Here is a 42,060-nt window from a genome sequence, read left to right on the forward strand (position 1 = left end):
CTTCGTGGGTGCCGTCGGCGCGGTGGTCCTGGTCTTCCTCCTCGGACAGCGAGGAGGACGGCTCGCGCCCACCCGGCTGGTGCGGGAGGGTGGCCGTTCGTCAGCCGCGGGAGTCCAGGTACTCCTCCACGCCGGGCGCGGTATGCGCGTCCTCCGCGATCACCAGGCCGCCGACCGCCTCACGGTCGGGCCGCAGCACGTAGGTGGCCAGGCTCGCGGGCCGGGAGACGTCGGAGAAGTCCTGCGGCGATCCGAGCCCGGTGTCGGCGTCACGCTGGGCCCGGTGCGCCTTCACCACGTCCTGCCGGGCGAGACTGCCCGCCTCGCAGGCCTTCTTCAGGTCGGCGCCCAGCAGTTGGGCGGCGTTGTACCCGGACAGCACACCGGAGTCGACCTGCGAGCCCGGGTACTTCTTCTGGTACGCGGCGACCATACGGCGTACGCCCGGCAGGTCGGAGCTGACGGACGGGGCGGCGCTGACCACGTGCAGCATGCCCTCCAGTGCGGCGACCGCGGGCGTCTTCATCAGCTGCGGCGCGAAGCCGGGCGCGCTGCTGACGACCGGGACGCGCAGGCCCCGGGAGGCCGCCACCCCGGTCAGGGACGCCGTCTGGGCCGGTCCGGCGCTGATCAGGATCGCCTTCACGCCCGCCTTGCGCAGCGCCGACACCTGCGCGGACAGGTCCGTGTCGGTCGCCTTGATCTTCTGGCCGACCACCTTCAGTCCTGCCCGCTTCGCGGCCCACTGGGAGCCTTCGAGGGCGTTGGCGCCGTAGTCGCCCTCGAAGTACACGTGCCCGATCGTGTCGCCGTCGCCGAGTCCCTTGGTGCGGGTGAGGAAGTCGACCGCGGCGATCATGTCGAGGTCGTACGTGGTGCCGATGACCTGGACGGCGTCCTTGCCGAGCAGGGAGGCCGCCCAGGCCTGCGGGAAGGTCAGCATGCCGTCGCGTTCGATGTCGTCGAGCAGGGCGGCGACCACGGGCGAGCCGATGACCTGGGGCAGCGCGACGACGTCCGGGGCGATGTCGGCGTAGGCGGTGACGGCCTTCTGTACGTCGTAGCCGTGGTCCTTGACGACGATCTCGACCTTCCGGTCGCAGATGCCGCCCTTGGCGTTCGTCTCGTCGGCCCACATCTTCTGGGCCTGCACGATGCTCTTGCCGAGGGTCGCGTAGGGGCCCGTCAGGTCGGTGAGCGCGCCGAGTCTGACGGTCTTGTCGCTCACTCCGGGGCCCGTCTTCACACCGTCGGCGCTGTCGGCGGTGCTCTCGCCGTCCGCCTTGGAGCTGCAGCCCGCGATCAGCAGCGCCACGGCCGTGGCGGCGACGATCCTGGTCGTGCGGTACCTGTGCGTGCGGTACCTGTGAGGCGTGACGTTCACGGGGTGTGCTCCTTGGCTCGTGCGGGTGAGGCGGGTGGTGGGTGCGGTGAGGAGGTGGCGGGGGGCGGGGGGTCGACGGGCGGCCGTCGGCGTCTGAGGCGGGCACGCAGGCGTCGGGTGAGTCCGTGCAGGCCGTCGGGGGCGTACAGCAGGACCAGGACGATCGCGGCGCCGTAGAGGTAGCGGGCCGCCTCGGTCGGGCCCACCGCGCCGTCGGCCGTTCCCGGTGCGGCGACCAGCGGCAACTGGTCGGCGTAGCGCGTCATCAGCAGGGGCAGGGCGGTGACGAAGACGGCGCCCGCGGTGGCTCCGGCCACCGATCCGAGGCCGCCGAGGACGATCATGGCGAGGTAGTCCACGGAGAGCGCCAGGGCGAAGTAGTCCGGCACGACCCGGCGGAAGGAGAGCGCCAGCAGCACGCCCGCCAGGCCCGCGTACATCGAGGACACGACGAAGGCCGCCGAACGGTACCGGGACACGTGCACGCCCATCACCGCGGCCGCCGTCTCGCTGTCGCGCAGGGCGGCCAGGGCCCGGCCGGGGCGCCCGCGCAGCAGGCCGCGGGCGGTGAACCAGGTGAGGGCGAACAGCGCGAGGCCCAGGTACCAGAGGCGTTCCTCGGCGCCGAACGGCACGCCCAGCAGGACGAGTTCGGAACCGTCGGCGGTGAAGCCCGGCAGCGGCGGCACCGAGCGGCCGTTGAAGCCGCCGGTGACGGAGTCCGCGGTCAGCAGGACGTGGTGGCCGAGGAACACCAGCGCGAGGGTGGCGACGCCCAGGTAGATGCCGCGCACGCGGCCGGCGACCGGGCTGAACAGTCCGCCCGCCGCTCCGGCGAGGAGCACCGCGAGGACGAGGGCGAGCGCGGGCGGCAGTCCCGGTCCCGGCTCCCCCGCCAGCCACACGTAGCCATAGGCGCCGACGGCGAGGAAGAAGGCGTGCCCGAGGGAGAGTTGTCCCGCGGTCCCGGTCAGCAGGCCGAGACCGACGGCACCGATGGCCGCCGCCATGGAGAACAGCCCGATCCGCAGCCAGAAGGCGTCCAGGTAGAAGGGCAGCGCGCACAGGACGAGGACGGGCAGCAGGACCGCCGTCCCCCGGCGCAGCGCGCGACCGGCGGGCGTGGGCTCAGACACGGACCGCTCCCTTCGCGCCGAACAGCCCCGCGGGCCGTACCAGAAGCACGAGCACCATCACGGCGTACGGGGCCACGTCGCCGAATCCCTCGCCCAGGACGTGCAGTTCGGACTGGTAGCCCGCGACGAGGGCCTCGGTCATCCCGATCAGCAGGCTGCCGGCGAGGGCGCCGGGCGGTGAGGCCATGCCGCCGAGGATCGCCGCCGGGAAGGCCTTCAACGCGATCTGGCCGGTGGTGCGTTCCAGGCCGGGCGCCGGGAACGCGGCGAGGAACACCGCGGCCAGTGCGGCGAGGGCGCCGGCCAGGCACCAGGCGACGGTGCGCACCCGCGTCAGCCGTACGCCCATCAGCGCGGCGGCTTCCTGGTCCTCGGCCGCCGCGCGCAGGGACAGCCCCCAGTCGGTGTAGCGGAAGAGGGCGAAGACGGCGGCGATGACCACGCTCGACACGGCGATCGCGGCGAGCCTGCTGTCCGCCACGGTCACCGGTCCCAGGGTGCGCACCGAGTCGCCCCACGGGTCGCCCAGGGTGAGCAGGTCGCCGCCGATGCGCCGGGCCAGGTCGGTCACCAGGACGATGTCGACGCCGATGGTCACGATGGTCTGCACGTGGGCGGCGTGCGGGTTGTGCTCCCCGCGCTGGAGCAGCAGCCGGTCCAGGGCGCCGGCCACGGCCGCCGTGGCCAGGACGGCCACCGCGAGCGCCCCGGCGAAACCGAGGTCGTCGTGCAGGACGGCGGTGAGGTAACCGCCGAGCAGGAGCAGTGAGCCGTGGGCGAAGTTCAGGACGCCCGACGCCTTGAAGATGACGACGAAGCCGAGGGCGACGAGTGCGTACACCGCGCCGAGGGCCAGGCCGTTGAGGAGGTTGTCGAGGAGGCCGGTCATGCCGCGTCCTCCCCCGGGGTCTCGGTGCCGAGGTAGGCGCGCAGCACCTCGGGGTTCTGCCGGACCTCGTCGGGGGTGCCGTGGGCGAGGGCGCGTCCGAAGTCGAGGACGGTGACCTCGTCGGCGAGCCGCATGACCAGGCCCATGTCGTGCTCCACCAGCAGGACGGACAGGCCGAGTTCGGCGCGGACGTCCCGTACCACCTCGGCGGTGCGGGCGCGTTCGGCGGCGTTCATGCCGGCCACCGGCTCGTCGAGCAGCAGCACGCTCGGTTCCAGGCACAGCGCCCGCGCGAACTCCACTCGCTTGCGGTCGCCGTACGGCAGCAGCGCCACCGGTGTGTCGAAGTGCCCCTGGAGACCGACGAGTTCGGCGATCTCGCGGGCCCTGGCCAGGTGTTCGCGCTGTTCGCGCACGGCTCGCGGCAGGCGCAGGGCGCTGGCCGCGAAGCCCGCGCGGGACAGCACGTGCCGGCCGAGCATCAGGTTGTCGGCCACGGTTCCCTCGGTGGTGACGATGTTCTGGAAGGTCCGCGCCACGCCGAGTGCGGCGATCCGGTGCGGGGCGAGCCGGGTCAGCTCCGCGTCACCGAGCAGGACGGTGCCGGCGGCGGGCCGGCACAGGCCGGACAGCACGTTGAAGCAAGTGGACTTGCCGGCCCCGTTGGGGCCGATGAGCGCGTGCACCGAGCCCGGGGCGACCGTGAAGGACACCTCGTCGAGCGCGGTCAGACCCGCGAAACGCACGGTGACGTCCCGTACCCGGAGCACGGGAGGCGTACCGGTCCGCGGGCCGGGTGCGGGGACGTTCACGCGACCCCCTGGCCGGAGTCGGCGGGGCGGTCGGTGTCGGCCTGCTCACCGAGGTAGAGGCGGCGCACCGCGTCCGTCCGGGCGAGTTCGTCGGCGGGCCCGGACAGCCGGATCTCGCCGACCTCCAGGACGTGCGCGTGGTCCGCCAGCGACAGCGCCATGCCGGCGTTCTGTTCCACCAGCAGGACGGCCGTGCCCTGGGCGTTGATCTCCCGGACGACCTCGGCGATCCGGTACACCATCTGCGGTGCCAGGCCGAGCGACGGCTCGTCCAGGAGGAGCAGGCGCGGCGCGGCCATCAGGGCACGGCCGATGGCGAGCATCTGTTGTTCCCCGCCGGACAGCAGACCGGCGGCCTGCCGGGTGCGTTCGGCGAGCCTCGGGAAGAGGGTGAAGACCCGTTCCCGGGCCTCCCGGACCTGGGCCGGGGCGCGCCGCCCCAGACCGAGGCCGCCGCTGCGCAGGTTCTCGTCCACGGAGAGCCCGGCGAACACGCGCCTGCCCTCCGGTACCTGGACGACTCCGGCGCGGACCGCCGCGACCGGGTCCCGGCCGTCCAGCCGTGTGTCGCCGTAGCGGATGTGTCCGGCCGTGATCGTGCCGCGGTGCAGGCGCAGCGTGCCGGACACGGCCCGCAGCAGCGTCGTCTTGCCGGCGCCGTTGGCACCGAGCAGGGTGACGACACCGCCGTGCGGGACGGTCAGCGACACGGAGCGGAGGGCGGACAGGGCACGTCCGTACGTCACGTCGAGTCCTTCGACGTGCAGGGCGGGCTGCTCGTCCGGTGGTGCTTCGGGCATCGCGGCTCCTCGGATCCGTGCCGGGCGGCACGGGGCTGCGGGGAAAGGGGAGCTCACGACAGCACGTACACCGGGCACCGGACCAGGGCTTACGGCATCCTCGCTGCGCCCTCCCAGTCCGGGCGCGGAGAGTCTGTGCGGATGCCCAGGGCCGGGCACCGGCTTCGGGGGCGGTGACAGGATGCCGCTGTCGGCGGGGGGCGGGGCGTGGCTCGCCTCGGGCGCGGCAAGGAGCAGGCGCCGGGGGCCTCAAGGGCGCAGCGGTACGCGGCGGCACGTGCCGGCAGGCGGGAACGTGCCGGCCGACGGGGTCGTCCCTTCCCCCGCGATCACCGCGTCCTCGTCCGCGTCCTCGCCCGACGGGAACGTGCCGACCGACGGACGGACGCCGCACGTCAGGTGCCGGCCGTCACGCCAGACGCTGATCCGGGGGCACCGCCCGCGTCGGCCGTCGGCCGTCAGCGCGAGGGTGGGCTCAGGGGCGCAGCAGGCGGTGCGCGGTGAGGGCGAGGCTGATCTCCACCAGGTCCGTGGGGCGGGCCAGTTCGCGTCCCGTGAGCTGCTCGCAGCGGCGCAGCCGGTTCAGGACGGTGTTGCGGTGGCAGTAGAGCCGCTCGCCGGCCCGTTGCGCGGAGCCGTCGCAGGCGAGCCAGGTGGCCAGGGTCTCCAGCAGCACGTCCCGGTCGGCGGGTTCCAGGCGCAGCAGCGGGCCGAGCACCCGGTCCGCGAGGGCCCTGCCGAGGTCGGGGCAGGAGATCACCAGGGCCGCCGGGAGGTGCTCGGTCAGCCGGACGGTCCCGCCCGCCTCGGGACAGATGCCGAGCGCGAGATCCGCGAGCTTGCGAGCGTCACCCACCGCGGCCATCCCCTCCACCACACTGCCGACGCCGACCCGTGTGCCCGGACCCGGCCCGCCCGGCCGGTGCGCCGGATCCGGGTCCTGGTCCGCGTGCGGAGTCCGCTCCGGCTCCGGCAGGTCGTCGCCCTCGACCAGGACGATCCCGTAGTCCACCGCCACCCCCGTGTGCCAGTGGACGCGGATGCCGTCCGGTACGGCGGCGGCGCGGGCCTCCGTACAGCCCGGAGCGTCCTCGCCGGCCACCGCGACGACGAGGTAGCGGCCGTGCTCGGGCAGGCCCAGCGTCCGGGCCGTCTCGGGCAGGTCGGCGATCCGGCTGGTGCCGTCGAGCAGCGCGGCGGTCAGCAGCCGCACCCGGTTCTCGCGCCGCCAGGCCTGCTGCCGCTCCGCCTGCCGGTAGGCGTCCGCCACGAGGGTGCAGTGCTCGTCGACGAAGTTCCAGACGTCGGCCGCCGCGTGCACGAGCAGCCGGACGTCCTCCGGCGCCCTGCGGGAGGTCTCCTCCACCAGCCCCTGCCACACCAGCGCCCCGCCCAGCCGGAACGCGTGCAGCAGGGCGTCCAGCGGCAGCCCCTGTTCGGCACGGGTGACGCCGATCTTCCAGGAGCAGCGACGGGCCGCGTCCCGGTTGCCGCGAGGGTCGAGCAGCGAGGTCACGCTGTGCCGCAGGGAGCGGTGCACCTCCTGCCAGGTGCCGGACGGGTCGCTGTCCAGCGCGGTCCGGTACACCGGCTCCTGGTCCTGGAGCAGGGCCAGGAGCCGGTCCGTGAGGTCGGGCAGATCGTCCAGCAGCACCCGTGCGGCCCGGTGCAGGACGTGCAGGGCGTCGGCGTCGATCAGCGACCGACGGCGACGCGTCCGCGGCTGCGGAACGGGCGCCGGCCCCGGGCGGAACACTGTTCGTGGCCGTACGGCGTGTTGCATCGCGGTCCTCCCCGGAACTCGGCCTCGCGGCGCCGCACCCACGACCGGCCTCCCGCCATGTCCCGGTCGGCCTGCGGCGCCGCTGCCGCCTGACGTGTCCTGCCCCGAAGGATGGCATACCGTCCGGTCGGTCCCTAGGGGTGTGCACGGGTCATTTCCGCCTGGTCGACCATGCGGGCCAGTTCGACCCGGGACCGCACGCCGAGGAGGGCGAACACGTTCCTGAGGTGGTAGTCGACGGTCCGGGTGCTCACCGCGAGGCTCAGTGCCACCTCCCGGTTGGTGGCGCCCTCGGCGACCCGGCGGGCGATGCGCAGTTGCTGCGGCGTCAGCCGGGACAGCGGGTCCGGCCCCGCGGTACACGGGGCGGTCCCGTTCGCCCGCAGCTCGCCGCGCGCCTGCCCCGCCCACACCCTCGCGCCGCAGCGCTCGAATCCGACCAGGGCCGACCCGAGCCGGACCCGGGCCTCCCGGAGTCTGCGCCGACGGCGCAGCCATTTCCCGTACGACAGCTCGGTCCGGGCCCGCTCGAAGTCGCCGCCCGCCGGCTCGTGCAGGGTCAGGGCCCGTCGGTAGAAGGCGTCGGCCCGTTCCGGTGCGGCGAGCAGGGCGTGGCAGCGCGCGAGCTGGGCCGCGGCGTGCGGATCGGCGCCGCAGGCGGCCCACCGGGCGAAGTCGTCCATGACCGCCCGGGCCTCGTCGGGCCGCCCGGCGAGCACGGCGGCCTCCACGAAGCAGGGCACGGCGAGCATCCACACCGCGAAGTGGCCGCGCCGGGGCCCGGGCAGGACGAGCGGGCCGAGCCGGTCGGCGGCGTCGAGGGGGCGTCCGCAGCCGAGGTCGGCGCGGGCCGCCGCCCAGTGGGCGAGGGTGGCCGCCTGAGCCAGTCCGTGCCGCCGGGCGGTCGTCAGCGCGGCGTCCACGTGCGCGTCGCACGCGGTCGTGTCCCCTTCGATCGACGCGGCGAGGGCGAGCACCGCGTGATGGTGGGCCGCGGTGTTCCGCTGTCCTGCCGCGTGCGCGGCCCGCAGTCCCTCCTCCGCGTGGCCACGCCCCTGCGGGTGCCGGCCCGCGCGCAGCTCGGCGTAGGCCAGGTACTCCAGCGCCCGCGCCGCGAGCGCGCCCGATCCCTGGTTCCGGGCAGCGGCCAGGGCCCGGGCGCCGGCCCGGCAGGCCACGGCCACGTCTCCGAGCAGCAGCGCCGCGGCGGCCGAGCGCATCAGCACGTCCGGCCCGTCGTGGGCCCTGGCACCGTCCGCGACTCGCCGTAACGGCAGGACGGCCCGGTCGAAACGCCCCTCCAGCACGGCACGCATACCGGTGCGGTGATCAGCGAGGAGATCACGGCCCGCGGCCAAAGCGGGTTGGAGCTCTGTGGACGCGGGCAGGGCAGCCGGGTCGCCTGGACCAACGGGCTCGGGGGTGCCGCCGCCGACGGTTCGGGGCGTCGGGTGGTTGCCGATTCCGGCAGCCTCACGGTTGCTGGTTCCGGCGGTGGCGCCGAGGCCAGGGCGAGCGACCCCGCCCGCGACGGTTCGGCCGATATCCCCGGCCGCGGTTCCGGCGGACTCACCCACACCGGCTTCAACGGCCTCCCGGACCCCGGTTCCGGCCTCACCGACCCTGACCCCGGCGGCGATCCGGCCCACGCCCGTACCGGCGGTCTCCCGGATGGCGGCACGGGCGGTCTCACCCACGGCAGGTCCGGCGGACTGGCCGCCGTTGCTTCCGGTGGTCTCCCGGATGGCGGCGCGGGCGGTCTCGCCGACGGCGGGTCCGGCGGGCTGGCCGCCGCTGCTTCCGGTGGTCTCCCGAATGGCGGCACGGGCGGTCTCACCCACGCCAGGTCCGGCGGGCTGGCCGCCGTTGCTTCCGGTGGGCTCGCCGGCTCTGGTTGACCCGATGCCGGTTCCGGCGTCGGGGCGGCGGTCAGCGGGTTCGCCGTAGGGGCCGCCTTCGGTTCCGATGGCGTCGCGGGCGTCGTCCGGAACGCGTGTCCCGGACGCGAGCGCACCATGGCACGCTGCCATGTCACCCGCCGCCCACGCGGCGTCCGCGGCGGCGAGGGTGGCACGGGCCGACTGGGCGGGCGCGTCCGCGGCGAGCAAGGAGGCGGCGAGCAGCAGGGTCTCGTAGGCATCGGCGACCGGGCCGTCGCGCAGCTCGGCCATCCCCCGTACCAGCTCCGCGCGGCCGTGCACGGCGGCCGGCGCGGCACAGCCGCGCGCCTCGCCGAGGAGCCGCAGCGCCCGGTGCGGACGTCCCGCGGTCAGCGCCTGCTCGGCCGCGAGCGTGTACCGGTGTGCGCGGACGGGGCCGTCCGTCGTCAGTTCGGCGGCCCTGGTGTACGCCGCGGAGCGGAGCCGGTACGGGGCGGTACGGTCCGCGTCGGCCGCGGCGGCGAGGGCGTTTGCCGTCCGGGACGCGCGGTCCGGCACGGACCAGGACCGGTGCAGCAGAGCGGTGAGGGTGTCTCCGCCGGCCGACAGGACCGCGGCGAGTGCGCGGTGCGCCGCGCGGCACCGGTCAGCGCCGGCACCGGTGTACACGGCCCTGCGGATCAGCGTCCCGGCGAACCGGAACCGGCCGTCGGCCAGGACGAGCACGTCGGACACCGGTACGGGGTCCGGCGGAAGCGCGGCGCAGCCAGGCGGCGTTGCGGCACAGCCCTGCGGGATCACGGCACCACCCGGCCGAGTGACGTCACAGTTCGCCGGCATCGCGGCGAGGCCCGGCAGAGCCAGGGCGCAGCCCGGCCAAGCCCCGGCACCGCCCGATGAGCCCACGGCCGGCCCCTGCGGGGGGACGTCACACCCCGGCGACGCCCCCGCAAGGCCCACCGAGATCCCCACCAGGTCCGGCAGGACCAGCCCGGACCCCGACAAGCCCACCGCACAGCCCGACGACGCCCCGGCAGGACCCAGCGAGGTCACCTCACACCCCACCGAAGTCCCAGCGAGACCCGCCCCGGTCCCCACCCAGCCTGACAACGCCAGCCCGAACCCCGCCAAGCCCCCGGCACGTTGCGACGACGGCCGGACACAACCCGCCGCACCCGAGGCACAGCCTCCCGAGGTCTCGGCCCACGCCGGCGCCCTCCCGTCGCAGTCCGGCGATGCCTCGACGGGACGCGGTGACGCCTCCGCGGACATCCGCTCGGCCGCCTTGCGGACAAGCTCGGCGTCGACCTCCGTGTCGTCCGTCTCCCGTAACGCGGCCGCCGCGACCAGCGCCAGGTCGCGCACCCTCGGCGGCAGGCCGGCCAGCGGCTGTCGTCCGGCCAGCCCGGCCAGCATCTCCGCGTCGGCCGACGGCCGGGCCGGAGCCCGGCGACCGCTCGCCCCGGCCCGCGACCACCGGCTCGCCAGGGCGAGCAGCAGCGCGGGACTGCCCTCCGCCTCGTCCAGGAGCGCCTCGCGCAGGGACCGGTCGACGCTCGGCTCCGTCACCTCGTCGAGCAGGGCAGCCGCTTCCGACGGGGCGAGCGGGGACAGGCCGACGGAAGGGCATCGGGCGAGGTACGGATCGGCGGCGAGGTGTCCGGCGAAGGACAACAGCAGCCCCACCCGGCCGACCGTGTGCGCATGGGCGGCCACCGCCCCGAGGACGGCCCGCGAAGGAGCGTCCCAGAGGTGGACGTCGTCCACGCACACCAGCAGCGGGGCGTCCTCGGCCGCACGCCGGAGCACTGCCGGCAGATCCGTTCGCGCGGCGGCCCGGCCCTCCTCGGCGACGAGGACGCCGGAACCAGGGCCGGCGACGCCGCCGGCACCGGCCTCGTCGAGACCGTCCACCGCAGCGGGACCCCCCGCCCCGTCCCCCTCGGCATGTCCCTCCACCCCGCCCCGCCCGACGCGGCCCCCCGGCCCACGCCCCGCGCCCCCGGTCCGCCGCCCCCCGCCGAGATCCGCCACCGCGCAGATCAGCACGCTCAGTCCCGCGTACGGCACCCCGCTCCGGCCCGGCACCCCCCGGACCCGCACCACGGATCCGGCCTCGAAGCGGCGCGCGGCCCACTCCAGGAGGGCCGTACGGCCGAGTCCGTGCTCGCCGGTCACGACGAGTGCCGCCCCGCCCCGCGTCAGCCCTTCCGTCAGGGCTGCCACCGCCCGCCGGGCACCACCGTGCCCGTGGATCCGCCGGGTCACCGCCGTCACGGTCCTGTCTTGGGTCATCCCTCGACGCTAGTGACACGTGACGGCATCCGGAAGCGGCACGTCCGCAGGCGCCGACGGCGTGTGCCGGTGCCCAGCGTCCGAGGTGGACGCCGATGCACCGGCACAGCCCGACCGGTCGCGTCAGGAGGTGTGCGGGCAGTTGCCCCGGTACTCCTCGATGGTCGTGCTCGGCCGCGGCAGCGGGCACAGGAACTGCTCGTAGCGGGTGTCGTTGTCGATGAACCGCTTCAGCCAGGAGACGCTGTACTTCGCGATCGTCGTGTTCGACGAGATCGGCGCGAAGTGGTTGGCGTTGTTCAGCTCCAGGTAGGCACGGTCGAGCGACGAGGGCAGGCTCCCGTAGAAGGGCTCGGCGTGAGAGCTGACCGACGCGACGCTGTCACCGTCGGCTCCGACGATCAGGGTGGGTGTCCTGAGTTCGGGCCAGGTCTTGTCGAGATGCCAGGGAGTCAGCGGGATCGCCGCCTGGAGGGAGGGCCGGGTCCTGGCGGCCTCCAGGCTGCCGCCGCCGCCCATGGAGTGGCCCATCACGCCGAGCCGGCTGCTGTCGACCCGGCCTCTCACCGAGCTGCTCTGGGTCAGGTAGTCGAGGGCGCCGAGCAGTTGACGCGCCCGTGAGTCCGGCTGGTCGAGGGTGCTGAGGGTGTCGATGGTGAAGACCACGAAGCCCTGGGACGCCAGGCGCGGGCCCAGCCAGGCGATGGTGGACTGGGTGCCGGTGTAGCCGGGTGAGACGGCGACGGCGCCGAAGGTCCCGTCGCTGGTGCTGGTGGGGTAGTAGATGGTGCCGCCGCCGAAGCTGCTGACGGCGAGCTGGGAGACGGTCGTCTGCGAGACCGCGTAGGGGCCGCGCTGCGCCTCGATGGAGGCGTTGGTGGGTGCCGGCCCGCGCTCGTAGGGGTTGTCCGCGGCGTGGGCCCCGGGAGTGCCGAGGGTGCCGAGCCCGATGGTCGCGGCGAGCGCCGCCAGGGCGACGGCGAACCGGTTGGTCCTGCGTCGGTCCCGGCCGTGCGCGGCCGGGCGGGGGGTCCGAGGGGCAGTGCCGTTCCGCAGGTGTTGCTGCACGACGAGTCGTCCTCTCTGTCGTGGCGGGCCGCCCGCCGGGCACCGCACGCGGAGGAACACCACGCACCGTGCCGCCGGGCACCGCCGACTTCTGGCGCTGCCACTGTCGAGGGGCATCCGGGCGGCGCGGACCGGCAATGTCACCGGTCTCCTCACACCACCGCCCGGGCCCGCCGCCCCACCGGGCCCGCCTCCCGACACCCCCCGCCCGGCCCGCCGCCCCACCCCGACGACCCCGCCTCCGCCCCGGAGGCCCTTGCACAACCGCCCCACCCATGTGAAACGCTCCCCCTGGACCGGCAGCCACCCGTCACCGGTCCTCACCAGGTCGTACGGCGTCGAAAGGTGGCAGCATGCGCATCGGACTGCTCGGCACCGGCCCCTGGGCCCGGATGGCCCACGCCCCGGCCCTGAGCGCACACGCGGGGCTGGACTTCGCCGGCGTGTGGGGCCGCCGCCCCGACGCGGCGAAGGAACTGGCGGACCTGCACGGCACGCGGGCGTACGACGACGTGGACGCGCTGCTCGCCGACGTGGACGCCGTGGCCGTCGCCCTGCCTCCGGGTGTGCAGGCCGGGCTCGCGGTGCGGGCCGCGCGGGCGGGCCGTCACCTGCTGCTGGACAAGCCGCTCGCCGCGACGGTCGAGGACGGGCGGGCGGTGGTCGACGCCGTCCGGGAGGCCGGCGTCGCCTCGGTCGTCTTCTTCACCACCCGCTTCCTGGCCGAGACGGAGGCGTGGATCACCGAACAGGCGGGCGTGCCGGGCTGGTTCACCGCGCGGGCGCAGTGGCTGGGCTCGGTGTTCACGAGCGACAGCCCGTTCGCCGACTCGCCGTGGCGGCGCGAGAAGGGAGCCCTGTGGGACGTGGGGCCGCACGCCCTGTCCGTGCTGCTGCCGGTCCTCGGTGACGTCCGCCGGGTGGCGGCCGCGGCGACCGGTCCCGGGGACACCGTGCATCTCGTGCTGCACCATGCCGGCGGCGCGTCGAGCACGCTGACGCTGAGCCTCACGGCGCCGCCCGCGGCGGCGGGAGCCGCCGTCGAGCTGCGGGGCGAAGCGGGGGTGACGCTGCTCCCGGAGAGTTCCGAGGGAGTCCTGCCCGCCTTCGCCCGGGCCGCGGACGCCCTTGTGGACGCCGCCCGCACAGGCCGCCCGCACCCGTGCGACGCGGCCTTCGCTCTTCGGGTCACCGAGATCCTGGCCACGGCGGAGGCCCTGGTGAAGGACGCCTGAGTTGACGGACGGTTGAGTTGAAGGACGGTTGAGTTGGAGGACGCCTGACGCGGGGCGCCCCGCCCCCGCGGGCCGTCGACCCCGCGAAGTCCGGATGGTTCGATCGGCTCGTCGCCCCACCGAACCAGGCCCGGCCGTCCCGCCTCCGCGCCTCCCTGCCGCTCCCGTCGTCGGTCAGCCCGCCGGCCGGCACCGACAGACGGGCCCGGCCGTCTGTCGGTGCCGGCCGCATGTCTCAGCCGGTGCGGGTGAGGTGGAAGTTCAGGCGTTCCCGTACGACGGGATAGCCGGCCTTGGCGAAGTTCGCGGCCATGGGGAAGTTGCCCTGGTCCGTGGCGGCCGAGACGAACTCCGCACCCTGTTCCGCCAGGAAGTGGGTGCACTCCGCCAGGAGGTCGTAGGCGTAGCCGTGTCCCCGCTGGTCGGGCAGGACCCCGATGAAGCCGACGCAGGGGCCCGCCGGGTTGTGCGCGGGGATGTGGATGCCGACCGGGTCTCCCTGCGGAGAGTGCGCGATCTGCCACCACTCGCGCGGTGACGGGCACCAGTGGAAGAAGTCGAGTTCCTCCTGGGCGGCGCGGTCGAGTCCGCCCTCCTCGATGGCCTTGAGGGCGTGGGCGTCCAGGGTGGCGGAGTGGATGCGGCGCAGCGCGTCGCGGAACACCTCGTCGTCCGGTTCGGGGCGGAACACCAGGCGTCCGGGCCGTTCGGGCAGCCCGCACTGTGGGGTCCAGCGGTACAGGAAACGTTCCACCAGGAGGTCGTATCCGGCCTCGCGTACGGCGGTGAAGCGGGTCTCGGCGGCGGCGCGCAGGGCCGGGTCCTCGCGCCAGCCCGGGGGCAGGTTCATCTCGAGTTCGACCTGCCAGGGCGCGGTGCGCAGGAGTTCGGCGCCCGCCTCCTCCTCGCCCCGCGCCACGTCGAACCAGTTGATGTTGAGGGGTTCGGTGTCGTCGGGTCCGCCCCACCAGGCGCCGCGTGCCACGACCTCGCCGTCGCGCAGGGCCACCCGCTTCCAGTCGGGGCGGTGCCGGGTGAGCCGGTGCCCCTCACGGGCGTTCAGCGGGTCCGGCAGGGTGTCGAAGAGTGGTGCGTCGCGCTCGTCGAGCGCGCGGATGACCAGATCGGTCATGGATTCCTCCGGGATGCGTACTGCGGTGAGCGCTCCCGGTCAGACGAAGCACGCCGGGGCAACGGAAAGGGAGCGCTGGGTGGTGGTGAACTGCACGGCACTCGCCTCCTTCCGTTGGTCTCGGGCGTGGTGCCTCACGGTACACCGCTTAAGTGGCCCTTAACGCCGGATTAAACGCTCGGTAGTTGTGTGGGCCGGGAGGGCGGCCGTACGTAGCATCGGGTTCGACGACGGCGTGAGAGCGCTCTCATCCCTGCTTCCATTCCCCTCCTCCCCACGCTTCCCCCCTCTTCCTCCTCCTCTCCGCTCGCTCGCACGCCGACGACGTACCCCCTCACCACGTACTCCGGGAGACCCCCCACATGACACCTCGTCACCAGCGCAGCCTCGGTCGTCGCAAGCTCCTGTTCGCCCTGGGCGGGGCCGTCGTGGCCGCACCCGCCGTCGCCGCGGTGGCCCCCCACGCCCTCGCGGGCACGACCGACGGCCGGGCGGCGACCGCGGCGGCCGGCGCCCTTCCGCTGACGATCGTCAACGACAGCGGGTCCTTCGACAACGCGAGCGTCCACGTCTACATCGTGGGCAACCAGGACGGCAGGCAGGTGCGGGTCGCCCCGGACGGCACCCTCGTGCCGATCGCCGTGTCCGACAACGGCCCCGACGGCTACACCGACTACGCGATCAGCCTCGCCGGCGGTGGCGAGACCCGGCTGTCCCTGCCGTACATGTCCGGCCGGATCTATGTGGCACTGGGCCAGAAGCTGAAGTTCAAGGCCGTCACGGACGGGGCCGGTGATCCCGCGCTCCAGTACCCGGCCGGCTGGGTGGCCTCGGACCCCAACTACGCGGTGCTGCACGACTGTGCCGAGTTCACCCACAACTCCGCCGGCATGTTCTGCAACACCACCATGGTCGACATGTTCAGCGTGCCGCTGAGCATCCGGCTGACCGGTGCGAAGGACCAGACGACGGGCACCCTGCGCGCCTCGGGACGGGCCGACGTCTTCGCCGCCGTACGGCAGGCCGAGGAGTTCGCGCGGCTGGTCGTGGACGACACCCGCGTCATCACGCCCGGGCACGGGCTGGACGCCGGTCTGTTCCCCGCCGACTACTTCGCCCCGTACATCGACGAGGTGTGGAGCACGTACACGGGCAAGGACCTCACGCTCACCACGGACGCGGGCACCTTCACCGGCCGGGTGCGCGGCGAGCGGTTCACCTTCGACGGGCCCGCGCCGGTCTCCTTCGGGAAACCGTCGACCCGGGACGTGCTCTTCTGCGACGGCGCCCTCGCCGCGCCCAACGACGGCACGACCGGCCCGGTCGCCGCCGTGCTCGGCGCCGGGTTCAACCGTTCGACGCTGCTCAGCGCGCCCGCCCAGCCGACGACCGACCCGGCGTCCTTCTACCGGACCGACCTCACCAACCACTACGCCAAGGCGCTGCACGCGGCCACCGAGGACGGCCGGGCGTACGGCTTCGCCTTCGACGACGTGGCCGACTGCGCCTCGTACATCCAGGACACGGCACCCACCGGGATACGGCTGACGCTCACGCCGTTCTAGCGGGAGCGGGAGCGGGAGCGGGCCATGGCGCGGCCCGGCATGCGGCGCGCGGGCGGTCGTAGCAGCGTAGGGGTGTGAGCAGAGCGCGCGGCGGGTGGTCGCGCCCCGAGCGGGACCGGCGGGGCTGGCTGCGGGGCGCGCCGCCGCCGGGCTGGGTACGGGTGCTGCCGGCCGCCCTGCTGGCGGGGGTGTGCGCGGCGACCCTGATCAGCCCGCGTCCGCTCGACATCGGCTTCGTGCTGGGCGCGATCCCGCCGCTGGCCGTGCTGTCGTACGGGCCCGCCGCGACCGCGGTGCTCGGCGGGCTCGCGCTGGCCGTGCTGAACGTCCCCGCGTTCCGGCTGGACGATCCCGGCAGCACCGATCTGCTGACCGTGGGTTTCGTCGCCGCGCTGAGCGTGTTCGTGTCGTTCGTGCGCAGTCGCCGGGACGCCCAGCTGGTCACCGAGCGTGCCGTCGCCGAGGCCGCCCAGCAGGCCGTCATGCCGCCGCTGCCCTCATGGGTGGGGCCGGTGCGGTGTGCGGGTCTGTACCGGGCGGCGCAGCGCGGGACGCTGGTCGGTGGCGACTTCTTCGACGTGCGGGACGGGCCGTTCGGTGTACGGGTGGTCATGGGTGACGTGCAGGGGCACGGGCTGTCGGCCGTGGGCACGGTCGCCTCGCTGCTGGGGGCGTTCCGGGAGGCGGTGCTGGACCAGCCGGACCCGGAGTCGGTGGCGGCCCGCCTGGACCGCCGGCTGGTGCTGGACTCCGCCGGGGTGCCGCACTGCGAGCTGTTCGCCACGGTGCTGCTGCTGGAGTTCGCCGCGGACGCGCGGGCGGTGCGGATCGTGGCGTGCGGCCATCCGGCGCCCCTGCTGCTGCGCCACGGCCGGGCCGTCGAGGTCGAGGTCGCCGCACACCCGCCGCTCGGTCTCGGCCTGTCCGACGGCGGGCCCCCCGTCACTCTCACCGTGCCGCTGGAACCGGGGGACCTGCTCTTCCTCGTCTCCGACGGGGTCACCGAGGCCAGGGACGCCACCGGCGCGTTCTACCCCCTGGCCGAGAGGCTCCCGGACCTCGCCGGCGGAGAACCGGCCGCGCTCGTCCGACGTGTCTGGACGGACCTCGTCCGGCACGGCGGAACCCTCCAGGACGACGTCACGATGCTCGTCCTGGAGCCCAGGGTCCCGGCCCGCTGAGGCCGCCGCGTGCCCCGGGGAGCCGGGCCCCGCACCCGCTCGTGGGGCGTCCGTGGCAGCGGCCGGGCAGCCCGGCCGCGAGGTGCCGCCGCCCTCGCTCGGGATGCAGGGTGGGTCCGGGCGTTGAATGGTGATATCGGGCCCGGTGAGGGAAACCGGGAACGACCGGGAACGACCGGGAACAAGGAACGATCCGGATCCGAGGAGCAGACATCATGCCGACGTCACAGCCCGACGTGTCAGAGCCGTCCGAGGAGCGCACGACCCCGGACGCCCTGCTGCACACCCGTACCGGCACGGACGTGTCACCCGAGGACGTGGTGCTCGCCTCCGGCAAGGACCTCACCCCGCGCACCCTCGAATGGGCCAGGCGCAAGCTGGAGGCGGAGGGCCCGGCCGCTCTGGACAAGCTGCTGCCGTAGCGGCCGTTCCGGGAGGACGCCGGCGCCGGCACCGGGTGCCGCGGGCCATGAGGACCGCGGCTCGCCGGGGTGCGGCCCCGCGTCGCCGTGTCCGGTCGCCGTGTCCGCTCCCTGTCCGGTCGCCGTGTCCGCTCCCCGCGGGTCGCGGACGGTCGCCGTTCGTCCGTCCGCCCTTACGAAGCGGGCACCGGGACTGACAGACTCCTCGGGTGCCAGACTTCGACATGCTCGTCATCGGATCCGGCCCCGGCGGCCAGAAGGCCGCCATCGCCGCGGCCAAGCTGGGCCGCCGGGTCGCCGTCGTCGACCGCCCCGACATGGTCGGCGGGGTCTCCCTCCACACCGGCACCATCCCCTCCAAGACGCTGCGCGAGGCGGTCCTGTACCTGACCGGCCTCACCCAGCGTGACCTGTACGGACAGAGCTACCGGCTGAAGGAGGACATCACCGTCGCCGACCTGACCGCGCGCACCCAGCACGTGGTCAGCCGCGAGGTCGACGTCATCCGCAGCCAGCTGTCCCGCAACCACATCGCCCTGTACGCCGGCACGGCCCGCTTCGTCGACGACCACACGGTCGCCGTCCGCGAGGTCACCGACCACGAACGGCTGATCAGCGCCGAGCACGTCGTCATCGCCACCGGCACCCGCCCTGCCCGCCCGGACAGCGTCGCGTTCGACGGGCGCACGGTCATGGACTCGGACAACGTGCTCGCCGTGGAGCGGGTGCCGCGCTCGATGGTCATCGTCGGCGCGGGTGTCATCGGCATGGAGTACGCGTCGATGTTCGCCGCGCTCGGCAGCAAGGTCACGGTGGTCGAGCGGCGGGCCGGGATGCTCGACATGTGTGACGTCGAGGTGATCGAGTCGCTCAAGTACCACCTGCGGGACCTGGCGGTGACCTTCCGTTTCGGCGAGACGGTGGCCGCGGTCGAGCGGCATCCCCGGGGCACGCTCACCGTCCTGGAGAGCGGCAAGAAGATCCCCGCCGACGCGGTGATGTACTCGGCGGGCCGCCAGGGCCTCACCGACGACCTCGATCTGGACAAGGCGGGTCTGTCGGCCGACGCCCGGGGCCGGATCACGGTGGACGAGCACTACCGCACCGAGGTGCCGCACGTCTACGCCGTCGGTGACGTCATCGGGTTTCCGGCGCTGGCGGCGACCGCGATGGAGCAGGGCCGCGCGGCGGCGTACCACGCGTGCGGGGAGCCGGTGCCCCGGATGCACCACCTCCAGCCGATCGGCATCTACACCATCCCCGAGATCAGCTTCGTGGGCCGCACCGAGGACCAGCTCACCGCGGACCGGGTGCCGTTCGAGGTCGGCGTCTCCCGCTATCGCGAACTGGCCCGCGGCCAGATCATGGGCGACTCGCACGGCATGCTGAAGCTGCTGGTCTCCCCGGAGGACCGCACCCTGCTCGGGGTGCACTGCTTCGGCACCGGTGCCACCGAGCTCATCCACATCGGACAGTCCGTGATGGGCTGCGGCGGCACCGTCGACTACCTGGTCGACGCGGTGTTCAACTACCCCACGCTCGCGGAGTCGTACAAGGTCGCCGCGCTGGACGCCACCAACAAGCTCCGCCTGATCGACCGCATCGGGGACTGAGCGTCCCGCCTCACGTCCTGTCGTCCCCGTCCAGGTACCCGCCGCTCGCGCTGCCGTCGTCGGGGAGTTCGGTCTCGTCCTCGACGACGTGCATGGCGGCCTCCTCGGCCCCGGCGGCGCCCGCGTCGATCCCCACGTCGCGGGCGACCTCCTCCTTGACGGTGTCCGTGTGGGCGCCCTCGTCCGGGGCGACGAGCCGGCCCGCGCGCTCGGTGCCCGCCTCCGGGTCGATCGGTTCGCCCTCGCCGCCGGGGAGGTCGCCGACCTGGTCGCCGACCGGCCCGGTGTCCTCGGGAACCTCCTGGGCCAGGCGCTGGTCGAGGCTCTCGCCGTCGTGCTGCTCGGCGGCCGTGGTGCCGTACTTGGTGACGCCGAGCGGCTTCTCCGGCGGGGAGTAGCCCTCGTCGAGGGTGTCGTCGTAGGTCCGCTCGTCGATCGCGTCCTGCAGGTCCAGCGGCGCCGCGTCCTCCTGCTCCTCGTTGGTACCGGTGGGCTGGTACGCGTCGTCGGCCATCGGCTGCGTGCCCATGGGCTCCTCCCTCGTTCACTGCGTCGACCGGTGTCTTCCCGGCGTCCTGAACGCGTTTCCCGCTACGCGGAGCCCAACCCCGAACGTGGGGCGGAAGTGACCTGGGAGCCGGTGACATCCCCCTCAGTCGCCTGACCTGAGTGCTCCGCACCGTCCGCGGCGCGACGGCACGGAGCACGACCTGAGGTCCGTCAGCAGGTGCGGCCGACGTAGTGGGCGCCGTCGATCTTGTTCGCGGAGCCCAGCCAGGACGTGCCGGGCGCGACGCACCGCTCGTAATCGGCCGCCCAGGCGACCTCCACCTTGACGACCACCCGCGAGCCGTCGGAGGTGCAGTGGTTGTAGAAGGCGTCGGAGCCGGTCTCGTAGAACCCGCACGGGGCGGCGGCGGCCGGGCTCGCGGCGGTGGTCACCGCGCCCACGGAGGCGAGCACGAGGGCGGCGGAGCCGAGGGCGCGGGACACCATACGACGAACACGCAAGGGAATCTCCTTGGCGAGGGGAGGCGGCGGGGCTCGCGAGAGCCCGGGCCGCCGATCGGTGGCTTTCCGCCCCAGGATCGCCGTCGGTGCCGCCCCGTTGATCATTCGCCGTGCCGTTCACCTGGCGAATCGTTCTGCCACTGGGCCACCGGGATGATCTTTCCGGGTTCCTCCTGCGGGGAGTGGCCGAGGGGGAACCGGAACACGGCCACGGCCGGCGTCCCGCCCGCCCTGATCCACTCCTGCCGCGTCAGGGAGCCACGGACGCGGTGCCGGGCCGAGCCCTTCTCGGGGGGGGCGGCGGCGGGGAGGAGGTGCGGAGTGGAGTCAGGGGTGGCCGCATCGGGCGGGAGGAGAATCCTTCCTTCGTGCGTACGGCCGCACGGAGCAGCCTTGTGCCCTCCTCCGGCAGTTGCAAGCCATGTGCAGTAAAGGCCGTGACAGGTCTTCCCCACGAGTGGGGAAAGCCGCAGGCCACGGTCCCGGTCACACCCCCGGTCAGGCCCCGGTCACGGCGTCGCGTTCGGTCCGTCCGGCCTGGCGAGGCGCCGCTCGACCACCTCGCGGCTCAGCGCCTCCGTCTCCGGCTCGGGCAGCCGCTCGAAACCGTCCTCGGTGATGACCGACACGAGGGGGAAGATCCGGCGGCCGATGTCGGGGCCGCCGGTCGCGGAGTCGTCGTCCGCCGCGTCGTACAGCGCCTGGAGCGCGCTCAGGGCCGCCCCGCGCCGGTCCATGCCCGGATGGAACAGCTTCTTCAGGGAGCCGCGGGCGTAGGGCGATCCGGAGCCCTCGGCGTGGAAGTTCCGCTTCTCGTACAGCCCGCCGGCGACGTCGAAGCTGAAGATGCGGCCCCGCTCCCCCTCGGGGGCGAAGGGGTCGTAGCCGATGAGGAGCGGCACGACGGCGAGGCCCTGCATGGCCTGGCCGAGGTTCTGCCGGATCATGCCGGCCAGGCGGCGCGCCTTGCCGTCGAGGCTCATCGCGACGCCCTCGATCTTCTCGAAGTGCGTCAGCTCGACCTGGTACAGCTTCACCATGTCCACCGCGAGGCCGACGGTCCCGGCGAAGGCGACGGCCGTGTAGTCGTCGGCGGGGTGCACCTTCTCCAGGTCGCGCTGGGCGATGAGATTGCCCATGGTGGCCCTGCGGTCGCCCGCGATCAGCACGCCGTCGCGGAAGGCGAGGGCCAGCACGGTCGTGCCGTGCGGCACCTGGTCGGGCGAGGCCGCCACGCCGTCCGGCAGGACGCGGCGGGTACTCAGCAGCTCCGGGCGGTGCGCGGCCAGGAACTCGGTGAAGGACGACGTCCCCGCGGTGAAGAACTCCTCCCCCAGGCGTCCGCCGTGCTCGTTCCACGTCATGCCGTTCCCCCCTCGCCCACGGTCCGACAACCGGACTCCTACCAGCTGCCCGCCCGTGGGAAACGCCGATCGGTCACAGTGCCTTGCGGCGCACCAGGATCCCGAGCACCAACAGCCCCGGGACCAGCGGGATCCACCCGGTCAGGAGCCGGTAGCCGAGCACCGCGGCCGCGGCCGCCGGGGCCGGCGCTCCGGCGGCGGCCAGGGCGAGGCCGAGCGCGGCGTCGAGGGAGCCGAGGCCGCCCGGGGTGGGCAGCAGCGCGGCGGCGCTGCTGGCGGCGAGGTACAGCAGCGCCACCAGGGCCGGGGCCAGGGGCAGGGCGACGGCCCGGGTGACGGCGATCAGGACGAGCGCGTGCAGCAGGGCGAACGCCAGCGAGCCGCCCCACAGGGCCGCCGCCCGGTGACCTCGCGCGTGGACGGCCCCGATGTCCGCCGCCACGGAGGCCAGTGCCCTGCGGCACCGGGGCCACAGCCGGCCGGCCGGCAGGGCGAGGGCGCACAGGGCGGTCCCCAGGACCGCCGCGCCCGCTCCCCAGCCGTCCGGGATCCGCACCACTCCCGGGCAGACGGTGGCGAACACGGCGATCAGGACGGCGCGCACGATCCCGCCGGCCGCGGCCTTGACCGCGACGGCGGTCGCCGCGCGGCCGGCCGGCAGGCCGCAGCGCATGAGGAAGCGCAGGTTCACCGCGCCCGCGCCGAGCCCGGCGGGCAGCACGTGGTTGGCGGCGGACGCCGCGAACTGGGCGGCCACGAGCCGTCCCGCAGGCAGCCGCCGCGGGACGGCGCCCTGCTGGGCGAGCGCCGAGCACAGCCAGGTCGCCCCGGCCGCGGTGGCACCGAGCAGCAGCCAGCCCTGGTCGGCGACGGCGAGCCGGAGGGCGCCGGTCTCCAGCACGGGCCAGTGGCGCCGGGCCAGGTAGACCGCGGCCACCAGGACGGCGAGGGTCAGGGCGGCGGCCCGGCCGGCGCGTCGTCGGACGGGTGCGACGGCGACCTGCTCGGACGTCATGCGGTCAGTCCCAGGCGGGGGCCGGCGCGACGCGGAGGTCCAGGCCCGCGGACCGGTGGAGGTCCCAGTCGCGGGCGTACCCGGGTGGCGGGCCGCCGGGCCGGGTGAGGGCGGCGGCGGGGATCCGGCCGGCGGTGCGCCGGATGTCCGCGGCGCTGCTGTTGGCGTTGTTGCCGCGGACCGCCGCCGAGGAGCAGCCGGTGTAGTAGGCGACGGGGATGGCCTCGTGCCCGGTGAGCAGACAGGGCGGACGTACGCCCAGGCGGTGCAGTTCGGCGGCGGTGCGGGCCCAGTCACGGCGGTCGGCGGTGGTGCGGTCCACGGTGCGGTCCAGCACGGCGTACTGCACCGCCAGATGCCCCGCCAGCCCGAGCGCCACCAGAGCCGCCGCCACCGGGCGCCACCGGCCGTCGGGGCGGGTGACGAGGTGGAGCAGGGCGTCGGCGACGGGGATCGCCAGCAGGGCGTAGGCGGGCTGGAGGAAGCGGGGAGCCGCGTAGCCGATCAGGAAGAGGTAGGGCACGGCGGCCGTGGTGGCGCAGGCCAGCGGCAGCAGCGTCCGCCCGGTGCGCCGGGCCCGCACCGCGACCAGGAGACCGGCGGCGGCGAGCAGCGGGAGGGCGAACCACCAGACCATCACCACCGGGTTGGGCATCGGTCCGGTGCACGGGCGGCACAGGGTCCGCCCGATCAGGCCGCGCAGTTGGTCGTCGACGGCGAAGTACCAGCCGAGTCCGCCCTGGACGTCGGAGGCGTCGGACAGCCGCTGGCCCAGGCCGCCGTAGCTGACGTACGCCTCGATCACCCACTCCCCCGCGCCCGCGGCCAGTCCGCCGAGCAGCGCGAGCGCGGGCCGCCACAGGCGGGCCGTCGCCGCCAGGACGAGCAGCGGCAGCGTGACCCACACGGCGTCGGTGGGCCGCATCCACGCCATGAGGGCGGCGCCCGCCGCGACGCCGTACAGGGCGGCCCGGTCGAGGCGGTCCGCCCGGGCCCGCAGGAAGCAGCCGACGGTGATCAGGGCGCCGAGGGCGACCCAGTAGTTGGGCATGGCCTGCGGGCCGTAGTAGAGCGTCACCCACAGGGTCGCGAAGAGCGCGCCGGCCAGGGCCAGGACGCGGGTCGGGAACAGTCCGCGCCAGACGCGCAGGGCCAGGTACAGGCCGAGGCCGGAGAGCAGGGCGAGGTAGACCCGCAGCAGTTCGGTGGAGGTCGACCAGGACGCGATGGGCGCCACCAGCAGGGAGACGCCGCGGGCGCGCGGCGCGCTGAAGAAGGCCGCCGGGGCCTGGGCGGAGACCTGGCTGACGTACACCGTCTCGTCCCAGCCGAGGCCCATGCCGGGACGGACGAGGACCAGCTGGGCGAGCGTGAAGGCGCCGGCCAGGGCCGCGAGCGGCCATGTGCCGCGCGCCCGTCGGGAGGCGCCGGGCACGCTCGCCGGTTCGCGCCGTCGCACACCGGCGCGCATGGCGTTCGTGCCCTGAGCCATGGTCCACCCCTCACCCCTACCTGCCGTAGGGCGTCTCAGCCCCGCAGCCCGGCGAGCGGGAGGCGGGATCGGACAATCGGAAAAACACGGCTAAATTAACCCGCCGTGGGTGGATGCGCAGGCTGGTATTCGGCCAGGTGCCTGCCGTCTGTCGCCCAAGTCGCCCGGCCGTCCGGCAGGCAGGGGCGTGGCGCCCCTGCCTGCCGCCGCCCCCGTGGTCTGCCGCCCGGTCAGCGGGCGTTGGGAACGCGGTGCGGGGGCTGCTCGGGTGCCGGGCGGGACTTCTGCCGCGGGATCTCGCGGACGACGGGGCCGTCGCCGTTCACGGTCAGGGCCGCGCCGTGGTGGCGGATCCCCAGGGGCTCGCCCGACATCAGGGTGTACGTGGCCTTGTCCGGACCGATCTCCACGCGCAGGCGCCGGCCGAGGATCTGGACGGTGAAGGCCAGACGGCTGAACCGCTCGGGCAGGCGGGGCGCGAACCGGAGTGAGTCGCCGTCCCGGCGCAGGCCGCCGAACCCGGCGACCAGGGCCGTCCAGGTACCGGCGAGGGACGCGATGTGCAGCCCGTCGCGGGTGTTCTGCTCCAGGTCGGCGAGGTCCATCAGCGCCGCCTCGGCCGTGTAGTCGTAGGCGAGGCCGAGATGCCCGGCCTGGGCGGCGACGACGGCCTGGCAGCACGCCGAGAGGGAGGAGTCCCTCACGGTGAGCGGCTCGTAGTAGGCGAAGTTGCGGGCGATCTGCTCCTCGTCGTGGAACTCCTCGAACCAGCCGCTGCACGTGTACATCGCCAGGACCAGGTCCGCCTGCTTGACGACCTGTTTGCGGTAGAGGTCGAAGTAGGGGAAGTGCAGCAGCAGCGGGTACTGGTCGGGGCGGGTGCCGTCGAAGTCCCAGCGCTGGTAGCGGGTGAAGCCGGCGTGCTGTTCGTGCACGCCGAGTTCGTGGTTGTAGGGGATGTGCACGGCCTCGGCGGCGTCGCGCCAGGAGGCGCTCTCCTCCTCGTCGACGCCGAGCCGGATCGCCTGTTCGGGGTGGCGTTCGCAGGCGTCGGCGGCGGCCAGCAGGTTCGCCCGGGCCATGAGGTTGGTGTACGTGTTGTCGTCGGCGACCGCGCTGTACTCGTCGGGGCCGGTGACGCCGTCGATGTGGAAGACGCCGTGGTGGTCGTGGTGGCCGAGCGAGCGCCACAGGCGGGCGGTCTCCACGAGCAGTTCGACGCCGGTGTCCCGTTCGAAGCCGGTGTCCCCGGTCGCCGTCGTGTAGCGCACCACCGCGTCCGCTATGGCGGCGTTCACGTGGAAGGCGGCCGTGCCGGCGGGCCAGTACGCGGACCCCTCCGAGCCCTCGATGGTCCGCCAGGGGAACGCGGCACCGCGCAGGCCGAGTTGGGCCGCGCGCTCCCGGGCGGCGGGCAGGGTGTTCTGCCGCCAGCGCAGGGCCTCGGCGACGGAGTCGGGGGCGGTGTAGGTGAGCAGGGGCAGGACGAAGGCCTCGGTGTCCCAGAAGGCGTGGCCGTCGTAGCCGGAACCGGTCAGACCCTTGGCCGGGATGGCCCGTTGTTCGGCGCGGGCGCCGGCCTGCAGGACGTGGAAGAGGGCGAAGCGGACGGCCTGCTGGATCTCCTCGTCCCCGTCGACCTCGACGTCGGCGCGGTCCCAGAAGTCGTCGAGGTACGCCCGCTGTTCGTCCAGCAGTCCCTGCCAGCCGCTGTGCGCCGCCGCCGCGAGCGCGGCCTCGACCTGGTCGCTCATCGCGGGCCGGGAGCGGGCGCCGGACCAGCCGTGGGCGACGAACTTCTCGACGCGCAGCCGCTGTCCCGGTTCCAGGACGGAGGTGACCGTCAGCCGGGACACGTCCACGTTGCTCTCACTGCCGGTCGTGGTCCGCTCCGGTCCGTCGATGACGTGGTCGGCGGCCACCGCCACCCGGAAACCGCTGCGGCGGGTGCGGTGCACCAGGCGCAGCCGGGCACCGGAGACGAAGTCCTCCTCCGGTTCCAGCGGCGACTTCAGCGCCTGGGCGGCGCGCGGGTCGCCGTTCGGTCCGGGCAGGCTCTCGTTGGCGACGAGTTCCGACTGGATCACCACGCGGATGCGGCTGTCGACCGGCTCCACCTCGTACGCGACGGCCGCGATGGCCCGCTGGGTCAGGGAGACGAGCCGCGTCGAGCGCACCCGCACCCGGGAGCCGGCCGGCGAGATCCACTCGCAGGTCCGCTCCAGCACGCCCCGGCGCAGGTCGAGGCAGCGCTCGTGGGCGACGAGACGGCCGTAGCGCAAGTCGAACGGCTCGTCGTCGACCAGCAGCCGCAGTACCTTGCCGTTGGTGACGTTGATGACGGTCTGGCCGGACTCCGGATAGCCGTAGCCCGCCTCGGCGTACGGCAGCGGGTGCAGTTCGTACACGCCGTTGAGGTAGGAGCCGGGCAGGCCGTGCGGTTCTCCCTCGTCGAGGTTGCCGCGCCAGCCGACATGGCCGTTGGACAGGGCGAACACCGACTCGCTCTGGGCGAGGACGTCGAGGTTGAGGTCGGTCTCGCGCACCGCCCAGGGTTCGACGGTGTAGGACCGGTGCGCGATCATCACGCCTGGCCTCCCAGTTCGGCGAGGTCCTTCACGACGAAGTCCGCGCCGTGCGCGTACAGCGCGTCGGTCTGTCCGGTCCGGTCGACGCCGACGACGTGGCCGAAGTGGCCGGAGCGGCCCGCGTCCATGCCGGCCAGGGCGTCCTCGAAGACGGCGCAGCGGGCGGGGTCGACGCCCAGGTCCTTCGCGGCGGCCAGGAAGGTGTCGGGGCGCGGCTTGCCCGGCAGTTTCCGCTCGGCGGCCACCACCCCGTCGATCCGTACGTCGAAGAGGTCCTCGGCGCCGACCGCGCGCAGCACGTCACGGCAGTTGGCGCTGGAGGAGACGATCGCGGTGCGCAGGCCCTTCGCGCGGACCGCGGCGAGGTAGCGCAGGGTGCCGTCGTAGGCCTCGACCCCGTCGGTGCGGATCTTCTCCAGGACGAGGTCGTTCTTGCGGTTGCCCAGGCCGTGGACCGTCGGCGCGTCGGGCGGGTCGTCCGGTGTGCCCTCGGGCAGGTCGATGCCGCGGGAGGCGAGGAAGGTGCGGACGCCGTCGGCGCGGGGGCGGCCGTCGACGTACTCGTCGTAGTCGGCTTCCTCGAACGGCCGGACGTGCTCGCCCTCGCGTTCTCGCAGGAACGCGTCGAACATCTCCTTCCAGGCGGCCGCGTGCACGACGGCCGTCCTGGTGACGACACCGTCGAGGTCGAAGAGGCAGGCCTGGATGTCTTCGGGAAGTCCGAGCTCCGTCATACAGGACACGGTTCCCCACCGGAGGGAGTCCAACGGGTGGCACACGCCACAGTGGGGCGCTTCATGACAGATTCTCACCCCCCGCCCGCACGCCGGTGGATGGCACACTCGGCTGCGTGCCGCAGATCTTCGACGACCTCCTCGACCGTGCCCGCGCGCTGTCCCGCCCCGGCCGCCGTGCCCTGCTCGGCATCGCCGGAAGCCCCGGCGCGGGCAAGACGACCCTCGCCGAACACCTGGTCCAAGCGCTCAACGCGGCGGGGGACCCGTGGGTGGCGCACGTGCCCATGGACGGTTTCCACCTCGCCGACGTCGAACTGGACCGCCTCGGGCGGCGGGACCGCAAGGGCGCGCCCGACACGTTCGACGCGGCGGGGTACGCGGCGCTGCTGCGGCGGCTGCGCGAGGAGGAGGGCGACGTCGTGTACGCGCCCGGCTTCGAGCGGGTGCTGGAGCAGCCGATCGCGGGCGCGATCCCGGTGGAGCCCGCCGCCCGGCTGGTCGTGACGGAGGGGAACTACCTGCTGCTGGACGCGGGAGCGTGGGCGCGGGTGCGGGCCGAACTGGACGAGGTGTGGTTCTGCGACGTCGACGAGGACGAGCGCGTCCGCCGGCTGGTCGCCCGGCACGAGGAGTTCGGCAAGGACCACGAGGCCGCGGTGGCCTGGGTGCGGGGCACCGACCAGCGCAACGCCGAGCTGATCGCCACGACGCGGGAGCGGGCCGACCTGGTGGTGCGGGGGGTCGTGGGCTGGCCGGACGCGGTGGCACATCACCGTACCGGCGGTGGGCCGGGGGCAGTGGGAGCGGACGCCGGCGGCTGACCGGGAGGCCCTGCTGTACGAGGCGGCCTGCCCCGGCGACGGCACCGGGCTCGTCCGGGATCCCGAGGCGGGCTGGGTGTTTCCGGCCTCGCCGAGGGTGCGTGGAGCGGTCGGTACACGGTCCGCGGCACCCTCGGCTCCGACGAGCCGTACTTCGTGCGGACCCGCCGCGCATCTCAGGTGCGCAGCGTCAGTTCCGGCTCTCCGTGGGCGTCTCCCGCGCTGTCCCCGATGACGGCGGTGAAGGCGTCCGTGCGCACGGTCAGTCCTTCCGCGCCCCGCACGACGGACACCGTCAGCGGCTCCGGGGAGCCGTAGCGCACCGCGAAGACATGCAGGTCTTCCGGCGCGTCCGGGACCGGGCCGGCCTCCAGGGCCGTCGAGCTCACCAGATGCCGCCAGCCCTCGTCGGGATTGCCGTAACCGCGCGGGTCGGCGGCGAGGGCGAAGGCGGCCTGTTCCTGGGTGAGTTCCGCGCGGGCGTCGAAGTGCTCCGCGCCCTGCGCGTCGGGGTGCGTCAGACGCAGGGTGCCGGCCGAGGCCACGGCCGCGTGTGCCGTACGCCGGACCCGGTCGCCGTCGTCCTCGGCGTAGGGCAGACCGGCCAGCAGGTACGGCGTGCCGTCGAGGCGTTCGACGGCGACCGTGGTCCACAGGCTCGTGCCGTCGGTGACGTACAGGGAGCGGACGTGCCGCAGGACGTGGTCGCGGCCGACGACCGGCTTGGTGACCAGCTTGGCCGTCAGCCCGTCGCGGCGGACGTCACGGACACGGACCTCGCCCATCGGGCGGCACAGCAGGAAGCCGTCGGCGACCGGGCCGAAGCCGTGCTGGCGGTTGACGGCGGCGGGCAGGCAGTACGTGCCGCCCGCCTCGACCACCGCCGGGGTCATCCGGTCGTCGAAGGCCACCGAGACGGTGCCCGCGCGCAGTTGGTGCCGTGCGGCGGTCGTGGACGGCTCCCGGTGCCAGCGTGTGGCGTCCTGGATCTGCCAGACCAGCATCCACGCGAAGTGGCCGTCGACCCCGCCGTCCGCCCTGGCCGCGTGCCGGGCCCAGCGGCCGTCGCCCCGGTAGCGGCCCAGGTCGGAGCCGATCCGGCGGCTGAAGTAGCGCAGACCGAGTACCGACTCGAAGGCGGAGTGCTGCTCGCTGTAGCGGGGGCCGCCGTTGTCGAAGCCGCCGCTGGTGAGCCGGGCGTCGATGTAGCGGGCGAGCGTGTCGCCGTCCTCGGCGAAGACCTCCTCGCCGCTGACCCGGTGCGCCTGCGCGAGGAAGGACAGGGAGATCGGGCCGTAGTTGTTGTCGTAGGCGCCGCCGTGCTCCGGGGGCAGCAGGGCGCCCCGGTCGCGTACCCGGTGGGCGCGGATCTCGTCGGCGTACAGCTCCAGCGCCCGCGCGCGGACCGATTCCCCGTCGCCGGGCGGCAGATGGCGGGCCAGCATCAGTCCGCCCACCACACAGCCGATCGCCTGGTTGCCGGCCTCCTGCGGATTGAAGAAGGTCGTCTCGGTCAGCCAGCTCCAGTAGCCGCGCGCCAACTGCAGCAGCTGCACCCGCTGTCCGGCGTGGACCAGGCCGTCCGCCAGGTCCAGCACGTTGACCGCCTGGAGCAGCGCCCACACCGTGCTCGGCCAGTCACCGATGGGGTGCGCGCCCGGCGCGAGGGTGTACCGGGCGTACGGCAGACGGGAGTGGCGGGCCCGCAGGTTCGGGTAGCCGGGATTGTCGTCGACGTACACCCGCTCCCGCAGGTGGAAGGCGAGGCTGCGGCGCACCGCCTCAGGCAGCCGGGGGTCCTTGGTGCGCTGCCAGGCGAGCGCCAGCAGGGAGGTGATGCCCAGCGAGGTGTCGCCGATGTCGTCGACGCAGTCGGGGTGTTCGAGGCTGCCCTGCGGCGTGATCCGCTTCAGGGCCTGCTCGACGACGTCGGCGAGGACCGCGTCGTACGCCTCGGGGCTGTCCGGCAGGTCGTGCAGCGGGGCGCGCTGGTGCGTGAGGTGCACGGGAGGCGGGGTGAGGTGCACGGGATCAACCCTTCGTGCCGGGGGTGGCCATGGCGTGGTGCGTCGGGGTCACGCGACAGATGCGGGTCGGCGGGCGCGCAGGGCGACGGTCAGTGTGTGCGGGCCGTGTCCACCGATGTAGACGCGGTTCCCGGTCGTCGCGTCGGTGCCGCCCACCACGGTGTAGTCCTGACCCGGGTCGTAGCGCAGTACGTCGCTCCGGTCCGGCCCGGCGAGCGGTTCGCCCGCCTCGACGCCGGCCTCGACCCGGATCTCGTCGTCGCCGACCCGGTAGGTCATCGGCCCGGTCGTCATGCACCAGCGTCCGTCGCCGATCGGTACGGCGCCCTCCGGCACGCCGCCCGGCCGGAAGGTCAGTTCGAGGGCCCAGGGCACCCGTGGACCGCTGATGTCGATGCGCAGGTCGGCACCGTCCTCCCTCAGGTCCACCTCGACGCGGGTCGTGTGCGCGACCTCGTCCCGAGGCCGGTCGGGGAAGGCCATCGCCGCCGAGAAACGACCCTCGTCCGCCACCCGGTAGCCGCCGCCGTCCCCTCGCCGACCCGGCGGGAGCGGCTGGTAGTAGGCGGCCGTGAGGGTTTCGGTGAGCCGGTACCGGCTGTCGGCGAGCCGTCGCAGGTCGGCGGCGCGGAACGGGCCCAGGTCGAAGAATCCCCGTGAGAGGCGGACCGCGTCGAGGACCGCGTCGCCGGCGAACAGGCGCAGGAAGGTGGGATTGCAGGCGAGGCCCGAGCGGATGCGCCGGTGCCCGGGCACGTCGGAGCCGCCGTACACCACCGTGTGCGCGGTGGCCGAGGCGCGTGCGGCGAGGCCCGCGGTGGTGAGGTACCGGTCGCGCGGAAGTGTCTCCGTGGCCGGTGCCGGCAGGACGCGGCACAGGTCCGGGGTGAGGAGGGTCTCGGCGAGCAGGCCGGGGTCGTCGATGCCGCCGGCGGCCGCCAGCCGCGCCGCCCGGCTGAAGTCGCCCCGGCCGGTGCGGACCGCGAGCAGCCGGTAGTGCGGCAGGTAGGGCGCCAGCGGGAACGGGCGGTTCTGGTCCTGCCGTCGCGAGTGGACGGTCTCCACCGTGCCGTCCGGCCTGATGAGGTCCAGGGTGGTGGCGAGATGGTGTTCGACGGCGTCCAGCAGGTCGGCACGTCCGAGGACGCCGGCCAGCAGCAGCAGCGAAGGGTTGGACACGTGGGCCGCGTAGAGGGCGCTCCGTTCCGAGTACAGGCCCTCCGCGTCGATGTCGACGCCCTCGGCCAGCCACTCCTCGACGCGGTCGAGCAGCCGGTCGTCCGGGAACGACCGGTGCAGCCGGGCCAGCGCCGCGCACAGCTCCCAGCGGTGGTTCGGGGTGTGCACCCCACCGGTCAGGAGACTGCCACGGGAGGCGCCGGCGATCTCGGCGAGCGCGGCCGTGACGTCGCGCAGTTCCGGCCCCGCGCCGGCGGCGAGGACGTGCGCGTCGCACACGTCGTTGACGGTGAACGCGGAGTCCGGCGGTGACTGCACGTTGTCGCCGCCGGCGAAGAGGCCGGTGGTGGTCTGCGCGGCCCGCAGGGCGCGCAGGTGGGTCATCGCGGCGGCGATGGCCCGCCTGCTGCCGTGCAGTTCCGAGTTCGGCGAACGGTATGCCGCGATCAGGGTCTTCACCCGGCGCGCCAGGCCACGGTGCGGCACACCGGCGGGTTCCTCGTCGGGGCCGGCCGCCAGCGGGGCGGCCAGCCGGTCGGCGGCCCCGGCCACCGCGCGGAGGAACTCGTGGTCGAGCGGGGTGGGCAAGATCAGTCCTTCAGGCCGGCGTTGATGTCGGCGTTCATGACGTAACGCTGGAACACCAGGAAGACGACGATCAGCGGAACCATGGAGATGACCGATCCCCCGAGCAGCACCGACCAGTTGATGTTCTGCGCCCCGACGAGGCTCTGGATGCCGATCTGCACGGTGAACTTCTCGGGGTCGTTGAGCATCAGCAGCGGCCAGATGTAGTCGTTCCACCGCCACTGGAACGACAGGATGGCGAGCGTCAGCATGATGGGCCGGGAGATCGGCACCATGATCCTCAGGAAGATCGACAGCTCGGGCGCGCCGTCGATACGGGCGGCCTCGATGAGCTCGTCGGGGACCGTCAGGAAGAACTGGCGGAACATGAAGCAGCCGGTCGCGGTGAGCACGGCCGGGAGGATGATGCCGGCGAGCGAGTTGTAGAGGCCGAGGTCGCGGACCACCAGGAACTGCGGGGCGAGCATGACCTCGGACGGCAGCATGGTGGTGGCCAGGATGCCGACGAAGAAGACCTTGAGCCACTTGTTGTCGTACTTGGCCAGCGCGTACCCCGTGCAGCAGCTGACTCCCACCGTGAGGATCGTCGCGATCACACACACGATGGTCGTGTTGATGAAGTACTGGGCGAAGTTGGCGCTGCGCCACGCTTCCGTGTAACCCGACAGCGTGGGGTTCTGCGGAAACAGCGTCAGCGGAAGGGAGAACAGGTCTCCCGCCGGTTTGAAGGAGCTGAGGACGAACCACAGCACCGGCATCGCGTAGAGGGCCGCCAGGACCCACAGCAGAGTCGTCGCGGGCACCGCGCGCCGAAACCCGCCGCCGGCCGCGCCGCGGGGCCGCTTCTCGGGAACAGCCCGTCGGGGCTCGGCGTCGACCGGGCGTGGCATGTCTGTGGTTGTCATCGGTTCTCCACCCGCCGGTTGACCATCAGCTGGATGAGCGCGACGCCCATCAGGAAGAGCATGAGCACGAACGACGCGGCGCTCGCGTAGCCGATCTGGCCCCGGTCGAAGCCGGTCTGGTAGATGTACTGGACAAGCAGGTTGTTCGACGTTCCGGGTCCGCCGTTGTTGAGGGAGGCGAACAGCGGGTATTCCTTCATCCCGTGGATCGTGTTGAGCAGGATGACGATGAAGGACGTGGGCGCGATGCTCGGCAGTGTGATGCTGATGAACTGGCGCCACGGACCGGCGCCGTCGAGCGCGGCCGCCTCGTAGTACGACGTCGGTACGTTCTTGATCGCCGCGATGAACAGCAGCATGGAGAAGCCCGTCCAGGCCCAGGATGCCGCCACCACGACCACGATCAGCGACAGGTCCGCGTTCGACTGCCACGGCACGGCGCTGCCGCCGAGCTTCTCGATGAGGTAGTTGACCAGTCCGAAGTTCTCACCGAAGAGCCACCGCCACAGGACACCCACGACGATGGGCGACAGCAGCCACGGGATGAAGAAGAAGACGCGGGCGACCGACACGCCCTTGGCGTGCTTGCTCACCAGCACGTTGGCGATGAGCAGCGAGAACACGAAGTTCAGCGGAACGAAGAGCACGGTGTACAGCAGCGTCCGGGTCCCCGCGTCGTAGAACGTGGAGTCCCCGAGCAGGTTGCTGTAGTTGTCCAGTCCGATGTACTGGAACGCCCCCACACCCGTGTAGTTCGTGAACGAGTAGACGAGCCCGATCACCGCCGGCCAGACGAAGAAGAGTGCGAAGAGAACGACGTTGGCCGCGATGAGAACGAGCGGCGCAAGGGTGTACTTACTGCGTCTCCTGGGCGGACTCACGGACACGGCGGACACGTCCGAGGCGCGTTTTGTCATCTTCCTGACTCCGTGCTGGTGGAATGGGTTCCTGTGGGCCCAGGCCATGAGCCCGGCATCACGTGGGGTCCACGGGCCCGGGCGGCGTGGTCGAGACACCGCCGCCCGGGCCCGTGGTCTGCGGTCAGCCGCCGACCTGCTGGTTGTAGCCGGCCACGATGTTCTCCAGGGCCTTGTCGGCCGACTGCTGGCCGTTGATCGCCTTGCCGAGCTCCGCCTTGGTCGGGTCCTCGGTGAGGCTCTTGCCCTTCAGCACCCAGTTCGTCTGCGCGCTGTTGAAGTAGCCGGAGATCGGGGCGTAGAGCGGGATCGACTCGTTGTACAGCTTGAACGCCGCCTGCGCCGCCTCGGACTTGAAGGGGTACTTCGGGTTCAGACCGCTCTCGACCGGCAGGAACCCGGACGCCTCACACAGCGCCTGGTAGTGGGCCGGCTCGTACAGCCAGGACAGGAACTTCGTCGCGGCGGTGGCCGCGTCGCCGTTGTTGTTGAAGCCCACCGTCATGCCGCCGCTGTTGACGTCGCTGGCCTGCACCGGCTGGGCGGGAGTCGGGACGCTCGCCCACTCGAACTTCTTGATGCTCTCCGCGAAGGCGGGAACCTGCCACACACCGGACCAGTAGGCGACCACGTCACCGCTCTGGAACATGGCCGACGGGTCGGCGCCGCTGGTCCACACCGACTTCGGCATGGTCTTGTCGTCGTTCAGTCCGACGAAGTAGTTCACGGCCTTCTTGGTCGCCGCGTCCACCGAGAACGTGCCGGAGGAGTCCGCGTGGACGTACTTCCCGCCCATCTCGTACACCATGGCGCGCAGCCGGGACGGCGACTGGTCGAACGTCAGGGAGTACTTGGCCTTGGTCTTCTCCCGGACCTCGTTCGCCGCCTTGATGAAGTCGGCCCAGGTCCAGGTCTTCTGGGGCGAGGTCGGGAAGGAGACGCCGGCCTTCTCGAAGAGCGACTTGTTGATGAACAGGCCGGACGCGGTGACGTCCGAGGGGATGGACAGCACCTTCCCGGACGAGTCCTTGGCGACGAAGTTGGCGTTGATCTTGTTGGTCTTGTCGTTGGCGATGGAACTGAGGTCGATCAGCTTGTTCGACCAGATCGGGTCCAGCTTCGGCACGGCCGCCACGTCGGGCAGCGAGTTCGCCTGCGCGGCGTTGCGCAGCTTCGCGTCGTAGCCGTCGTAGGGGATGTTGACGAGCTTGACGTCGACGCCGGTTTCCTTCTTGTACTGCGCCACCATCTTCTTCCAGCCCGCGTCCTGTCCCGGAACCGTGGAGATCCAGAACGTCAGCGACTTGGCGTTCCCGCCCGAGTCGGATCCCGACCCGCCGCAGGCGGAGAGCAGCAGGGCACCTGCCGTGGCAACGGCAGCGAGGGGAACCAGGCGGCGCATGCCGCCGCGGCCGAGTCGGCGGGAGCGCCGCACACCCACAGTGGTCATCTTCGATCCCTTTTTCGTCGTAGGGGACGGAGCACGGCGCCAGCCGAGGCGGCACGGGTGCATTGTGCAGGTGAATGAGCTTTCCGAGGGCACGGCCTCGCCCGGCCGCGTCATCCTGACGGGCGAGGTCCCCGGCCGTCGTGGCCGTCGCCGCACAAGCACGCCCTGGTGCGGTTGCCGTACGTCGAGTACGGGCGGGACGCTCACCCCAAGCCGGCGTCCCGGCCGACTTAGAAAGCGCTTGTCCGGACATTGGCAGACCGAGTCCGAGGCCGTCAATCCTTCGTCCGCGCGGCCAGGGTCACGGTTTGGACTCCCCGGGCCACCGCGAGCCGGGCGGCACCCACGACAGTGCCCAGGTCACCGACCGTGCTGCTGACCACCTCGGTGGGCCAGCTCAGCCGCCCCAGTTCGGCCCGGACGCCGGGCAGGAGCTGCGGGTCCGCGCCGGTGCTGCCGCCCAGCACGATCAGTCCCGGGTCGAGCACGGCGGTCACGGCGGCGGCGAGGCGGCCCACGTCCACCGCGTGGCGGCCCACGACGGCACGGGCCGCGGCCCGGCCCTCCCCGGCGAGGGCGAAGAGCCGCTCGGCGGTGCGCGGGCACGGCCCGTCGGCGTCCGGCCAGACCTCGGCGGCCCGCCGCAGGAGCGAGCGGGCGCCGATGTACTCCTCCAGCGCCTCGTGCCGCGGCTCCCGGCCGTCGTCCCAGGGGTAGGGCAGCCGGGCCAGCTCGCCGGCGGCGCCGTTGGCTCCGCGCAGCACCTGACCGCCGACCACGATGCCGAGGCCGATGCCCACGCCGATCCGCAGATAGCCGAAGGTGGGGTGGCCCCGCGCGGCGCCCTCGTGCAGTTCGGCGAGTGCCGCGCAGTTGACGTTGTTCTCCAGGTGGACGGGAACACCCGGCGGCAGCGCGACGGCCATGGCGTCGAAGGCGGGCCCCGCCTTGGCGGTCGCGGGGCGCATGCCGCTGCCCTCCTTCTCCCGCGCGGTGACGTCGCCGACGGCGACCACGACGGTGCGCAGCGGCGATTCGGCGGGCAGGCCGTCGAGGGCCTCGCGCACCACGCCGGCGGCGTCCTGACGGGAGCCGGTGGCCTGGGCGAGCAGCGTGCCGTCCAGGGCGCAGCCGCGCACCCGGGTGAGGGCGGGGCCCAGGTCGACGGCGAGCACGGCCCCGGCGGCCGGCCCGAGACGGTATACGGCGGCTGACCGGCCGGTGCCGCTGGAAGCGGTGCCGGAGTGGGCGGCGAGCCGCGCGCTCTCCAGTTCCACGACGGCGGAGGACACCGTCGGCTTCGACAGGCCCGCCAGACTCGCGAGCTGCGGCCGGGTCGCCGTGCCCGCCCCGGCCAGCACGGCGAACACCGCACTCGCGCTCTCGGTCAGGCGGGGGGCTTTCGCCACGCCGTGTTCCACAGTTCTCCCCCACGGGTCAGGGGCCGCGGTCCCGGGTCGATCGACTCCTGGGACGCGGCGACGGGATGCCCTGGCATCGCGGTTTCCGCCCCGTGCGGCCCCAGGGAACCGCTCCGGTGGTCGAGTGCGCGAGGCCTCTTGACACGCACTGTACTTCGTTAGTTAACTTCCTAACGAACGTCACGGTACTCGCCTGCCGTGCCCGTCAGAGGCCCGTCCCGGGGCCTCCCTAGTTCATCGGCTTCCCCTGCTCCAGCACGGTTCGCCCACCGTCGCAGCCCAGTGCAACGACGAAAGAGGATCCGTGCAGGACGCTCCCCTCTCGCGCCCGCTCGTGGTCGGCATCGACGTGGGCGGCACCAAGACGCACCTGCGCGCCTTCGCGGGCGAAACCCGCGTCGCCGACCACGTACGCCCGAGCAGCGGCTGGCGCCCGCACGACCCCGTGGCCGCCGCCGGATGGCTCGCGGCCCTGGTCGCCGGGGCCCTGCCGGCGGGCGCCCGCCCGTCCGCCGTGGCCGTCGGCGGACACGCCTGCGAGACTCCCCGCCAGGCCGCCCGGATACGCACCGCACTGCGTCCGCACCTCGACGCGCCCGCGCTCGTCATGGGGGACGCCGAACTGCTCGTGCCCGCCGCCGGACTGGACCGGGGTGTCGGCCTGGTCGCCGGCACCGGCTCCGTCGCCGTCGGCCGCCTCGCCGACGGCAGTCCCGTCCAGGTCGGCGGCTGGGGCGCGGTGCTCGGCGACGAGGGCGGCTCGGCCGGTCTCGTCCGGGAGGCCGTACGGGCCGTGTGGGCGGCGCACGACCGCGGCGAGGATCCCGACGCACTGGCCGAGGAGCTCGTCGCCGCGTTCGGTGTCGCCGAGGTACCGGCGCTCGGGGCGGCGCTGGAGAGCGCCACCGATGTCTCCGCCGAGTGGGGCCGGCACGCGCCCGCGGTGTTCGCCGCCGCCGAGGCGGGCTCGCCGCTCGCCGGGCGGGTCGTCACCGGCGGCGGGCGCGCGCTGGCCGCGCTCGTCGAACGGCTCGCCGCACGCGGCGTCCCGGTCGAGGACGTCGTGATCGCGGGAAGCACCGTCCTGGCCCAACACGCCCTGTACGACGCCTTCGTGTCGTCCCTGGCCGAGCGCGTACCGGGCGCCCGGCCGAGGCCTCTCGGGGTCGCGCCGGTCGAGGGGGCGGTGGCGATGGCCCGTTCACTCGTATGACACGCGGCGGACGCCGGATCCTCCCCGGTCCGACACGACCCGCCCGTAGATCTTCGCTCGTAGATCTTCGCTCGTACGCTCGGGAAAGCGCGTTCGGCCCCCATGCCACCCGCCGCGACCGCGAGCCGCAGTCGATCGCACCACCTCCTTCCGCCGGCCTGAGGGCCGATGAACTCATGAGAGGCAGACGCATGCCGTCACCAGCCGGGCACAGCTCCCCCTCGTCCGTCCGTGAACGCGCCGTGAACCGACGGGGGTTCCTCAAGACCTCCTTCGGCGCCTCGGCCGGGGTGCTGGCCGCGCCCACGCTCGCCACCTGGCTGGCCGCCACGGACGCGAAGGCGGCCACGGCCTTCGCCGCGTTCGTCGACGACTACAAGACGAACGTCGTGGCGAACCTGACGCCCGAGACCAACGCCGTGGTCCGGATCCTCGGCGGCATGGCCGAGGTGTGGAAGACCGGCGACGCCTGGAACACCGGCACGCCGCTGATGCCCGAGGTGCTGCGCGCCAACATGCGCTACTGCGCCCGCGTCACGTCCGCGCGGACCGAGGCGCAGGCGAAGGAGGCGTTCCTCTACGACCGCCAGCACCAGAGCTACGCCATGATCGCGGGCCTCGGCCCGCTGGCCGGCCTGTACCGGGCGGGCGCCAAGGCGGTCACGTCGATCACCGCCGCCCCCGACACCACGCCCGCCACCACGATCAGCGACGCGGTGCCGGCCGGCGCCCCGGCCGGATCCGCGATCGGCGCCGGCTCGTACGACTCGGCGCTCGGTCAGGTGGCCAGACTGGTCGACACCGTGCGCGGCCCGTTCGCCTCGGGCAACCCCGGCAAGTACGCCTTCCAGTACCCGCGTCCGTGGCGCATGAACGAGGACAGCGAGGTCGTCGACACGGGGGCGAAGGACCCGCTCGGCTACCCGGTGTACGACTCGAAGGTGGTCGTCGCGACCCAGTTGCTGCGGCAGCGCAGCACCTCGCCGGTCGACGACGGCGGCTTCCCCAGCGGCCACACCAACGCCTTCCACCTGGCGGCCCTGGCCTTCGCGTACGCGGTGCCCGAGCGCTTCCAGGAGCTGGTGACCCGCGCGTTCGAGCTGAGCCACACCCGGATCATGGCCGGCATGCACTCCACGGTCGACGTCCTCGGCGGCCGCATCATGGCCACCGCCCTGGCCGCCGCCGCGCTGGCCGACCCGGCGAACGCGGACCTGAAGGCCGCCGCCCGCGCCCAGGCGCTGGCGTACTTCCAGGAGCGGACCGGCACGACCGAGGACACCCTGTACACGTACGCCCACGCCGACAGCTCCGACCCGTACGCGGACCGGGAGGCCAACGAACGCGCGGTCAGGCCCAGGCTGACGTACGTGCTGACCCGGCGCGGCCGCGACGAGCCGCTGACCGTGCCGAAGGGCGCGGAGGTACTGCTGGAGACGCGGCTGCCGTACCTGGACGCGGCCCAGCGGCGCGAGGTGCTGCGCACGACCGCGCTGCCCTGCGGGTACGTCCTGCTGGACGGCTTCGAGCAGTGGGGCCGGCTGAACCTGTTCGCCGCGGCGGACGGGTACGGCGCCTTCGACTCCGACGTGAGCGTCACCCTGGACGCCACGGCCGGCGGCTTCCGGGCGGCCGACCGCTGGCGCAACGACATCGACGGCGACGGCGGTCTGACCAAGCGCGGCACCGGCACGCTGACCCTCACCGGCCACAACCGGTACACCGGCGGCACCGTGCTGGAGGACGGCACCCTGGTCGCCGCGTCGGCCCACGCGCTGGGCCACGGTGACGTGCGCGTGCAGGGCGGAACCCTGAGGCTGGGCAGGTCAGTTCAGGTACACGGCTCCTACGCGCAGGAGTCCGGCACGCTGGAGGTGACCCTGCGGTCGGGCCAGGAGCCGGTGCTGGAGGTGACGCGGCGGGCGCTGCTCGGCCGGGGCAGCACGCTGTCCCTGCGGCTCGACGCCGAGCGGCCGCCGGCGGCGGGGCGCACGGTCCGCGTGCTCGGCGCCCCGGTGCTGCGCGGCCAGTTCGACCGCGTCGAGCTGAACTCCGACCGCCTGCGGGCCGTACCCCTCTACACGGCGGACGGTCTGTCGGTACGACTTGTGAAGCGGTGACGCCTCGCGCGGCGGGAGCTGATGCAGAGTAGGCGCATGAGACGCCGCCCGATCGCTCCCGCCGCCGTCCGCCCGGTGTCACCGCGGGGCGGATGATGGCACGCGCGACGCAGTCGGTCCTGGACCAGCGGACACGCCTGGGTGCGCCCGCCGGGCGGTCGCCGGGCCGGGTCGGCAGGCGGTGGCTCGTGCCGTTCCTGGTGGCGCTGCTGCTGGCCCAGATGGCCGTGGCGATGGTGACGACGGCCGTCCAGCAGACGCCGACCATCGACGAACCGGTGTACGTCGGCACGGCCGCCGAGTACCTGCGCGAGCACCGGGTGCGGCACAACCCCGAGCACCCGCCGCTCGGCAAACTGGTGATCGCGGCCGGCGTGGCGCTGGCCGGCCCGCACGTCGACCCGTCGTTCACCGGCAGCCAGAGTCTCCTCGGGCAGCACCTGTTGTACGGGTCGGGCAACGACCCGTGGCGGCTCATGCTGTGGGCCCGCCTCCCGGTCATCGCGCTGACCCTGCTGTTCGGGCTGGTCGTCCTCGCCTTCGCCCGCGAACTCGCGGGTCCGGTGGGCGGGCTGGCGGCGCTGGCCCTGTACGCCTTCTCCCCCGACGTCGTCGCGCACGGCTCGCTGGCCACGCTGGACGTCCCGGCGGCCGGGTTCCTGCTGACCTCGGTGTGGCTGCTGTGGCGCGCCCGCCGACGGCCCCGGCTGTACCTGCCGCTCGCCGGAGCGACGCTCGGGGCGGCCCTGGCCACGAAGATGAGTTCGCTGGCGGCCGTTCCCGTGCTGCTGGCACTGGCCGGTGTGTCGGTGTGGTGCGCGGGTGCGGATGCGGGTGCGGGCGCGGCGAACCGGCGCAGGGCGCTGCTGCGAGCCGCCGCGGGCGCCGGCGTGGTGGCGCTGGCGGCGGTCGTCGTCGTCTGGGCGACGTATCTGGCCGTCGATCCGCGGCTGCGCTGGACGCCCGAGCAGCGGGTGCCCGTCGTGCGGGGGCTGCGCGGGCTGCTCGCCGAGTCGCTGCCGTTCCCGGAGGCGTACCGGGACGGGATGCGCGTCCAGTTCCGCTTCGAGAACCAGCCGTGGCAGGGCTTCCTGTTCGGCCGGGTGTACACCGGATCCCTCTGGTACTACCTGCCGGCCGCGCTGCTGGTGAAGACCCCGCTCGGCCTGCTCGCGCTGTGGGCCGCCGGTGCCGTCGTGGTGGTGGCGCTGCGGCGGCTGCGGCCGGCGGCGCCGTATCTGCTGGCGCCCGCCGCGGTGCTGCTGGCCGCGGCCATGGAGGGCTCACGGGACCTCGGCACCCGCTACGCCGTCTTCCTGCCGATGTTCCTGGCGGTGGCCGCGGGCTGCGTGGTCGCCGCCCGGTGGCGGTGGACGCCGGTGGTGACCGGGGCGCTGGCGGTGTTCGTCGCGGTGAGCTCGCTGCGGGCGTACCCCTTCTATCTGCCGTACTCCAACGAGGCGTTCGGCGGGCCGGCCAAGACCCGGCTGCGGCTGCACGACTCCAACGTCGACTGGGGCCAGGATCTCGGCCGGCTCGCCGACCGGCTGCGCGAGCGGTACCGCGGCGAGCGGGTCTGGCTCGTGTACAAGGGCAGCGGCCTGCCGTCGTTCTACGGCATCGACGCGGCCGACCCGCGCGAGGTGCCCGTGCGGGCGGTGCGCGGGCTGCTGGTCGTGTCGGACTCCTCGGCCGCCAAGGCGACGGGACGGCTGGCCCGGCTGATCGACAGCAGCCGGCCGGTCGACGACGTCGGCCACTCGATCACGATCTACCGGCGGTGACGCCCGCGTGCCCGGCCCGGGGCCCCCTCAGCGTGCTCCCGTGCGCCGGACCATACGGCGGCTCCCGCACCTCGTGCCACCGACCAGCGGCCTGCCCGAGCAGGACCGTGCGCTCGCCCAGTCCCCGGGCGCGGGCGCCCCGCACGGGGTTCCCGTTCGTCCTCTTCGGCCGGCTCAAGTACCCCGTGCTCACCATGCTGCTGAGCATGCACATCGGCATCGCCGCACTCATG

The 42,060-nt window shown here is 73.6% G+C and carries 30 protein-coding genes and 1 pseudogene; 9 read left to right on the forward strand and 22 right to left on the reverse strand.

Going from position 1 to position 42,060, the window contains the following annotated elements; all coding sequences use genetic code 11:
* Positions 1 to 100 precede the first annotated feature (100 nt).
* The 8 genes and pseudogenes from ACWD0J_RS31125 to bdeA all read right to left on the reverse strand — a co-directional run bounded on the left by ACWD0J_RS31125 (position 101) and on the right by bdeA (position 12,047).
* Positions 101 to 1,384: an ABC transporter substrate-binding protein gene (locus ACWD0J_RS31125; RefSeq protein WP_451499181.1), complete on the reverse strand. Its 1,284-nt coding sequence runs from the start codon at positions 1,382 to 1,384 to the stop codon at positions 101 to 103.
* Positions 1,381 to 2,520, reverse strand: coding sequence for a branched-chain amino acid ABC transporter permease (locus tag ACWD0J_RS31130; RefSeq protein ID WP_451499182.1), 1,140 nt, complete (start codon positions 2,518 to 2,520; stop codon positions 1,381 to 1,383). The genes ACWD0J_RS31125 and ACWD0J_RS31130 overlap by 4 nt, the downstream gene beginning before the upstream one ends.
* Positions 2,513 to 3,409, reverse strand: coding sequence for a branched-chain amino acid ABC transporter permease (locus tag ACWD0J_RS31135; RefSeq protein WP_451499183.1), 897 nt, complete (start codon positions 3,407 to 3,409; stop codon positions 2,513 to 2,515). Before ACWD0J_RS31135 ends, ACWD0J_RS31130 begins: the two co-directional genes overlap by 8 nt.
* Positions 3,406 to 4,221, reverse strand: coding sequence for an ABC transporter ATP-binding protein (locus ACWD0J_RS31140; RefSeq protein WP_451499184.1), 816 nt, complete (start codon positions 4,219 to 4,221; stop codon positions 3,406 to 3,408). Before ACWD0J_RS31140 ends, ACWD0J_RS31135 begins: the two co-directional genes overlap by 4 nt.
* Positions 4,218 to 5,021 (reverse strand): ABC transporter ATP-binding protein, encoded by an 804-nt coding sequence (locus ACWD0J_RS31145; protein WP_451499185.1) that lies wholly within the window; start codon positions 5,019 to 5,021, stop codon positions 4,218 to 4,220. Before ACWD0J_RS31145 ends, ACWD0J_RS31140 begins: the two co-directional genes overlap by 4 nt.
* A gap of 475 nt (positions 5,022 to 5,496) precedes the next feature.
* Positions 5,497 to 6,804, reverse strand: coding sequence for a PucR family transcriptional regulator (locus ACWD0J_RS31150; protein WP_451499186.1), 1,308 nt, complete (start codon positions 6,802 to 6,804; stop codon positions 5,497 to 5,499).
* Between the two features lie 134 nt (positions 6,805 to 6,938).
* A pseudogene (locus ACWD0J_RS31155) lies at positions 6,939 to 8,207 on the reverse strand (helix-turn-helix transcriptional regulator); the annotation flags it as partial.
* Positions 8,208 to 11,102: 2,895 nt separating this feature from the next.
* Positions 11,103 to 12,047, reverse strand: a complete 945-nt coding sequence (gene bdeA / locus ACWD0J_RS31160) for a bis(hydroxyethyl) terephthalate hydrolase (RefSeq protein WP_451499187.1) — start codon at positions 12,045 to 12,047, stop codon at positions 11,103 to 11,105.
* A 353-nt stretch (positions 12,048 to 12,400) separates the two neighbouring features.
* Between bdeA and ACWD0J_RS31165 the strand changes: the two genes are divergently transcribed.
* Positions 12,401 to 13,282, forward strand: a complete 882-nt coding sequence (locus ACWD0J_RS31165; protein ID WP_451499188.1) for a Gfo/Idh/MocA family protein — start codon at positions 12,401 to 12,403, stop codon at positions 13,280 to 13,282.
* Positions 13,283 to 13,517: 235 nt separating this feature from the next.
* On the opposite strand, the gene ACWD0J_RS31170 is transcribed toward ACWD0J_RS31165, so the two are convergent.
* Positions 13,518 to 14,414 (reverse strand): GNAT family N-acetyltransferase, encoded by an 897-nt coding sequence (locus ACWD0J_RS31170; protein WP_451499189.1) that lies wholly within the window; start codon positions 14,412 to 14,414, stop codon positions 13,518 to 13,520.
* Between the two features lie 362 nt (positions 14,415 to 14,776).
* On the opposite strand from ACWD0J_RS31170, the gene ACWD0J_RS31175 reads away from it, so the two are divergent.
* The 4 genes from ACWD0J_RS31175 to sthA all read left to right on the forward strand — a co-directional run bounded on the left by ACWD0J_RS31175 (position 14,777) and on the right by sthA (position 19,195).
* A complete protein-coding gene (locus ACWD0J_RS31175) occupies positions 14,777 to 15,979 on the forward strand; it encodes a glycoside hydrolase family 64 protein (protein WP_451499190.1) in 1,203 nt (400 codons plus the stop codon).
* A gap of 74 nt (positions 15,980 to 16,053) precedes the next feature.
* Complete coding sequence (locus ACWD0J_RS31180; RefSeq protein ID WP_451499191.1) at positions 16,054 to 17,160, forward strand: PP2C family protein-serine/threonine phosphatase; 1,107 nt, start codon at positions 16,054 to 16,056, stop codon at positions 17,158 to 17,160.
* 215 nt (positions 17,161 to 17,375) lie between these two features.
* On the forward strand, positions 17,376 to 17,582 hold the full coding sequence (locus ACWD0J_RS31185; protein WP_451499192.1) for a hypothetical protein: 207 nt from the start codon (positions 17,376 to 17,378) through the stop codon (positions 17,580 to 17,582).
* 209 nt (positions 17,583 to 17,791) lie between these two features.
* Positions 17,792 to 19,195, forward strand: coding sequence for a Si-specific NAD(P)(+) transhydrogenase (gene sthA, locus ACWD0J_RS31190; protein ID WP_451499193.1), 1,404 nt, complete (start codon positions 17,792 to 17,794; stop codon positions 19,193 to 19,195).
* A gap of 10 nt (positions 19,196 to 19,205) precedes the next feature.
* On the opposite strand, the gene ACWD0J_RS31195 is transcribed toward sthA, so the two are convergent.
* From ACWD0J_RS31195 to ACWD0J_RS31225, 7 genes are all read right to left on the reverse strand, one after another.
* Positions 19,206 to 19,724, reverse strand: coding sequence for a DUF5709 domain-containing protein (locus ACWD0J_RS31195; protein WP_451499194.1), 519 nt, complete (start codon positions 19,722 to 19,724; stop codon positions 19,206 to 19,208).
* A gap of 191 nt (positions 19,725 to 19,915) precedes the next feature.
* Entirely contained in the window at positions 19,916 to 20,191 is a 276-nt protein-coding gene (locus tag ACWD0J_RS31200) for a DUF6355 family natural product biosynthesis protein (RefSeq protein ID WP_451499209.1), read from the reverse strand.
* 524 nt (positions 20,192 to 20,715) lie between these two features.
* Positions 20,716 to 21,570, reverse strand: a complete 855-nt coding sequence (prcB, locus tag ACWD0J_RS31205) for a proteasome subunit beta (RefSeq protein WP_451499195.1) — start codon at positions 21,568 to 21,570, stop codon at positions 20,716 to 20,718.
* A gap of 73 nt (positions 21,571 to 21,643) precedes the next feature.
* Positions 21,644 to 22,585 carry a lysylphosphatidylglycerol synthase domain-containing protein gene (locus ACWD0J_RS31210; protein WP_451499196.1) on the reverse strand — a complete coding sequence of 314 codons (942 nt, stop codon included), beginning with the start codon at positions 22,583 to 22,585 and terminating at the stop codon, positions 21,644 to 21,646.
* Between the two features lie 4 nt (positions 22,586 to 22,589).
* The gene (locus tag ACWD0J_RS31215) at positions 22,590 to 24,077 is read right to left on the reverse strand and encodes a hypothetical protein (RefSeq protein WP_451499197.1); all 1,488 of its coding nucleotides are present in this window, start codon (positions 24,075 to 24,077) and stop codon (positions 22,590 to 22,592) included.
* Positions 24,078 to 24,307: 230 nt separating this feature from the next.
* Positions 24,308 to 26,662, reverse strand: a complete 2,355-nt coding sequence (locus ACWD0J_RS31220) for a glycoside hydrolase family 65 protein (RefSeq protein ID WP_451499210.1) — start codon at positions 26,660 to 26,662, stop codon at positions 24,308 to 24,310.
* Complete coding sequence (locus ACWD0J_RS31225) at positions 26,662 to 27,399, reverse strand: HAD family hydrolase (RefSeq protein WP_451499198.1); 738 nt, start codon at positions 27,397 to 27,399, stop codon at positions 26,662 to 26,664. The genes ACWD0J_RS31220 and ACWD0J_RS31225 overlap by 1 nt, the downstream gene beginning before the upstream one ends.
* 116 nt (positions 27,400 to 27,515) lie before the next feature.
* Between ACWD0J_RS31225 and ACWD0J_RS31230 the strand changes: the two genes are divergently transcribed.
* Entirely contained in the window at positions 27,516 to 28,223 is a 708-nt protein-coding gene (locus ACWD0J_RS31230) for a nucleoside/nucleotide kinase family protein (protein WP_451499199.1), read from the forward strand.
* Between the two features lie 176 nt (positions 28,224 to 28,399).
* On the opposite strand, the gene ACWD0J_RS31235 is transcribed toward ACWD0J_RS31230, so the two are convergent.
* The 6 genes from ACWD0J_RS31235 to ACWD0J_RS31260 all read right to left on the reverse strand — a co-directional run bounded on the left by ACWD0J_RS31235 (position 28,400) and on the right by ACWD0J_RS31260 (position 36,698).
* Complete coding sequence (locus tag ACWD0J_RS31235) at positions 28,400 to 30,229, reverse strand: hypothetical protein (RefSeq protein WP_451499200.1); 1,830 nt, start codon at positions 30,227 to 30,229, stop codon at positions 28,400 to 28,402.
* A gap of 69 nt (positions 30,230 to 30,298) precedes the next feature.
* Complete coding sequence (locus tag ACWD0J_RS31240) at positions 30,299 to 32,017, reverse strand: hypothetical protein (RefSeq protein ID WP_451499201.1); 1,719 nt, start codon at positions 32,015 to 32,017, stop codon at positions 30,299 to 30,301.
* 2 nt (positions 32,018 to 32,019) lie between these two features.
* The gene (locus ACWD0J_RS31245; protein WP_451499202.1) at positions 32,020 to 32,922 is read right to left on the reverse strand and encodes a carbohydrate ABC transporter permease; all 903 of its coding nucleotides are present in this window, start codon (positions 32,920 to 32,922) and stop codon (positions 32,020 to 32,022) included.
* Positions 32,919 to 33,839 (reverse strand): carbohydrate ABC transporter permease, encoded by a 921-nt coding sequence (locus ACWD0J_RS31250; RefSeq protein ID WP_451499203.1) that lies wholly within the window; start codon positions 33,837 to 33,839, stop codon positions 32,919 to 32,921. The genes ACWD0J_RS31245 and ACWD0J_RS31250 overlap by 4 nt, the downstream gene beginning before the upstream one ends.
* A 124-nt stretch (positions 33,840 to 33,963) precedes the next feature.
* A complete protein-coding gene (locus ACWD0J_RS31255) occupies positions 33,964 to 35,289 on the reverse strand; it encodes an ABC transporter substrate-binding protein (protein WP_451499204.1) in 1,326 nt (441 codons plus the stop codon).
* A gap of 275 nt (positions 35,290 to 35,564) precedes the next feature.
* Positions 35,565 to 36,698 carry an ROK family protein gene (locus ACWD0J_RS31260; protein WP_451499205.1) on the reverse strand — a complete coding sequence of 378 codons (1,134 nt, stop codon included), beginning with the start codon at positions 36,696 to 36,698 and terminating at the stop codon, positions 35,565 to 35,567.
* A 316-nt stretch (positions 36,699 to 37,014) separates the two neighbouring features.
* Here ACWD0J_RS31260 and ACWD0J_RS31265 point away from each other — a divergent pair, with 316 nt between their 5' ends.
* From ACWD0J_RS31265 to ACWD0J_RS31275, 3 genes are all read left to right on the forward strand, one after another.
* Positions 37,015 to 37,923: an N-acetylglucosamine kinase gene (locus ACWD0J_RS31265; RefSeq protein WP_451499206.1), complete on the forward strand. Its 909-nt coding sequence runs from the start codon at positions 37,015 to 37,017 to the stop codon at positions 37,921 to 37,923.
* Between the two features lie 191 nt (positions 37,924 to 38,114).
* Positions 38,115 to 40,043: a phosphatase PAP2 family protein gene (locus ACWD0J_RS31270; protein ID WP_451499207.1), complete on the forward strand. Its 1,929-nt coding sequence runs from the start codon at positions 38,115 to 38,117 to the stop codon at positions 40,041 to 40,043.
* A 92-nt stretch (positions 40,044 to 40,135) separates the two neighbouring features.
* The gene (locus tag ACWD0J_RS31275) at positions 40,136 to 41,827 is read left to right on the forward strand and encodes an ArnT family glycosyltransferase (RefSeq protein WP_451499208.1); all 1,692 of its coding nucleotides are present in this window, start codon (positions 40,136 to 40,138) and stop codon (positions 41,825 to 41,827) included.
* The last annotated feature ends 233 nt before the right edge of the window (positions 41,828 to 42,060 follow it).

This window comes from Streptomyces sp. NPDC003011, from assembly GCF_053591515.1.

Bases quoted from the DNA above. Each gene is read 5' to 3' on its own strand.
- ACWD0J_RS31220 (WP_451499210.1), bottom strand. From the start codon at position 26,662: ATGATCGCGCACCGGTCCTACACCGTCGAACCCTGGGCGGTGCGCGAG.
- ACWD0J_RS31185 (WP_451499192.1), top strand. From the start codon at position 17,376: ATGCCGACGTCACAGCCCGACGTGTCAGAGCCGTCCGAGGAGCGCACG.
- ACWD0J_RS31170 (WP_451499189.1), bottom strand. From the start codon at position 14,414: ATGACCGATCTGGTCATCCGCGCGCTCGACGAGCGCGACGCACCACTC.
- ACWD0J_RS31175 (WP_451499190.1), top strand. From the start codon at position 14,777: ATGACACCTCGTCACCAGCGCAGCCTCGGTCGTCGCAAGCTCCTGTTC.
- prcB (WP_451499195.1), bottom strand. From the start codon at position 21,570: ATGACGTGGAACGAGCACGGCGGACGCCTGGGGGAGGAGTTCTTCACC.
- ACWD0J_RS31225 (WP_451499198.1), bottom strand. From the start codon at position 27,399: ATGACGGAGCTCGGACTTCCCGAAGACATCCAGGCCTGCCTCTTCGAC.
- ACWD0J_RS31215 (WP_451499197.1), bottom strand. From the start codon at position 24,077: ATGGCTCAGGGCACGAACGCCATGCGCGCCGGTGTGCGACGGCGCGAA.
- ACWD0J_RS31145 (WP_451499185.1), bottom strand. From the start codon at position 5,021: ATGCCCGAAGCACCACCGGACGAGCAGCCCGCCCTGCACGTCGAAGGA.
- ACWD0J_RS31245 (WP_451499202.1), bottom strand. From the start codon at position 32,922: ATGACAACCACAGACATGCCACGCCCGGTCGACGCCGAGCCCCGACGG.
- ACWD0J_RS31255 (WP_451499204.1), bottom strand. From the start codon at position 35,289: ATGACCACTGTGGGTGTGCGGCGCTCCCGCCGACTCGGCCGCGGCGGC.
- ACWD0J_RS31270 (WP_451499207.1), top strand. From the start codon at position 38,115: ATGCCGTCACCAGCCGGGCACAGCTCCCCCTCGTCCGTCCGTGAACGC.
- ACWD0J_RS31210 (WP_451499196.1), bottom strand. From the start codon at position 22,585: ATGACGTCCGAGCAGGTCGCCGTCGCACCCGTCCGACGACGCGCCGGC.
- ACWD0J_RS31275 (WP_451499208.1), top strand. From the start codon at position 40,136: ATGATGGCACGCGCGACGCAGTCGGTCCTGGACCAGCGGACACGCCTG.
- ACWD0J_RS31165 (WP_451499188.1), top strand. From the start codon at position 12,401: ATGCGCATCGGACTGCTCGGCACCGGCCCCTGGGCCCGGATGGCCCAC.
- ACWD0J_RS31250 (WP_451499203.1), bottom strand. From the start codon at position 33,839: ATGACAAAACGCGCCTCGGACGTGTCCGCCGTGTCCGTGAGTCCGCCC.
- ACWD0J_RS31200 (WP_451499209.1), bottom strand. From the start codon at position 20,191: ATGGTGTCCCGCGCCCTCGGCTCCGCCGCCCTCGTGCTCGCCTCCGTG.
- ACWD0J_RS31195 (WP_451499194.1), bottom strand. From the start codon at position 19,724: ATGGGCACGCAGCCGATGGCCGACGACGCGTACCAGCCCACCGGTACC.
- ACWD0J_RS31150 (WP_451499186.1), bottom strand. From the start codon at position 6,804: ATGCAACACGCCGTACGGCCACGAACAGTGTTCCGCCCGGGGCCGGCG.
- ACWD0J_RS31135 (WP_451499183.1), bottom strand. From the start codon at position 3,409: ATGACCGGCCTCCTCGACAACCTCCTCAACGGCCTGGCCCTCGGCGCG.